Source organism: Flavihumibacter sp. ZG627 (assembly GCF_000814325.1).
Taxonomy (GTDB): domain Bacteria; phylum Bacteroidota; class Bacteroidia; order Chitinophagales; family Chitinophagaceae; genus Flavihumibacter.
The window spans coordinates 1-57671 of sequence record NZ_JPHF01000010.1 but is presented as its reverse complement, the minus strand read 5'-3'; the positions used below and the strand labels follow the sequence as shown (position 1 = coordinate 57671).

56 protein-coding genes (1 of these 56 running past the window's edge) are annotated in these 57671 nt (G+C 45.2%); 30 read left to right on the top strand and 26 right to left on the bottom strand.

What is annotated here, in order from left to right; all coding sequences use genetic code 11:
* From HY58_RS15985 to HY58_RS15975, 3 genes are all read left to right on the top strand, one after another.
* Positions 1–330, top strand: the 3' portion of a protein-coding gene (locus tag HY58_RS15985) for an SDR family oxidoreductase (RefSeq protein WP_039134310.1). 387 nt of this gene lie to the left of the window's left edge; the window shows 330 of its 717 coding nt (coding positions 388–717); its start codon lies beyond the left edge, outside the window; the stop codon is at positions 328–330.
* 70 nt (positions 331–400) lie between these two features.
* Positions 401–1627, top strand: coding sequence for a proline dehydrogenase family protein (locus HY58_RS15980; RefSeq protein ID WP_039134305.1), 1227 nt, complete (start codon positions 401–403; stop codon positions 1625–1627).
* A 162-nt stretch (positions 1628–1789) separates the two neighbouring features.
* Positions 1790–2644, top strand: a complete 855-nt coding sequence (locus HY58_RS15975) for a hypothetical protein (RefSeq protein ID WP_039134302.1) — start codon at positions 1790–1792, stop codon at positions 2642–2644.
* Between the two features lie 15 nt (positions 2645–2659).
* Here HY58_RS15975 and HY58_RS15970 read toward each other — a convergent pair whose 3' ends face one another.
* Positions 2660–3133 (bottom strand): GAF domain-containing protein, encoded by a 474-nt coding sequence (locus HY58_RS15970; protein WP_039134300.1) that lies wholly within the window; start codon positions 3131–3133, stop codon positions 2660–2662.
* An 83-nt stretch (positions 3134–3216) separates the two neighbouring features.
* Between HY58_RS15970 and HY58_RS15965 the strand changes: the two genes are divergently transcribed.
* The 8 genes from HY58_RS15965 (at position 3217) to HY58_RS15930 (ending at position 10812) form a co-directional block, all read left to right on the top strand.
* Complete coding sequence (locus HY58_RS15965; RefSeq protein WP_039134297.1) at positions 3217–4011, top strand: thymidylate synthase; 795 nt, start codon at positions 3217–3219, stop codon at positions 4009–4011.
* A gap of 41 nt (positions 4012–4052) precedes the next feature.
* Positions 4053–4577 (top strand): dihydrofolate reductase, encoded by a 525-nt coding sequence (locus HY58_RS15960; protein ID WP_039134294.1) that lies wholly within the window; start codon positions 4053–4055, stop codon positions 4575–4577.
* A gap of 4 nt (positions 4578–4581) precedes the next feature.
* Entirely contained in the window at positions 4582–5394 is an 813-nt protein-coding gene (locus tag HY58_RS15955; RefSeq protein ID WP_052324216.1) for an O-methyltransferase, read from the top strand.
* A 72-nt stretch (positions 5395–5466) separates the two neighbouring features.
* Complete coding sequence (locus HY58_RS15950; RefSeq protein WP_039134291.1) at positions 5467–6582, top strand: Re/Si-specific NAD(P)(+) transhydrogenase subunit alpha; 1116 nt, start codon at positions 5467–5469, stop codon at positions 6580–6582.
* Positions 6583–6612: 30 nt separating this feature from the next.
* Positions 6613–6921, top strand: coding sequence for an NAD(P) transhydrogenase subunit alpha (locus HY58_RS15945; protein ID WP_039134492.1), 309 nt, complete (start codon positions 6613–6615; stop codon positions 6919–6921).
* A 3-nt stretch (positions 6922–6924) separates the two neighbouring features.
* Positions 6925–8379, top strand: coding sequence for an NAD(P)(+) transhydrogenase (Re/Si-specific) subunit beta (locus HY58_RS15940; RefSeq protein WP_039134289.1), 1455 nt, complete (start codon positions 6925–6927; stop codon positions 8377–8379).
* Between the two features lie 32 nt (positions 8380–8411).
* Positions 8412–9779 (top strand): hypothetical protein, encoded by a 1368-nt coding sequence (locus tag HY58_RS15935; RefSeq protein ID WP_052324215.1) that lies wholly within the window; start codon positions 8412–8414, stop codon positions 9777–9779.
* 64 nt (positions 9780–9843) lie between these two features.
* Positions 9844–10812, top strand: a complete 969-nt coding sequence (locus tag HY58_RS15930) for a LysM peptidoglycan-binding domain-containing protein (protein WP_039134287.1) — start codon at positions 9844–9846, stop codon at positions 10810–10812.
* A 52-nt stretch (positions 10813–10864) separates the two neighbouring features.
* Here HY58_RS15930 and HY58_RS15925 read toward each other — a convergent pair whose 3' ends face one another.
* Complete coding sequence (locus HY58_RS15925) at positions 10865–11653, bottom strand: DUF4382 domain-containing protein (protein ID WP_039134285.1); 789 nt, start codon at positions 11651–11653, stop codon at positions 10865–10867.
* Positions 11654–11868: 215 nt separating this feature from the next.
* Here HY58_RS15925 and HY58_RS19040 point away from each other — a divergent pair, with 215 nt between their 5' ends.
* Positions 11869–13209: an OmpA family protein gene (locus HY58_RS19040; RefSeq protein WP_072037641.1), complete on the top strand. Its 1341-nt coding sequence runs from the start codon at positions 11869–11871 to the stop codon at positions 13207–13209.
* Positions 13210–13265: 56 nt separating this feature from the next.
* Here the strand turns inward: HY58_RS19040 and HY58_RS15915 are convergent, their stop codons facing one another.
* From HY58_RS15915 to HY58_RS15890, 7 genes are all read right to left on the bottom strand, one after another.
* The gene (locus HY58_RS15915) at positions 13266–14516 is read right to left on the bottom strand and encodes an NRAMP family divalent metal transporter (RefSeq protein WP_052324213.1); all 1251 of its coding nucleotides are present in this window, start codon (positions 14514–14516) and stop codon (positions 13266–13268) included.
* The gene (locus tag HY58_RS15910) at positions 14513–15190 is read right to left on the bottom strand and encodes a response regulator transcription factor (protein WP_039134283.1); all 678 of its coding nucleotides are present in this window, start codon (positions 15188–15190) and stop codon (positions 14513–14515) included. Before HY58_RS15910 ends, HY58_RS15915 begins: the two co-directional genes overlap by 4 nt.
* A complete protein-coding gene (locus HY58_RS15905; RefSeq protein ID WP_039134281.1) occupies positions 15177–15995 on the bottom strand; it encodes a sensor histidine kinase in 819 nt (272 codons plus the stop codon). The genes HY58_RS15910 and HY58_RS15905 overlap by 14 nt, the downstream gene beginning before the upstream one ends.
* Before the next feature lie 9 nt (positions 15996–16004).
* A complete protein-coding gene (locus HY58_RS15900; RefSeq protein ID WP_039134279.1) occupies positions 16005–16643 on the bottom strand; it encodes a hypothetical protein in 639 nt (212 codons plus the stop codon).
* Positions 16644–16665: 22 nt separating this feature from the next.
* Positions 16666–17058, bottom strand: a complete 393-nt coding sequence (locus HY58_RS15895) for a hypothetical protein (RefSeq protein WP_039134277.1) — start codon at positions 17056–17058, stop codon at positions 16666–16668.
* A gap of 112 nt (positions 17059–17170) precedes the next feature.
* On the bottom strand, positions 17171–17308 hold the full coding sequence (locus HY58_RS19560; RefSeq protein ID WP_156123725.1) for a hypothetical protein: 138 nt from the start codon (positions 17306–17308) through the stop codon (positions 17171–17173).
* A 416-nt stretch (positions 17309–17724) separates the two neighbouring features.
* On the bottom strand, positions 17725–19992 hold the full coding sequence (locus HY58_RS15890) for an aconitate hydratase (protein WP_039134274.1): 2268 nt from the start codon (positions 19990–19992) through the stop codon (positions 17725–17727).
* Between the two features lie 173 nt (positions 19993–20165).
* Here HY58_RS15890 and HY58_RS19265 point away from each other — a divergent pair, with 173 nt between their 5' ends.
* A complete protein-coding gene (locus HY58_RS19265) occupies positions 20166–20387 on the top strand; it encodes a PspC family transcriptional regulator (protein WP_072037640.1) in 222 nt (73 codons plus the stop codon).
* A 2-nt stretch (positions 20388–20389) separates the two neighbouring features.
* On the opposite strand, the gene HY58_RS15880 is transcribed toward HY58_RS19265, so the two are convergent.
* Complete coding sequence (locus HY58_RS15880; RefSeq protein ID WP_039134267.1) at positions 20390–21010, bottom strand: porin family protein; 621 nt, start codon at positions 21008–21010, stop codon at positions 20390–20392.
* A gap of 16 nt (positions 21011–21026) precedes the next feature.
* Positions 21027–22721 (bottom strand): gamma-glutamyltransferase, encoded by a 1695-nt coding sequence (gene ggt, locus HY58_RS15875; protein WP_039134264.1) that lies wholly within the window; start codon positions 22719–22721, stop codon positions 21027–21029.
* A 128-nt stretch (positions 22722–22849) separates the two neighbouring features.
* Between ggt and HY58_RS15870 the strand changes: the two genes are divergently transcribed.
* The 4 genes from HY58_RS15870 to HY58_RS15860 all read left to right on the top strand — a co-directional run bounded on the left by HY58_RS15870 (position 22850) and on the right by HY58_RS15860 (position 29870).
* Positions 22850–25363, top strand: coding sequence for a M14 metallopeptidase family protein (locus tag HY58_RS15870; protein ID WP_039134483.1), 2514 nt, complete (start codon positions 22850–22852; stop codon positions 25361–25363).
* Between the two features lie 21 nt (positions 25364–25384).
* A complete protein-coding gene (locus tag HY58_RS15865) occupies positions 25385–27892 on the top strand; it encodes a PIG-L family deacetylase (protein ID WP_039134261.1) in 2508 nt (835 codons plus the stop codon).
* Positions 27893–28057: a hypothetical protein gene (locus HY58_RS19645; RefSeq protein WP_172644672.1), complete on the top strand. Its 165-nt coding sequence runs from the start codon at positions 27893–27895 to the stop codon at positions 28055–28057.
* A gap of 115 nt (positions 28058–28172) precedes the next feature.
* Positions 28173–29870, top strand: coding sequence for a sodium:solute symporter (locus HY58_RS15860; RefSeq protein ID WP_039134258.1), 1698 nt, complete (start codon positions 28173–28175; stop codon positions 29868–29870).
* Between the two features lie 160 nt (positions 29871–30030).
* Here HY58_RS15860 and HY58_RS15855 read toward each other — a convergent pair whose 3' ends face one another.
* Both HY58_RS15855 and xerD read right to left on the bottom strand, forming a co-directional pair.
* Positions 30031–30867: a DUF2911 domain-containing protein gene (locus HY58_RS15855; protein ID WP_039134256.1), complete on the bottom strand. Its 837-nt coding sequence runs from the start codon at positions 30865–30867 to the stop codon at positions 30031–30033.
* An 82-nt stretch (positions 30868–30949) separates the two neighbouring features.
* Positions 30950–31852: a site-specific tyrosine recombinase XerD gene (gene xerD, locus HY58_RS15850; protein WP_039134253.1), complete on the bottom strand. Its 903-nt coding sequence runs from the start codon at positions 31850–31852 to the stop codon at positions 30950–30952.
* Positions 31853–31903: 51 nt separating this feature from the next.
* Between xerD and HY58_RS15845 the strand changes: the two genes are divergently transcribed.
* Positions 31904–32455, top strand: coding sequence for a YkgJ family cysteine cluster protein (locus HY58_RS15845; protein WP_156123724.1), 552 nt, complete (start codon positions 31904–31906; stop codon positions 32453–32455).
* Positions 32456–32485: 30 nt separating this feature from the next.
* On the opposite strand, the gene HY58_RS15840 is transcribed toward HY58_RS15845, so the two are convergent.
* Positions 32486–32836 (bottom strand): YraN family protein, encoded by a 351-nt coding sequence (locus tag HY58_RS15840; protein ID WP_039134251.1) that lies wholly within the window; start codon positions 32834–32836, stop codon positions 32486–32488.
* A 33-nt stretch (positions 32837–32869) separates the two neighbouring features.
* Here HY58_RS15840 and manA point away from each other — a divergent pair, with 33 nt between their 5' ends.
* Together manA and HY58_RS15830 are read left to right on the top strand one after the other, a co-directional pair.
* The gene (gene manA, locus HY58_RS15835) at positions 32870–34084 is read left to right on the top strand and encodes a mannose-6-phosphate isomerase, class I (protein ID WP_039134249.1); all 1215 of its coding nucleotides are present in this window, start codon (positions 32870–32872) and stop codon (positions 34082–34084) included.
* 68 nt (positions 34085–34152) lie between these two features.
* Positions 34153–34710: a DUF6580 family putative transport protein gene (locus tag HY58_RS15830; protein ID WP_039134241.1), complete on the top strand. Its 558-nt coding sequence runs from the start codon at positions 34153–34155 to the stop codon at positions 34708–34710.
* 80 nt (positions 34711–34790) lie between these two features.
* On the opposite strand, the gene HY58_RS15825 is transcribed toward HY58_RS15830, so the two are convergent.
* Genes HY58_RS15825 through HY58_RS15805 form a run of 5 tightly spaced genes read right to left on the bottom strand, consistent with a single transcriptional unit; the run spans position 34791 to position 40155 of the window.
* Complete coding sequence (locus tag HY58_RS15825; protein ID WP_039134238.1) at positions 34791–35849, bottom strand: cyanophycinase; 1059 nt, start codon at positions 35847–35849, stop codon at positions 34791–34793.
* 35 nt (positions 35850–35884) lie between these two features.
* Positions 35885–36769 (bottom strand): maleylpyruvate isomerase N-terminal domain-containing protein, encoded by an 885-nt coding sequence (locus tag HY58_RS15820; protein WP_039134236.1) that lies wholly within the window; start codon positions 36767–36769, stop codon positions 35885–35887.
* 25 nt (positions 36770–36794) lie between these two features.
* Positions 36795–37994 (bottom strand): MFS transporter, encoded by a 1200-nt coding sequence (locus tag HY58_RS15815; protein WP_039134232.1) that lies wholly within the window; start codon positions 37992–37994, stop codon positions 36795–36797.
* Positions 37995–38009: 15 nt separating this feature from the next.
* Positions 38010–38477 (bottom strand): ribonuclease HI, encoded by a 468-nt coding sequence (gene rnhA, locus HY58_RS15810; protein ID WP_039134229.1) that lies wholly within the window; start codon positions 38475–38477, stop codon positions 38010–38012.
* A gap of 49 nt (positions 38478–38526) precedes the next feature.
* A complete protein-coding gene (locus HY58_RS15805; RefSeq protein ID WP_039134226.1) occupies positions 38527–40155 on the bottom strand; it encodes an acyl-CoA carboxylase subunit beta in 1629 nt (542 codons plus the stop codon).
* Positions 40156–40279: 124 nt separating this feature from the next.
* Here HY58_RS15805 and HY58_RS15800 point away from each other — a divergent pair, with 124 nt between their 5' ends.
* The gene (locus tag HY58_RS15800) at positions 40280–41365 is read left to right on the top strand and encodes a DUF3810 domain-containing protein (protein ID WP_052324211.1); all 1086 of its coding nucleotides are present in this window, start codon (positions 40280–40282) and stop codon (positions 41363–41365) included.
* A 70-nt stretch (positions 41366–41435) separates the two neighbouring features.
* Entirely contained in the window at positions 41436–44078 is a 2643-nt protein-coding gene (locus tag HY58_RS15795) for a zinc-dependent metalloprotease (protein ID WP_039134223.1), read from the top strand.
* Positions 44079–44179: 101 nt separating this feature from the next.
* On the opposite strand, the gene HY58_RS15790 is transcribed toward HY58_RS15795, so the two are convergent.
* The 3 genes from HY58_RS15790 to dcd form a co-directional block, all read right to left on the bottom strand.
* Positions 44180–44347 carry a type II toxin-antitoxin system RelE/ParE family toxin gene (locus HY58_RS15790; protein WP_216593821.1) on the bottom strand — a complete coding sequence of 56 codons (168 nt, stop codon included), beginning with the start codon at positions 44345–44347 and terminating at the stop codon, positions 44180–44182.
* Positions 44340–44465, bottom strand: coding sequence for a hypothetical protein (locus HY58_RS19925; RefSeq protein WP_256381592.1), 126 nt, complete (start codon positions 44463–44465; stop codon positions 44340–44342). Before HY58_RS19925 ends, HY58_RS15790 begins: the two co-directional genes overlap by 8 nt.
* 159 nt (positions 44466–44624) lie before the next feature.
* Complete coding sequence (gene dcd / locus HY58_RS15780) at positions 44625–45161, bottom strand: dCTP deaminase (protein ID WP_039134217.1); 537 nt, start codon at positions 45159–45161, stop codon at positions 44625–44627.
* A gap of 77 nt (positions 45162–45238) precedes the next feature.
* On the opposite strand from dcd, the gene HY58_RS15775 reads away from it, so the two are divergent.
* Complete coding sequence (locus tag HY58_RS15775; RefSeq protein WP_039134214.1) at positions 45239–45877, top strand: 4'-phosphopantetheinyl transferase superfamily protein; 639 nt, start codon at positions 45239–45241, stop codon at positions 45875–45877.
* A 14-nt stretch (positions 45878–45891) separates the two neighbouring features.
* On the opposite strand, the gene HY58_RS15770 is transcribed toward HY58_RS15775, so the two are convergent.
* Positions 45892–47163 carry a DUF2130 domain-containing protein gene (locus tag HY58_RS15770; protein ID WP_039134211.1) on the bottom strand — a complete coding sequence of 424 codons (1272 nt, stop codon included), beginning with the start codon at positions 47161–47163 and terminating at the stop codon, positions 45892–45894.
* 126 nt (positions 47164–47289) lie between these two features.
* On the opposite strand from HY58_RS15770, the gene HY58_RS15765 reads away from it, so the two are divergent.
* The 6 genes from HY58_RS15765 (at position 47290) to HY58_RS15740 (ending at position 53320) form a co-directional block, all read left to right on the top strand.
* Positions 47290–48060: a DUF3108 domain-containing protein gene (locus HY58_RS15765; RefSeq protein WP_039134208.1), complete on the top strand. Its 771-nt coding sequence runs from the start codon at positions 47290–47292 to the stop codon at positions 48058–48060.
* Between the two features lie 147 nt (positions 48061–48207).
* Positions 48208–49281, top strand: a complete 1074-nt coding sequence (locus tag HY58_RS15760) for a Gfo/Idh/MocA family protein (protein ID WP_039134205.1) — start codon at positions 48208–48210, stop codon at positions 49279–49281.
* A gap of 9 nt (positions 49282–49290) precedes the next feature.
* A complete protein-coding gene (locus HY58_RS15755; RefSeq protein ID WP_052324210.1) occupies positions 49291–50562 on the top strand; it encodes a gluconate:H+ symporter in 1272 nt (423 codons plus the stop codon).
* Positions 50563–50571: 9 nt separating this feature from the next.
* Positions 50572–51042 (top strand): RidA family protein, encoded by a 471-nt coding sequence (locus tag HY58_RS15750; RefSeq protein WP_039134202.1) that lies wholly within the window; start codon positions 50572–50574, stop codon positions 51040–51042.
* Positions 51043–51052: 10 nt separating this feature from the next.
* A complete protein-coding gene (locus tag HY58_RS15745) occupies positions 51053–52243 on the top strand; it encodes a D-TA family PLP-dependent enzyme (protein WP_039134199.1) in 1191 nt (396 codons plus the stop codon).
* A 9-nt stretch (positions 52244–52252) separates the two neighbouring features.
* Entirely contained in the window at positions 52253–53320 is a 1068-nt protein-coding gene (locus HY58_RS15740; RefSeq protein WP_039134196.1) for a dipeptidase, read from the top strand.
* Between the two features lie 15 nt (positions 53321–53335).
* Here HY58_RS15740 and HY58_RS15735 read toward each other — a convergent pair whose 3' ends face one another.
* Complete coding sequence (locus HY58_RS15735; RefSeq protein WP_039134193.1) at positions 53336–55756, bottom strand: TonB-dependent receptor domain-containing protein; 2421 nt, start codon at positions 55754–55756, stop codon at positions 53336–53338.
* Positions 55757–55964: 208 nt separating this feature from the next.
* Complete coding sequence (locus HY58_RS15730) at positions 55965–56384, bottom strand: SRPBCC domain-containing protein (RefSeq protein WP_039134190.1); 420 nt, start codon at positions 56382–56384, stop codon at positions 55965–55967.
* Between the two features lie 449 nt (positions 56385–56833).
* Here HY58_RS15730 and HY58_RS15725 point away from each other — a divergent pair, with 449 nt between their 5' ends.
* Entirely contained in the window at positions 56834–57058 is a 225-nt protein-coding gene (locus HY58_RS15725) for a hypothetical protein (protein WP_039134187.1), read from the top strand.
* Between the two features lie 5 nt (positions 57059–57063).
* Here HY58_RS15725 and HY58_RS15720 read toward each other — a convergent pair whose 3' ends face one another.
* Positions 57064–57606 carry an STM3941 family protein gene (locus HY58_RS15720; RefSeq protein WP_039134184.1) on the bottom strand — a complete coding sequence of 181 codons (543 nt, stop codon included), beginning with the start codon at positions 57604–57606 and terminating at the stop codon, positions 57064–57066.
* Positions 57607–57671: the final 65 nt, after the last annotated feature.

Sequence of the window (57671 nt, the reverse complement as noted above, 5' to 3'; positions counted from 1 at the left end):
CAGAAAAAAGGGCTGATCATTCATATCCCCGGCGTATTGGGTAAAACACCGATGGCGGGAGCAGCCGCATACAGTGCATCCAAGTATGGTTTGGTAGGGATGTTACAAAGTATACGGGAAGAAGTAAAACGTACAGAGATCAGGTTTACAAATATTTTCCTTGGTGGCGTTGATACTGCCTTCTGGGATAATATTGACCTGCGTGTACAGCGTGAAAAGATGGTACAGGCAGAAGAAGCTGCAAGGGCAATCTGGTTCCTTTGCCAGCAGCCCCTGAGCGGTGTTGTTAGTGAAATGGTGTTACAGCCTTTCAATCACCAGGCTATATGATCAAACTCAGCTCTTTGTATTTGTAATGCCCACATATTTCTCCTTATTTTTGCGGCCATAATTGCGCGCCATGGATCCAAAACCCCTGATTTCTTTCGACAATACTGAGAACGCATTTGCCTATAAATCTGAGAAGTCGCTTCGTAAAGCAAGTTTCCTTTTTACCAGCATGGGATTCCAGACGCTGGTGAAGTTGGGAACCAGTATAACTCCATGGGCTATCCGGGCCGGATTGCCAATCAGGGGACTGATAAGAAATACCATTTTTGAACAATTTGTGGGTGGCGAAACACTGGAAGAAACCGCGCCTGTTGTGAATACCATGGCCAGATACCATGTGCAGGTAATTCTCGATTATGGTGTGGAAGGGGGAGATTATGGTGAGGAAGGATTGGATCACGCGGGGGAAGAATTCATGAAGGTTATAAGGTATGCAGCAACGCAACCTAATATACCCTTCATGAGTATAAAGGTAACCGGACTCGCACGTACCGGCCTCCTGGAAAAACTTGATGCGGCATCAGCTACCAAAAGCGGTTTTGAAGGAAGAGTACATACAGAAGTACTTACAGATAACGAAAAGAAAGAATGGGATAAAGTAGTAGGGCGGATGGATAGAATCTGTAGCCTGGCTGCCGAATTAAATGTTGGCGTGCTGATAGATGCAGAGGAAAGTTGGATACAGGATCCTGTTGACGCATTAACGATGCAGATGATGGCAAAGTACAACAAAGAGGTTGCGGTAGTGTACAACACCATGCAACTTTACAGGATAGATCGCTTACAGTTTCTCAAAGACAGTTATAATGCCGCAGAGCAGCAGGGTTTTGTGCTGGGAGCAAAACTGGTAAGAGGTGCATACATGGAAAAGGAAAGAGAACGTGCCGCTGAAATGTTGTACTCATCACCCATCCAGCCTAATAAGGAAGCATGCGACCGTGATTATAATCTCGCCGTCGAATTTTGTGTTGAACATGTAGAAAGGATAGCCGTTATAGTTGCTTCACATAATGAATTCAGTAATTTATATACTACTCAGTTAATGGAGCGTAAGGCACTTGCACACAATCATGACCATATTCATTTTTCCCAATTGTACGGCATGAGTGATAATATTACTTTCAACCTGGCAAAGGCCGGCTATGCCGTTAGTAAATACCTCCCATTCGGACCCATTCAGGATGTTATCCCTTACCTCATGCGCCGGGCGCAGGAAAACAGTTCTGTTGCCGGACATACCGGCCGTGAGCTTGGACTCATTAAAAAAGAACTTGCAAGAAGAAAGTCCGCCGGCTGAGTTTATTCACATAATTTGATTTTGGTATTATTGTTGTTTTAAATGATCTGTTAGAACGGATCATTTTTTTTGCCCTTCCTATTCCCCAGCCGTATTTACTATAGCCAAATAATCACCGGAAAGCCTTGCTGCATGAGTATAATGCTACGCTAAACTGTCTCTATGTCTTTTCATTTACTGGTTTCCACATTTGAGGTTGGACGATTTTTACAGATCGTTGGCCTGATAAGCCTGCCTATAATCCTGTTAACACTTGGTATGATATGCTGGCTACATTACCGCAACAAAAAGCAATCCATAGCCATGGCTGAAGATGCGGATCCGCCACCTGCTCTTATTCTTCAGGAACCATCAACAATTATTCCTCTTGAAGGCCAGCCTCCTTACATACGTAATAACACCCTGGTGCATTTATACAATAACCGGCAACGGCTTCAAAGCAGCCTCTCCATGTATGAAGATCTTCAGAACAGATATGAAGTTCTCCAGCAATCTTATGATTCACTGGTGCATACAAACAATAACAATGAAATCAAAAACAATCATATGGAAAATGAAGTAAAATCAACAGAAACAGATCACCGTTACCTGGAAGATATGCTGCATGAGAAACAGCTGCAGATTGAATTTCTGCAGAACCAGCTCAGCCAGCGAATCCGGAACTTCCACGAGCTGGAAGCACGCGACAGGGAGATTGTTCATCAGGCTTCACAGGCTGATTCAAGGGCAAATGAATTATTACAGCAAACAGAATTATTAAGAGAAGAGCTACGTCAACTGCAGAGTAACCAGGAATCGTTGAGAATTGCGGAAGAGAAAATAATAAACCAGGAGGAGATTATTCGTCTCCAGGAAAATGCATTGGAGGAGATGAGCAGGAAATTAAAACAGAAACAAGAAATGCTCAGTACTATTCATGCACAACTTTCAAATGTATTAGAGGAAGAGAATACGGTGATTCGATTAAGCCAGCCAATAGTGCAGCCTGAAAATAATATGGTTGCGGTAGGAGCCTGAGCAGTAAGTATATTTTTACCAGTTGATCAGGGATACTATCTTTTCAAGATATAATTTATCGGTTTCATCAAACTGGTCTAATTCGCTGCTGTCAACATCAAGCACACCAACAACCGTTCCATTATGCATTAGCGGAACCACGATCTCCGACCTGGAAAGGCTGCTGCAGGCAATATGCCCCGGGAACAGTTCCACATCAGGAACCACCAGGGTAGTTGCCTGCTGCCAGCTGCTGCCACATACGCCACGACCCTTTCTGATTCTTGTACAGGCAACGGGGCCCTGGAAAGGTCCCAATACAAGCTCATCCACTTTTACCAGATAAAATCCCACCCAGAACCATCCGAACTGCTCTTTCAGCGCAGCAGAAATATTGGCCAGGTTGGCGATCAGGTCGGTTTCGCCTTCCAGGAGTCCAATGATCTGGGGAAGTAGCGATTCGTACTGTTCCTTTTTAGTTCCTTTGAGTATTAATAGGTCTTCTGCCATGGTACAAAAATAAGCAATTCACATACTGCTCACAGTCATCATTTGCTCAAATCAACAATCCCTCATTTCCTTAACTTGCAGCCATGCAACAATACCTCGATCTGTTAACGCATATCCTCAATAACGGCACCCGGAAATCTGATCGCACCGGCACGGGTACAATAAGTTGCTTCGGATACCAGATGCGTTTTAACCTGCAGGATGGATTTCCTTTGGTGACTACAAAAAAAGTTCATCTGCGGAGTATTATCCATGAATTGCTCTGGTTCCTTAATGGTTCTACCAATACCGCCTATCTGAAAGAAAACGGCGTAAGTATCTGGGATGAATGGGCTGATGAAAATGGTGACCTCGGACCTGTTTATGGTAAGCAATGGCGGAGCTGGGAAGGAAAGGAGGGAAAAGTTATTGACCAGATTGCAGATGTGGTGAAGCAACTTCGTACAAATCCTGATAGCCGCAGGATGATCGTCAGTGCCTGGAATGTTGGAGAGCTTTCGGAAATGGCCCTGATGCCCTGTCATACCATTTTCCAGTTTTATGTAGCCGAAGGCAGGCTTAGCTGCCAGTTATACCAGCGCTCTGCCGATACATTCCTGGGAGTGCCGTTCAACATTGCATCCTATGCATTATTAACCCTGATGATGGCGCAGGTATGTGACCTTGAGCCCGGTGAATTCATACATACTTTTGGCGACGTACATATTTATAACAACCATCTTGATCAGGTTAATCTTCAGTTGTCACGCAAGCCCTATCCTCTTCCTAAAATGAATCTGAACAAAGAGGTGAAAGATATTTTTTCCTTCCGCTATGAAGATTTTGAGCTGCTGGATTATCATTGTCACCCCGGCATTAAAGCTCCGGTTGCTGTGTAACCATTTTTATAAAAAAGGCAGTGAATAATTCAACACCACAAATGCTATCCCGCAACCACCTCCCTGCAGGCCTTACCGTCAATATTGTTGTTGCCGTTAGTGATAACCAGGTTATAGGAAAGGACAATAAATTGTTATGGCATTTACCAAATGACCTTAAGTTTTTTAAAAACACTACCTGGGGTATGCCGGTGATCATGGGAAGGAAAACATTTGAAAGCGTTGGCAAGCCTCTGCCCGGCCGAACTAATATTGTTGTAACTAATAAAGAGGGTTGGACTGCCGAAGGCACTACTACAGCCAATAGCCTTCATGCCGCGCTGGAAGCCGCAGCGTCAACCGATGCACTGGAGGTTTATATTATCGGCGGAGGGGAAATTTACCGGCAATCACTACCCATATGCCACAGGGTTTATTTAACCCGCGTGCATACAACTATTGATGGGGATACCTCTTTTCCTGAACTACCAGAGGGAGAGTGGAAGATGCATTCCAGACTTGATTTTACAGCAGATGAACGTCATGCCTTTTCATACAGTTTCGAGATCTGGGAAAGGAAGCAGTAATAAAATGACTACAAGTAAACCCTATAGTTTTCCTGCTATCGCAGTACGGTACATTCGTTATTTGATCCGCGCAGGAAATGGCAAAGGTCATGGTATACATTCACCCTTTGTGTTCAGCTTTATCCGCGATGTTTTAAATGATAACAGAAAATACAATTGTTATGGGCGGATCGAATTGATCAGGAGCAGATTATTGAATGATCAAAGGCAACTTGTTGTGGAAGACCTGGGTGCGGGCGCGGGAAGGGGAGGGGGTAGGGAGAGAAGCATTGTCTCCATCGCAAAAAACGCAGCTAAACCTCCTCGGCTTGCAAAACTCTTATTTCGCGTGGTTAATTATTTTCAGCCATCCTTAATGATAGAGTTAGGTACTTCTTTAGGCATTACCACTGCCTACCTGGCGTCTGGAAATATAAATGGAAAGTTATATACACTGGAAGGCGCACCTGCTATAGCAGCTGCTGCAAAACAAAACCTCGATGAAGCTGGAGTTTCCAATGTAGAACAGATCAGTGGTAATTTTGATGATACGCTTGCTCCTTTGTTGAACAGAATAGGAACTGTGGATTTCGCTTATATAGATGGCAATCACCGCTATGAACCAACTATGCGGTATTTCAGGCAGTTACTGGCCTCTTCAAACTATAACAGTATAATTGTTCTCGATGATATTCACTGGAGTAAGGAGATGGAAACCGCCTGGAATGATATCCGCAATCATGCTGGTGTCAGTTGTACAATAGATCTTTTTTTCCTGGGCTTTGTTTTTTTCAGACCCGAATTCAAATCGAAGCAACATTTCATTATACGTTTCTGAGAAATAATATTCTCACGTTTCCTGTTATGCGCAATAACACTTAAATTGTCAGCGTAAACAATAACTGACCGCATGATCATTGGCGTACTGAAAGAGCCTTCTTTTGAAGCCAGAGTTTCTCTTCTGCCTGAAGCCGTTTCAGCACTTATAAAACAAGGGAATGAGTTATGGGTTGAAAAGGGTGCTGGAGAATCTGCCTTCGCTTCCGATGATCAATACTTGCAGGCAGGGGCATTGCTGAAAAGCAGGACAGAAATATATGATGCACAACTTCTGCTTTGCATTCATCCCCCTGAAGAAGGATTTGCTTCCCTGAAATCGGGTACTGCGGTTATTGGTATATTCCAGCCTTTATACCGAACCGACCTCATTCAGCAATGGGCTGATTCCGGGATCACCTGTTTCAGCCTCGACATGCTTCCTCGTACAACCCGTGCACAAAGCATGGATGTGCTGAGCTCGCAGGCAAATATTGCGGGCTATAAGGCCGTACTGCTTGGTGCCTATACTTATGGACGATATTTCCCCATGCTGATGACTGCCGCCGGAAGTATAGCACCTGCTAAGCTTTTGGTTTTGGGTGCAGGTGTTGCCGGCCTCCAGGCTATTGCCACTGCAAGAAGACTTGGAGCAGTTGTGGAAGTGTTTGATACAAGACCCGCAGTGAAAGAAGAAGTGATGAGCCTCGGTGCAAAATTTGTGGAGGTAGAAGGTGCAGCCGATGCCAGCAAGGCCGGTGGATACGCTGTTGAACAGGATGAAGATTTTCAGCAAAGACAAAAACAGCGAATCGCCGAAAGCATTGCTAAAGCTGATATAGTTATCACTACCGCACAAATACCTGGTAAGAAAGCCCCTCAATTGATAACAAAGGAAATGTTAGAATCCATGCGCGCCGGATCAGTAATCATTGACCTGGCAGCGGCATCAGGAGGAAATACTGCACTTACAGTTAACAACTCTACGGTTGTTCATAATGGTGTTACCATAATCGGTAACTCCAATCTTCCTTCCACCATGTCATCGGATGCCAGTAAATTATATGGAAAGAATTTGATGAATTTTATCAAGCTGATATCTGCCAAAGATGGTAGCCTATTCCTGAATTGGGAAGATGACCTGGTGAAAGGATCCTGCATACTCTTCGAAGGAAATATCACCAACGAACGATTAAAATCTTCAGCCTGATAGATAGGGCGCTTAATTAATTAAATGTATATGGAAACCCTACTTCAAAAAATTGCACTTCACCAGGAATATATATACATAGTTATATTGATGATCTTTCTTGGAATCGAAGTCATCGGCAGAGTGCCAAGCGTGCTGCATACCCCGCTCATGAGTGGCGCCAATGCTATCCATGGTGTGGTTATCATAGGTGCCATCATCGTTATGGGAAAGGCTGAATCGGATAACTATATCGCACTGATACTGGGCTTCCTCGCAGTTATCCTCGGAACACTCAACGTTGTTGGTGGTTTTGTTGTGACCGACCGGATGCTGGAAATGTTCAAACATAAAAAATGATCCATGGCGTTTTCTGTTCTTACAATAATATATCTTCTTGCTTCAGTTAGTTTTATAACAGGACTAAAAATGCTGTCAAACCCATCCACAGCACGGAGGGGTAATCTGATAGCAGCAGCCGGTATGGCGCTTGCTATATTCGGAACCATCTTTCTTTATACAGATGATACCGGAACAAAGCTTGGAAATTATAGCTGGATATTTGCCGCACTCTTCATTGGCTCTGTAGTTGGTACTATGGCTGCACGCAAGGTCAAAATGACTGCGATGCCTGAGATGGTTTCATTATTCAATGGAATGGGCGGTGCCTGCGCTGCACTGATCTCAATTGTGGAATTTAACCATCTCTCTCATGAGATCTACCAGTCGGCCGGCATTACACTTAATGATATTTTTCCTGCCAGCGCAAGTTATTCTGCCTGGTTTTCCGAAATGGCGATCATACTGGCCGGATTGGTTATTGGTGCCATATCATTTGCCGGAAGTATGATCGCATGGGCTAAACTGAATGGAAGGATCAATGATTTTTCATTTAAGGGACAGCATATTTTTAATATAGTTTTGTTCGTGGTAGTTCTGGGTCTTGCAGGTTGGATGGCGGGTGTTTACCAGAACGCAAACAATATGGTATTCTATCTTATCCTTGTTCTTTCCCTTCTCTATGGTGTCTTTTTTGTTTTACCCATTGGAGGTGCTGATATGCCCGTGGTAATTTCACTGCTCAATTCTTTTACCGGCGTGGCTGCAGCATGCGGCGGTTTCCTGTATAACAATAAAGCCATGCTCACAGGTGGGATCCTGGTTGGTGCAGCAGGTACATTACTAACCATCCTAATGTGCAAGGCAATGAACAGGTCACTGCTGAATGTATTGATCGGCTCATTTGGTGCCTCTGCAGCTGGCACAGCAAAAAGCCAGGTGCAGGGAAACTTTAAAGAGATCAACCTGAGTGATGCGGCCATTCTCCTTAGTTATGCCAACAGGGTTATGATAGTGCCGGGTTACGGCCTCGCCGTTGCCCAGGCACAACATAGTTGCCACGAACTGGAAAAACTACTGGCATCAAGAGGTGTAGATGTGAAGTATGCCATCCACCCGGTTGCTGGCAGAATGCCCGGCCATATGAATGTTCTCCTTGCTGAAGCCGATGTTGCCTACGAGCAATTGCATGAAATGGAAGAAGCAAATGAAGAATTTCCAACAACTGATGTTGTGCTGGTTCTGGGTGCAAACGACGTGGTGAATCCAGCTGCAAAATCAGATCCGGGTTCACCCATTTATGGCATGCCCATCCTGGAAGTGGAACTTGCAAAAACATGTATCGTTAATAAGAGAAGTATGAAACCGGGCTATGCAGGAATTGAGAATGAACTTTTCTTCCGCCCCCGCACATCCATGTTATTCGGAGATGCTAAAAAAGTATTACAGGATCTTACGGCAGAGATCAAGAATCTCTAAACCTCGTAAATTCGTATTCTTAACAAATTCGCTTGATAATTTCACCTTCTATTTGCAAGGCTTTTGAAAATGCTCCTGGCTTTAATGCAGATGCTTTTTGCAATATACATGCCTCGGATGAACAGATCAGTTCTATCAGGATCAATCCCGCCAAATTAAATGATCTTTCTGATCTAAGTTTTTCTGTTGAATCTCCTGTGCCATGGTGCAACAACGGATGGTATCTTAATGAACGTCCTTTTTATACTTTCGATCCATTATTACATGCAGGTGCTTACTATGTGCAGGAAGCAAGTAGTATGTTTCTTGAACAGGCATTGAAGCAAACCCTCGATTGCTCAGTACCATTGAAAGTACTTGACCTCTGTGCCGCACCCGGTGGCAAGTCGACCCATATCCAGTCAGTACTGTCGCCCGGTTCGGTATTGGTGAGTAATGAAGTGATCCGTTCGCGGGCTGCTATCCTTGAAGAGAATATCACCAAATGGGGTGGTGCGAATGTGATTGTTACCAACAATGACCCTCGCGATTTTTCCAGGTTTAATGCACTGTTTCACGCAATTGTAGTAGATGCACCCTGCAGCGGTAGCGGAATGTTCAGAAAAGATGCATCGGCTGCTGAAAACTGGAGTGCAGACCTCGTGGCGCTATGCAGCCAGCGCCAGCAACGTATACTTGCCGATATATGGCCATCATTAAAAGAAGATGGAATACTTGTTTATGCTACCTGTTCTTATTCGGTTGAAGAGGATGAAATGATCGCAGATTTCATCATAGAGGAATTAAATGCCGAATCAATTCCCTTATCAATTGAAAGCGATTGGAATATCGTTAGTTCCAACAGCCCCAAACATAATGCGACAGGTTACAGGTTCTATCCCTATAACTTAAAAGGAGAAGGATTTTACCTGGGAGTTTTTAAAAAAACATCAGGCGGCGATACATTCAGAAAGAAGCCAGCCGCACCTAAATGGGAAACGCTTGCTAAAAGCAGTTATCCAATACTGGAGAGATGGCTATCTGTGAAGGATATGCGATTTATTTCAATCAACGATTCCATTCTGGCCTTAACCCAACCGATGGAAGAAACCCTTCTTCAGCTTCAAAGTCTATATATAAAAAGGGCCGGCATTACAATGGGTAAGATGGTAGGCAAAGAACTTATCCCGGATCATTCTCTTGCACTCAGCACGCTGGCAAACCCCTCGATTTCCTCAATAGAACTTGATCGGGACCTTGCTTTACAGTTCCTGAGAAAGGAAGAGATCCGGGTTGGCGACGTCCCTAAAGGCTGGACTATTACACGCTACAAAAATCATCCTATGGGCTGGATTAAGGTGCTCACCAACCGCATTAATAATTATTATCCTAAGGAATGGCGGATATTAAAACCAGCTTAACGCCAATTTGGCTTCAATTTTGCCGATAATCCTGCATATTTGCAAGGCTTAAATTTCATTTCCTATGCTTCCAAAACCGTTATTCTATACTATTGCACTCTTGTTTTCTATTCCGGTTTTTGCTCAACCTGATCTAATGGTACAAAAATCTGGAAACAGTCTCTTCGTTCAGCATAAGGTTGAGCCAAAAGAAACATGGTATAGCCTCGGCCGACTGTATAATCTTAGTCCCCGTGATATCGCACCCCTCAATAATACTGATATAACAAAGGGACTTTCAATTGGACAACTTGTAAAAGTGCCATTGGTAGCATCTAATTTTTCACAGAACGATCGTAAAGCAGCTGATGAAGTACTTGTTCCTGTTTACTACCTTGTGAAGGAAGGAGAGTGGATGTTCCGGATCAGCACCAATAATAATAAGGTTCCTATAGAGCAGTTGGAGAAATGGAATAAATTAGACCGTAACCATGTGAAGGCGGGAATGAAACTTATAGTGGGTCACCTGAAGGTGAAACGCGATCAATCAGCTCTCGCAACAACTGATTATACGCCGCGAAAGGAGAATGCAGTAACTACTTCTCCTAAAGCACCGGTTGCACCACCCCGTGAAACGAAAGAGATCGTATCAGTTGATACCGATAAAAAGCAGCCTGTCTCTAATCCGGAACCTGCACCGGTTTTGAAACGCGAGGATAATGCTGCAGGTGGCGGGGCAGCAATTGATTTTAACGGTGGATATTTCCGCCGGCAGTATGAAGACGGGGCGAAATCAATACAGGGAGCAGGCAATATTTTCCGTAGTACAAGTGGTTGGAAGGACGGTAAATATTATGCCCTGATGGATAATGTTGCTGTTGGAACCATTGTACTGGTAACCAACAGAACAACTAACCGCTCGGTGTATGCGAAAGTGTTGGGAAATCTTTCTGATATAAAAGAGAATGCCGGACTGATAATCCGGATAAGTAATGCAGCAGCGGCAGAGTTGGGATCAGGAGAATCCAGATTCACTGCCGAAGTGAAATATTAAGCATAAAAAAAGCCCGGCAGTGCCGGACTTTTTTTTATTGGAAGATCAGATCTTATTTCATATCCAGTTTAATTGTATCAACAACAGTGATCTGACCCAAAGTTATTGCAACGTTTTTCTCTGCCATCTCATAGGTTTCAGGGCCATAATAATGGAACTGATAATCGCCTGATGGTATATCGTAGAACTGGTAATTTCCCTGGTCCGTAGATGTGGTAGCAACGGTATCAGAACCTTTCAAAGCATATATGGTAGTAAGAACTGTACCGGGATCAACATAACCTTTCGCGATGCCTCCTGATGGAACAAAAGAAATTACCCTTATTACCGGCTTCAGGTTGAACTTTCCACTGTTGCCAGCTTCCACCACCGACTTAGCTGCGTCGAAATCGAGGATCAGTCTGTAAAGAACACCTCCCTGAAGATCATTCTTGATCTGCACCTTCAGGCCAGATTGCTGTGCACTTGGCGTTGAAAGGTCTTTCCTGGTTCCGTCTTTCATAATGAGATAATTGTCATCACCAAGGATAAGCCTGAGCTGATCAAGCCGGCCGGCAGGAATAGTTGCATCAGCTAATAATGTGTCCTTTCCGTTTGTAAGTTCCAGAAGGTTATAAACCCCTGGGTAAATATTCTGCAATGTTTGCCATTCTCCCGTTTCAGAAGAATTGATCTGGATCTCTTTAATGTCAACCCAAACCTCGGCAATATTGGGGTTTGGAGCATCCGTCAGTCGAATCTCCAGCCGGGCCTGCTCCGGATCACCGTCGTTGTTTTGGTTACAGGCTGTAAAAGTCAATGCAGCGATACCAGCTGCCAGGGCAAAAAGTCTTGTTTTCATAAGTGAATGTTTTGTACATCCCTTTATATTCAAAGACTGTTCCAGTTAATTAGATTTTTATAGAATTGCGGTCAACCACACTCGTTATAAAGTAGATTTACTAACTCTTTGACAACCTTTTCCAATAATTTTCTGTTTATCATGTATTTTTGTATGAAAATCAAGGATCTGTTATTAATTAAAAGATCTGTTAAAACGATTCAAAACCAGCTATTATGAGAAAAATACTACTCTCGGCAATATTGCCATTGTTATCAATGATCGCCTTTTCACAAGAGGGCGGTAATGATTCCCACCTGGGTATAAAACTTGGTACAAATCTGTCCACTATTAAAATGACAGGTGATCAACCAGTGGGTATTGAATCAGATTTTATGTTCCGTCCCATGGGTGGATTATTTGCGAACCTTCCGGTAAGCAGCCGTTTGGCCATTCAACCCGAAATCCTTTACTCAGTGATGGGTGCCAAAATCAAAGATGCCGGAAAAGATATCAATCAAAGATTCCAGGAACTATCCGTCCCGGTTTTACTTAAATATTGGGTCAGCGATAAAGTCAGCTTTTTGGCTGGTCCGCAGATGGACCTTCTTATGAGTTCAAGGGGCGAGGTCAACAATGAGACAACCAACAATATTGATGATCTGAATCGCTCCAATTTTTCTGCCACGGGTGGATTAGAAGTATGGCCTCATCAAAAATGGGTGCTTGGTGTTCGCTATATTTATGGACTTACCAATATGAGGAGGGATGGCGATCCGTTTGAGTGGAAAGACCGGGCGCTTAACTTTTCTCTTGGATATAAGTTTGGTGCAAAGGCTGAACCAAAAGTTATTCCCCCACCACCTCCGCCACCAGTTGTTGACACCGATAAGGATGGCATCAATGATCCTGAAGATAAATGCCCAACAGAACCAGGTACTGCAAAATATGAGGGCTGTCCGGTTCCTGACTCTGATAAGGATGGCATCAACGATGAAGAAGATAAATGCCCTTCAGTTCCGGGCATAGCAAAATACAATGGCTGCCCCATTCCAGATACTGACAAGGATGGCGTAAATGATGAAGAAGATAAATGTGTTGATGTTGCCGGCTTAGCGCGTTACCAGGGTTGTCCAATTCCCGATAGGGACAATGATGGTGTTAATGATGAAGAAGACCGTTGCCCCGACCTTGCAGGACCATCTGAAAACGGCGGATGCCCAATGCTGGAAGCTTCAAAATTCAATGCTTCCAATGTTCAGTTCGTAACAGGTAGTTCAACCCTCACTGCCACGGCAAGAAAGGAGCTCGACAAAGCTGCAAGAATTCTTAATGAGCAATATCCGCAGTTGAAAGTGGAGATCGCCGGTCATACCGATAATACCGGGAAACCCGAAAAGAACCAGGTCCTGAGTGAAAAGCGTGCTGCTTCAGTGAAAGCCTACCTCGTTAAGAAAGGTATTACGGAAGACAGGCTGAGCACAATTGGACTGGGCCAGGATCAACCAATTGCTGATAATGAAACTGCTGCGGGACGCACAAAGAACCGTCGCGTGGAGTTCAAGGTTAGCCAGTAATTTTTCATACATAACTATATGAAAGGCCGGCGCTGCCGGCCTTTTTTTATGTCCATCTATAAAAGTACAAGAAATAATATTGCCGTTACAGTCATAATTGTCAGGGTAAAGAAGCCCACAATATTGGTTAAACGATCATTTGTATACCTGCCCATAATCAACTTGTTATTGCAGATATGCAGAATGATTCCAATCAGGATAGGTGCCACTATGCCATATAAAACCGCGGTATAAAGAAGTGCTTTAACCGGGTTGATATCAAGTGCCTGTATCAATAATCCCAATACAAGTGAAACCGCCATAGTGAAGTAAAATCCCTTTGCTTCATGAAATTTTTTATCGAGCCCCTCCTCCCAGTTAAATGCTTCTGCCATCATATAACTTAATGAGCCCGCAAGAATGGGGATGGCTAAGAGTCCGGTTCCAATCACCCCCATCGCAAAAAGTATATAGCTTGTTTTCCCTGCAAGGGGCTCAAGAGCTTTAGCAGCTTCCTCTACCGTATTCACTTTATGAATGCCCGCGCTGAATAATACATTGGCCGCCGCCAGAATAATAAAATAGAAAACAATATTGGTGAATAACATTCCCCCTTTTATATCGTATTGCATTGCAGTGATCGATCTCTTATCAACGATAATATGTTGCTCCCTTACCTCTTCAACTTCCATGGAGGTTTGCCAGAAAAACAGGTAAGGCGAAATAGTTGTACCCAGTATCGCAACAATGGCCATCAGGTAATCGGCATTCATTTGTATTTTGGGAATAAAAGTGCTGTAAAGAGCAGCCTGCCAGTTTGTATGGGTAATGAATGGAATAAAAATATAAGTGAACAATGAAATACAAAGCCATTTCAGCACAGCACTGATTCTTTTATAGTTCCATTTGATGATACTATATATGAGTAAAATGGTAAAAAGCACCGAGAAGAACCATCCGGGGAGTTCGGGAAAAAGAAGGTTTGCCACTGCGCCCATTCCAGCGATATCGGCACCAATATTTAAAATTACGGAAGGGAAACTTATTGCAATTACAAGTATAAGTACCGGCCTGGGATAAAAGCGCTTAATAATACCCGTAAGTCCCATCTTTGTTACCATTCCAATTCTTGCACACATCTCCTGGATAGCTGCAATCAGGGGATAAGTTACTATGGCAGTCCAGAGTAGTGAAGTTCCAAACTGTGCGCCAGCTTGTGTGTAGGTAGCTATTCCCGATGGGTCATCATCACTGGCACCTGTAATAAGACTGGGACCAAGTGCCTTGCGGATATAATTTATCCGCTTCACTTTTCTTCTTTTTCTCATGTTCGGTCGGCTTTCACCCAGCCCGCACGTATCGCAAAAAGAACGAGGCCAACCCTGCTCTTCACCTGTAACTTTTCAAAAAGAGCTTCCCTGTAACCATCAATGGTTCGCTCGCTGAGTTTCATGGAATTCGCGATCTCTTTATAGGTCATTTCAGAGGCAGCATATTTAAGGAATTCCATCTCACGCTCGGTAAGCCTTACCAATTGATCAGGATTCTTTTCTTCTTTATGTATCGTGTGTATCAATTTGCCCGTAACAAAATCTGAATAATAAAATCCGCGTTCGAGGATCTCTGTCATGGCACGCTGAAGTTCTGACTGGGTGCAGTCTTTCAGCAGGTAACCGCGGCAGCCTGACCTGATCATCTGTATAACAGAAGTTTCATCATCATTCATACTCAAGGCCAGCAACCGTATATTTGGATAAGTCTCCGAAAGCTGCCTTGCTGTTGCCACACCATTCATCTCCGGCATATTAATATCGAGGATAGCGATATCAGGAAGGGTAGGAGAATTGGCAAGTTTATCCAATAATACCTTTCCATTACTTCCTATGAGAATAACTTCAAATCCAGGTATATCATTTATAAGGTGTGAAAGCGACTCGGCAACTAAACGGTGATCATCGGCGATAGCAACCATATACCGCGATGCTGATTTATTGAGTGACATGTTCTGTTATTTTTGGAAGTCTGATGGTTATAATTGTGCCCATACCCGGACTGCTATCAATATTTATTTCTGCTCCCACAAGTGCGGCCCGCTTCTGCAGGTTACGGAGGCCTGATCCTGCATCTTCAATTGTGCGGGAATAGTTATCGCCGGGACTAAATCCTTTTCCATTATCACTGATCCTGAGTTGAAAATCCAATGCTGTATAAACCATTGAAATGCTGATCTCGGTGGCTGCCGCATGTTTCAGGATATTATTCAATATCTCCTGAACCATCCTGAAAATTACTATCTCTTTTTTGGAATCTATATTGAAATCTTCACCCTGGGTATGGAACTGGCAATTGATCATGGCCGTTTGCTCAATACGCTGCAGTTCAAAACGTATTGATTCGCGAAGGCCATAGGAGGTTAGCATGTCAGAATTTAAGCCCTTCGAAAGCATCCTGATATATTTTATAACATCTGCCAGAATCTGGTTGGTATCGGTGATGCGCTTTACTGGTGCCTGACCGTCAAGTTCTTTTTCAAGTATGTTGAGATTGATCCTGGCCACACTGAGAAGCTGACCCATATTATCATGGATCTCCTGGCTCACATCTCGCAGGGTCTGGTCCCTGCTTTCAATTTGTGTGGTTAGCACCTCTTTCTCATAGGCCTCTTTTAGCTGCTGCTGTTCATGATCCTGCCTGATCCTTCTTTTCTGACTACTGAATATAAAATACACAACAAACCCACTCAACGCCAGCATAATTATTACCGCCGCAGCAAGGGTGTAAATGATCTCAAATTCGGTAGGCTTCATGAAACATATTTATCCTGTTACCCTTTTCTTCTGTAATGTAAAATTAATTATAAATGAAAGGTAAAAGAGCCATTCACTAACTATCAGAATTGGGATCACCTTAACCTGCCCCTCAGGACTCAGAAAGTTATGAATGCCCATAGAAAGAAAGGAAGAAATAGAATTGATCAGGATGCCCATTGCAATCCAGAAACTGTACTGGTGGATGGTCTCCTGCCAGTTGTTGCGATCAAACAGCCGGGCTATATAAAACAGGATCTGGATGATCAGTAAGAGACAGGTTAAAACTATTATGATCGTATTAAGGCTGGTGGTGGGAGGTTGAAGATAACATCCATTCAAAATTGCGGCGATATATACAAAACCTATCGATAATTTAAGGGCATTCTTCAATCTCCCCATTTCACCCAGTAATGCAATTGTCAGCAAAGCATAGTATATGGGACGGTAAGTATGATAGTAAAGAAAATTATTTTCGTAGATACGAGCCATCAAAGCATCCATGATTTCACCCGGCAATGCTACAAGCAGAAAAATTAGAAACAACCTGTTGGCATTGCTAAGATTTTCCTCACGAATAAAACCCACGATCAGTGCTATTACGATGAGCGCTAATTTTACAAGGGTTCCGATCACATATATATTCATTGTTCTTGAAGCTTAAGGGAAATTACTCATTTCCGCAGATGGTGGGGCATGGATAATATACCATATAGATAACATCAGCAAAAGCATCAGATCTTTTGTAATTGAGTTGCTGACGTGATCCATAAATAATGAAAACAGGACTCCTGAATTCAGGGTGCTTTCCATAATAAATTGATATGCCTGAAATACCCTCCTGCCTGATCAGCGAGTCGAGAACAACATTAGGAATAAACATCCCCCTTTTAAACTTACTGCGGAATAAAGGCTTCTTTTCATAATTCCTTATATACGCTGATGCGGTAGAATCTGAGATCTGGACTGCCTGGTATTTTCCTTCGTCAACGATCTTGTTGATGGAAGTGCAGGAAGCTAGTACTATCATACCTGCAAACAGATATAGCATAAAATTTTTCATGGCAACTGGTTTAGGTTAATGTGTATTATAAATATAACTAAATGGTCATGGAAAAACCAGGGTTTGTTGTTCACGCCCCCTGGTTATATGAAAAGTAAGCACACATACTACTTCATTCTTTCCTCTTGATCTTGATATGCTGTTGCCGCTTGTGATAAAGTACCACAAGCATGGTCACCAGCGTCAGCAATGCCATAATCAGCATCAGCCAGGGAAGTGTTTCGATGGAAAGGCTAAGCAATTTTTCCATACAACTGATTTGAACTATTTATAATAGAGGCCGGTATGGCTGTGGCGCCACGAGGCTACCACAACCGTGACCGACCGAACCCGTTTCTTTGGTGAAAGTAGTTCACCCGCTATCCCCGGAAAAGGGGAGATTCCTCGTTTTGGCACGGGAAAAACCCCGTATGCCTGATTTAATAATCACAAAAAAAAGGTCTGCCATTGGCAGACCGGGGCTAAAATAGGTGCGAGGGAATAAAAGCCCATTTGATAAGGTAATGGTTAGTGGTATCTGAGGTAAACATCCCAACACTGTAAATCTAAGACCATTATCCAGGGTAATAACGGGCGTTAATCACGTTGGCAGGGGGGTATTTTCCCCGTAACATAAAAAAGCCGCTGTATGTTTTACAGCGGCTTCTATAGTTTGCTAAATGGAGATTAACTGACGAACTGGTTACGAATGATATTCAATGCAGCTCCTGCTTTGAACCATTCTATCTGCTGGTCATTATAACTATGATTGGCCAGTATCGTATCAGAACTTCCATCCGCATGATTTAAAACGATCTGCAGCGGCTCACCTGGTGAGAAAGTAGTGAGACCAATGATATCTATACTATCATCTTCCAGGATCTTGTCGTAATCCGATTTCTCCGCAAATGTCAGGGCTAGCATTCCCTGCTTTTTGAGGTTGGTTTCGTGTATACGTGCAAAGCTCTTCACCAACACAGCTCTAACACCAAGATGGCGAGGTTCCATGGCCGCATGCTCGCGACTGGAACCTTCTCCATAGTTCTCATCACCTACAACTATAGATCCTATACCCGCTGCTTTATACGCACGTTGTGTTCCAGGCACTGCACCATAATCTCCCGTCAACTGGTTCTTCACATTATCAGTTTTCTCATTGAAGAAATTCACCGCTCCAATAAGAAGGTTGTTACTGATATTATCCAGATGGCCCCTGAACTTAAGCCATGGACCCGCCATTGAAATATGATCGGTTGTACATTTCCCTTTTGCCTTGATGAGCAATTTCAATCCCTTCAGGTCTGTTCCTTCCCAAGCCGGGAATGGATCAAGCAATTGAAGTCGCTTTGACGCCGGATCAACTTTTACCTGTACCCCGCTACCATCGGCTGCTGGTGCCTGGTAGCCTGCATCTTCCACATCAAAACCTTTTGCAGGAAGTTCATCCCCCGTTGGTGGATCAAGTTTTACCTGCTCACCTTTATCATTAGTTAAAGTATCTGTAAGTGGATTGAATGAGAGATCACCTGCAATTGCCAGAGCCGTTACGATTTCCGGTGAAGCGACAAATGCATAAGTATTAGGATTACCATCAGCCCTCTTTGCAAAGTTCCTGTTGAAAGAATGCACTATGGTATTCTTCTCCTGCTTTTCTGCACCCATGCGATCCCACATTCCGATACAGGGGCCGCATGCATTAGCGAATACTTTGGCGCCAATGCCATTGAATATATCCAGGAATCCATCGCGCTCAATAGTATAACGTACCTGTTCAGAACCAGGGGTTATCATGAACTCGGCTTTTGTCTTCAGGCCTTTTTCATTCACCTGTTTCGCCAGGCTTACTGCTCTACTGATATCTTCATAAGATGAGTTGGTACAGGAACCTATAAGTCCTACTTCAACTTTGGTAGGCCAGCCGTTTTTTGCAGCCTCCTCCTTCATCTGAGAGATCGGTGTTGCGAGGTCGGGCGTGAAAGGACCATTCAAATGTGGCTCCAGTTCACTAAGGTTGATCTCGATCACCTGGTCAAAATATTGTTCCGGATTGGCATACACTTCAGCATCTGCTGTAAGGTGTTCGCGGATACTATCTGCCAGTGTAGCAACTTCCGCACGGCCCGTTGCTTTCAGGTACCTGCTCATGCTGTCATCATATCCAAAGGTGGAAGTGGTTGCACCGATCTCCGCACCCATATTACAAATTGTTCCTTTACCGGTACAACTCATGCTGGTAGCGCCTTCACCAAAATATTCCACCACCGCACCAGTACCGCCTTTCACGGTAAGGATACCCGCAACCTTAAGGATCACATCTTTAGGGGCCGTCCAGCCATTGAGTTTGCCGGTAAGCTTTACCCCGATCAGTTTAGGCATTTTCAATTCCCAGGCAAGTCCGCTCATCACATCACAGGCATCTGCACCACCAACTCCTATCGCGATCATTCCCAGTCCACCCGCATTCACGGTATGACTATCGGTTCCGATCATCATTCCACCAGGAAAGGCATAATTCTCCAGAACAACCTGGTGAATGATTCCTGCTCCTGGCTTCCAGAAGCCAATTCCATATTTGTTTGAAACGGAGGCAAGGAAATCATACACTTCACTACTCTCATGCACGGCACGGTCGAGGTCAACTTTACTATTGTCCTTGGCCACAATCAGGTGATCACAATGCACGGTGGAAGGAACCGCAACCGTTGTTCTGCCCGCCTGCATAAACTGCAACAGCGCCATCTGGGCCGTCGCATCCTGCATGGCTACACGGTCAGGGGCAAAATCCACATAGCTTTTTCCCCTTTCAAAAGACTCAGTGGCGTCTCCCTGCCAGAGGTGGGCATACAATATCTTTTCTGTTAATGTGAGTGGACGACCAACAACCTTACGGGCAGCACTAACGCGGCCGGGGAAGCTGGCATACACTTTTCTGATCATCTCTAGGTCGAAAACCATAACGATGTATGTTTGAGGTTTGATTTATTGAGGTTCGAATCCTGGCCTCAACTTTTCCCTGTTTGGGGAACAGGGCCAGGGGAAAACCATGGGCACCGCGAAATTACCGATAAAACCGCTTTCTTTATAACCTTTTCGACTGCTAAATTGTTGAAATTGTCTAATTTGGTATTATGAAGAACTTCAAACACTTTATTGAGTGGCACGTGTTTGGTGTTTGCTCTTATCTGGGCGACAAGATGGGTATAGCACCAGCTACCATCCGAAAACACTTCATGTATATTTCCCTTCTCACCATGGGATCTCCCATCGTGTTCTATCTGTTCACCGCCTTCTGGCTGAACATCCGGCAATATATATATGACGGAAGAAGAAATCCGCTTCGGAATTTCTAATATCAACGCCTGAAATAGTATCCTATTCCAACACCCGCCTGCGCTGTTCGCATCTTAGGCTTGGTGTCACCGTTGGTTATACTTACCAATCCATAATGATATCCTGCATCTATAAAGAAACCGTTGCTGAAATGATATCCAAGAATGCCGCTCACAGATACATTCACCGGATTATATTGCGTCATGCTGAATACGAGTGGGTCAGTTCCTTCAGAGGTTTTAACTGATCCCGAAAATGCATATCCCAACGCCGGACCAAATTCTGTATACAGCCCCCGGTGATGTACACGCCCCAGTTCAATATGGAAGAGCATGGGGATCTCAATATAATGTAAACGATAGGTTTCTGTACCTCCATTTGTTTCACCAGGCAACTTAAGTCCGCTGGTAGAATACTGTAGCCTTGGGGCGAAATAAAGACGGTTATCAAAATCAGCTTTCATTCCTATCGAAGCAGTAAAACCCTGTACAGATGTTCCATTGGTTGTATTGCCATTGTCCTTGTCAAACATTTTGCCAGAACTCATCTGCCATCCTGCTCTTACATTCCATCTGGTTGATTGAGCATGGGTACTACCCGCAATTAATATAACGGTTGCCGCTGCTAAAATTCGTTTCCTCATTGATTGTTTTGATTATTTAGAATCCTTCCGCTGCATCATCACCCCGCCTGTCACCTACAGCTTCTATAGTTCCGTCATCTAATATTTTTATCACTTCAGTTCTTCCGATTTGTCCCCTTCGCTTGATTTCATATCCCATTTTTTCAAGGGCTGCACTGACCTCCAATGGAAAATCTTTTTCCAGGAAAAGGATATCGGGCAACCACTGCATATGAAATTTAGGTTTGTTAACTGCATCGAATGTACTCATATTGAAATCGATCATATTCACCAGTGTCTGATAAACCGATGTTGTGATGGTAGTACCTCCCGGAGTTCCCGCTACAATATGGGGCTTACCGTTTTTAAGCACAATAGTAGGTGTCATTGAACTTAGCATGCGTTTGCCGGGCACAATCGCATTGGCCTCACCGCCAATGGCACCGAACATATTTGGTACTCCCGGCTTTACACTAAAATCATCCATCTCATTGTTCAAGAGAAAACCAGCTCCGCCAACAACAGTACAGGCGCCATATCCACCATTTAGTGTAGTGGTTATTGACACAGCATTTCCTGTATTGTCAACAATGCTGAGGTGAGTTGTTTCTTCACTTTCCTTTTCTACTGATCCTTCCCTGATAGCCTTGCTATTGCCCGCAGTATCAGGCTTGTATAAACGCAATCTCTCCTTTATATAGGCATCGCTGGTTAATTTTGCCACCGGCACTTTATAATAATCCTCATCTCCTAAATAAAATGCACGGTCGGCATAGGCAAGCCTTTCGATCTCCGTCATCAGTTGTACCGCCTTTAACGAATGGAATCCATATTCAGCAATCGGAAACTGTTCGGTCATCTTCAGCATCATGGGTAATAATACCCCACCACTAGATGGAAGCGGCATCGTTACCACATCATATCCTTTGTATTTAAACGCTGACGGATTCCTGCTCACCGCCTTATAATCTCTGAGGTCTTTGCGGCTGATAATTCCGCCACCTCTTTTCATTTCTGCCACCAGCAGCTTAGCTGTTTTGCCGGCGTAAAATCCTTTCATCCCACGCTTACTTATACGTCTCAGTGTATTGGCAAGATCTTTCTGCACCAGTGTATCACCGGCCTTCCAGGGATTATTTTTCGTGAAAACAGTTGTAGTGGTATTGTATTTAAGGAAGTTTTCCCGCTCACTGTTAAGTCCCTCTGCTTCTTCTTCAGTTATGGAATATCCTTTCTCCGCCAGTTCAATTGCTGGCGCGATCAGATCACGGAAGGGCAGGCGGGCATATGTATGCGCAGTAAACAATCCGGCAACCGAACCGGGAACGCCTGCCGCCAGATGACCATACTGACTTTTATCAAGGTCAGCATTGCCTGCAGAATCGAGGTACATATCACGATGGGCCCTGCCCGGAGCTTTCTCCCTGAAATCAAGGGTGATATTCCTTCCATCATTCAGGTGTGCTACCATGAAACCACCCCCGCCAATATTGCCCGCAGCCGGATAAACAACCGCCAGGGCAAGCTTTGTTGCAATAGCGGCATCAATGGCATTGCCACCTTTCTTCAGGATCATCACGCCCACTTTACTGGCAAGCGGATGTGCCGATACCACTGCTCCATTCCTGCCCCTGAATGTTTTTTGTATTGAATAGTTATAGGGATCCAACTCCTGGGCCACAACCACATTAACCAGTAACAGTCCATAAATAACCGGAAGAAAATATTTCATGCACCTTATTATGGGCTAAAAATAATGATTCTTTTCACCTGTTGTTTAAATAGCCGCATCAGTTTACCCGTCAAATGAAATTCCTTAGCTTCACAACTCTTTTTACAATTAATATGTTTGAACGCAATATGAAAAGGATCATCCTGATGATGGCCGCCGCAGTGGGAAGCGCCGTGGCCATGGCGCAGTTACAATCGCCCGACCAATTCCTGGGCTATAAAATTGGTACCCGCTATACCCCGCACTATCGTATTGTACAGTATTACCAGCATGTGGCAAAAGAAATGCCCGCACAGGTTAAGCTGGAACAATATGGTGAATCTACCGAAGGCCGGCCATTGTTGCTCGCCACAGTAGGATCAGCCGAAAATATTGCAAACATTGAGCAGGTACGGATGAATAACCTGAGGCTTGCCAATGCAGCGCGCGACAGGATGGCTGCAAATGAAAATGGTCCGGCCATTGTTTGGCTGAGTTATAATGTACATGGTAATGAAACTTCCTCCTCCGAAGCTTCCATGATGACCATCTATGAATTACTCAATCCTGCAAATGCACAATCAAAAGAATGGCTGAAGAATACTGTTGTTCTCATCGACCCCTGCCTGAATCCGGATGGGCGCGACCGTTATGTTAACTGGTATACCAGCGTGCTGGGAAAAAATGTGAACCCGCAACCCATCGCAAGAGAACACCGCGAGCCATGGCCCGGCGGCAGGAGCAACCATTATAATTTTGACCTGAACCGCGACTGGGCATGGCAAAGCCAGGTAGAAAGCCGCCACCGCATTAAGAAATACAATGAATGGCTTCCCCACGTTCATGTTGATTTTCATGAGCAGGGTATAAATGAACCCTACTATTTCGCACCGGCAGCCGAACCGTTTCATGAGGTCATTAGTAAATGGCAGCGCGAATTCCAGACCATGATCGGCAGAAACCACGCGAAGTATTTTGATAAGAATGGCTGGCTGTATTTTACAAGAGAAAGATTCGACCTTTTTTATCCTTCTTACGGTGATACCTATCCCACCTATAGCGGATCGATCGGTATGACCTATGAGCAGGGGGGAATCAGGGCCGGACTTGGAATAATAAATGAAGACGGCGATACCCTAACACTTGTTGACAGGGCCCTCCATCATCATACAACGGGTATGAGCACGGTAGAAATAACCTCGCAGAATGCAGCCCGCGTGGTGAAAGAGTTCCGCAGCTATTTCAATAATGCCATCAATAATCCCATCGGCGAATTCAAATCATGGGTGATAAAGAATGATGGAACAGACCGCATCACAAGATTGAAAGAGCTTCTCGATCGTAACCAGATAGACTGGTCATGGGCCAACGGCGGAAACCTCAGCGGATTGAATTATCTCACTGGTAAATCAGAATCATTCAAGGCAGAAAAAGGGGATATCGTTATCAACGTTAACCAGCCCAAAGGCAATTTTATAAAAGTGTTGTTTGAAAGAACATCCAAATTAAGCGATTCCGCCACCTATGATATCACTGCATGGTCGGTACCTTTTGCGTATGGATTGAAAACATATGGTGTCGCCAATTATATTACTGCGGTAAATAAAACAGCAACAGAAAACACGGCAGCCACTTTCACCGATAACGCGTATGCTTATGCGGTTAAATGGGATGGACTCAACAGCGCGCGCCTGCTGTCAGAAGTATTGCAGAAAGGGATCAGGGTTCGCTATGCCGAACAACCATTCCATATTGGGACGGAACAGTTTGAAAAAGGTACCCTGCTGGTAACCCAGGCAGCAAATACAGGAAAGCCTGTAAGGCAGGTACTGGAGGCAGCTGCTAAGAATACCGGTACAAAAATATTTCCTGTTGCATCCGGATTTGTTGACAAAGGCTATGATTTTGGATCTGATCGCGTTCGTATAATCAATGCACCCAAGGTGGCCATGTTATATGGTGAAAATATTTCTTCCCTGGCCATGGGTGAACTCTGGCATTTCTTTGATCAGCAACTGGAATATCCTGTTACGCTAACCAGCGCCAATGATTTCATACGCGAAGGAATGAATAAGTATAATGTGCTTATCCTCCCCGATGGTATGTATGATTTCTTCAGCAAAAAAGAAACCAATGAGGAACTTAAAGCCTGGGTAAGAAGGGGTGGAAAGATCATCGCTCTCGAGAATGCTGTAGCACAAATGGCAAAAACAGACTGGGGTATAAAGCTGAAAGAAGATGAGGACGATAAAAAAGATCACGATAAAAAAGCAGATTACAGTCTCCTGCGTAAATATGAAAACCGCGAGCGCGACGATCTGAAAAACAGCATGCCCGGATCAATATTCAAAGTTGAACTCGACCATACACATCCACTGGGCTTTGGCTATCCTGATTTTTATTACACATTAAAGCAGGACGGCAATATCTATGAGTATATAAAAGAAGACGGATGGAATGTGGGGGTTATCAAGAAAGACAATTATGTAAGCGGATTCACCGGCAGTGTTCTGAAAGAAAAGTTAAAGGATGGCTTATTGATAGGTGCACAGGATATGGGAAGGGGACAGGTTGTTTATCTTGCTGATAACCCCATATTCAGGAGCTTCTGGGAAAATGGTAAACTGCTGCTTTGCAATGCCGTATTCCTGGTTGGTCAGTAACTAAATACACGATAAGAAATCATGATCAAAAGGATACTCCCCCTGCTGTTATTCATAGCAGCAGTAAATGGATTGAATGCCCAGACTCCGCAGATTCCCACGGCAGCAGACATACTCCTGTCAATGCAGAAACTTAAAGTGCTGGGCTCAGTACTCTATGTGGCAGCACATCCGGATGATGAGAATACCCGTCTCCTTGCGTGGCTTGCTAAAGAAAGAAAATTCCGTACCGGGTACCTCTCCATAACAAGAGGGGATGGGGGGCAAAACCTCATAGGAACTGAGCAGGGTGTATCACTCGGCCTGGTAAGAACACAGGAATTACTGGCAGCACGTCGTATTGATGGCGCCGAACAATTCTTTACCAGTGCCTACGATTTCGGATTTTCAAAATCTACTGACGAAGCATTGCGGGTATGGAAGAAAGAAAAAATACTGAGCGATGTTGTTTGGGTGATCCGGAAATTCAGACCCGATGTCATTATCACCCGTTTTCCACCCGACGACAGGGCAGGGCATGGACATCATTCGGCTTCTGCAGTGCTGGCTATTGAAGCTTTCAAGGCGGCTGCTGATCCAAAAAGATTTCCGGAGCAGTTACAGTTTCACAAACCCTGGCAGGCGAAGAGAATACTATGGAATACCTACAATTTCGGTAATACCAATACACAGCGCGAAGACCAGTTCAAACAGGATGTAGGCAGCTTTAATCCGCTCCTTGGAAAAGGATATGGTGAACTGGCGGCAGAGAGCAGAAGCCAGCACAAGAGCCAGGGATTTGGTGTTCCCCGCCAACGCGGTCCACTCTTTGAATATTTCTCCCACACCGATGGAGCAGTTCTTCAGTCTGACCTCGCCGATGGTGTTATCCTCGACTGGAACAGGATTGGTTTACCTGAAGTAAACAACAGGATCGATGCCATTGTCAATAATTTTAAACCACTGGATCCTTCCCAAAGTGTTAATTCCCTGATTGACCTGCGCATTTTAATTAAGCAAAAGGCTAACGACGAATACTGGAAGTCTGTTAAGGTGAAAGAGATCGATGCCCTCATCCAGGCCTGCATGGGAATCTATTTTGAAGCAGTTACCAACCAGCAGGTTGCTGTAACAGGAGACTCCATTAGAATAACGCTGAACTTTATCAACAGGAGTGCCATCCCTGCTCAAAAGATCGGTGTATCAGTTTTTGACTCCTCATTTACACTTGCACCATCAGCCAGCAATAACCAGTTGATCAGTACCAGTTTCAACCAGTATGTCAAATATGATTTCATGAGCGACCAGCCCTACTGGTTACGCGAGCAGATGGATACCGGCAGCTTCAATGTTAAGACTAACCTGCTGATAGGTGAGCCCCAGAATATCGCCAACGATATATCAGTTAATTTTAGCGTTGGTGCCGTAAACCTGACTACGAAATACCCCCTTCTCTATAAATTCACTGACCCGGTAAAGGGTGAAATATACCAGCCGGTTTTCACCGTGCCGCAAGTGGTTGCCGGCGTTCAACCCGCAGTGGTGCTGAGTAATCTGCAGCCCCGTTATCCACAATATGTACAACTCTCCTATAAGAGTTATTCGCAGAGTGACACGGCAGAATCAAATATTCGGTTTGAAATGCAGAATGGAAAATCACTGCGCGAAAAGAATATGCCGATCAAATTGCCGCTGGTAAAGAATACCATGCAATCAATAACCTTCCCACTCGATTCTCTTATAGGTGATCAAAAGCCTAACCTGGTTTATCCCTGGCTTGAGATCAGGGGCAAAGGCAAAAAGACCGGCTTCAATAATGCCATGAAAATTATTGAATACGATCATATCCCCACCATCCATTATTTTTTCCCAACCAGTGTTCGTGTGATCAATGAAGAGATAAAAACGGTTGGGAAAAGAATAGGATATATACCCGGATCGGGAGATGGGGTAATGGATGCTTTGAAACAAATGGGCTTTCTTGTTGACATCCTCGATGAGGCATCACTGGCTTCGGCTGACCTGAGCCGTTATGATGCCATCATTACCGGCGTGCGTGCATACAATGTTCGAGAATCACTCAATAACCATTATGATAAGCTGATGGCATATATCAATAATGGCGGTAACCTCATTGTGCAGTATAATACCTCCAACCAGCTGGGGCCCGTAAAGGCCAAGATCGGTCCTTATCCCTTTGATATTTCCAGAACACGTATCACCGATGAGAAGGCGGTAATCAAATTTGAACAACCTTCACACCAGGTTATGGAGTTCCCGAATAAGATCACGGATAAAGATTTTGAAGGCTGGGTACAGGAACGGAGCATTTACCATGCTTCCAATTGGGATAAGCGATACGAGACTATCTTTAGTATCAGTGACCCGGGTGAAAAGCCTGATTCAGGAAGCCTGATCATGGCCAGATATGGAAAAGGTAATTTTGTATATACCGGATTGGTATTTTTCAGGCAGTTGCCTGCAGGTGTGCCCGGAGCTTACCGCTTACTGGCAAACCTGGTGGCACTCAATCAAAAGAAAGGATTCTAAATGGCAGCCAATAATAATACCCGCAGAGATATGGGGATCATCATTTGTGTGATACTCGGATTAGTGATCGGAGCCTTCATTAAACGGGTGCATATCGGACTCATTATAGGATTGGCGATCGGATTATTAACAGCCGGACTCGTTTCCGGCAGAAAAAGATCTTAGCCATGTCAGAAGATAAAGTGCCTCTCTTTAAAACCTGGACTCACTGGTACATTTTTGTACTGGTATTCCTGCTATTGCTGATCATAGGCTTTCATTTTTTTACCCAATACTTCTCATGAGTTATATCGACTGGATAGTGCTGATAGCAACTCTCATAGGTATCATCTCCTATGGATTATACCGGAGCAAAACCAGTAAAGATCTCGATGGCTATTTTCTGAGTAACAGAAGCATGCCATGGTACCTGGTGCTTTTGAGTATTATGGGTACACAGGCGAGTGCAATTACCTTTCTTTCAGCACCCGGACAAGCTTTCACCGACGGCATGCGATTCGTGCAGTATTATTTCGGATTGCCGCTCGCAATGATCATCATCTCCATTTTCTTTGTCCCAATATTTCATAAGCTCAAAGTATTTACCGCCTATGAATTCCTGGAGAAGCGCTTCGATAAAAAAACAAGAACATTCACTTCTTTTCTCTTCCTTATAAGCCGTGGACTATCAACCGGCATCAGTATTTATGCCCCGGCCATTATATTATCATCATTGATGGGATGGAATATTTACTGGACCAATATTTTTATGGGTGGTCTCCTCATCATCTATACCGTTAGTGGAGGAGCTAAAGCTGTTGCTTATACGCAGCAGCTCCAACTGATCATCATCTTCACCGGAATGTTCATTGCCGCATATATGATGGTGCATCTCCTTCCCGACGGTATCGGTTTTATTGATTCACTGAAAGTGAGTGGTAAACTGGGAAGGCTGAATGTGATCACCAGCGGCGTCAATGAAAATGGCTTTGCCTGGACCGATCGCTATAATATCTGGAATGGTATAATCGGGGGATTCTTCCTTCAGCTTTCTTATTTCGGCACCGACCAAAGCCAGGTGGGACGATACCTCACCGCCAAAAGCCTCTCTGAGAGCAGGGTTGGACTACTCATGAACGGCATCGTGAAAGTGCCCATGCAGTTCGCAATCCTGCTGATCGGTGCCCTTGTATTCACCTTTTACCAATTCAATCCGGCTCCCGTTTTCTTTAATAAGGCAGTGGCAGGAAATGTAGTGGATAGTGCAGCTAATCAACAACTGAAGGCCATTGAGTCCACCTTTAAAGAACAGTCAGCAACGCAATCACGGCTTGTAAACGCATTTGCCAAAGCACCGGAGAACCAGCTGATCATTGATTCGATGCAGGCCAACCAGGCACTTGTGAATGGCACAAGGGCAGAGTATAAACTGGCCCTGAAACAAGCCATGCCGCTTGCTGATACTAATGATACCAACTATATATTCCTGCGATTTGTGGTGGACCATATGCCTGTAGGGTTAGTGGGACTACTCATTGCCGTTATATTTCTTGCCGCCTGGGGAAGTATCGCCGCCGCACTAAATTCACTCGCCTCCAGCACCATGTGCGATATCCATAAACAATATGCGGGAACCCCTCGCACAGAATTACAGGAATACAAGATATCAAAATGGTATACGCTGGCATGGGGAGTATTCTGCATATTCGTAGCACAGTTCGCAACCGATATGGGAAGCCTCATAGAAGCGGTGAATGTGCTGGGATCACTTTTCTATGGTGTAATACTCGGTATATTCCTGGTGGCATTCTTTTTTAAGAAGGTAGGTGGCGATGCAACCTTCTGGAGTGCCGTCATCACGGAAACCATCATCATCCTCCTCTTCTGGAAATCGGATATCGCCTTCCTCTGGCTCAATGTAGTAGGAGCGATGGTGCTGATTCTCCTGGCTTTACTGATCAATGCAACGATCGGATCACGAAAGAGGTCAACAGTATAAAATATTATCGGCATATAATCCCGCTGACTTCCGGCCCTATATCAGCTGAATAGGCTGTAGGCTTAGTTTTGAAAAACTCAGTTGAGTGAAACAAAAAAAAATCCGGCAATCATTTGGTGCCGGATTATTGTTTAGATCAATCCTTTTGGTCGGGATCTGATTATTTAAGTGTTGCAAGCAATTTCTCATTCAATGCAACATAGTCATCGTTCTTTGCTTTCTTTGCCAGTTCAATTGACTTATTTGCTGTAGCGATCGCTTCCTGCTTCTTACCCAGTTTTGCAAGGGCATTGGCTTTCTGGTGGTAGATCCAGAATGCATTCGGATTCTGCTCAATGGCTTTGTCGAGCCAACCCACTGCCTTGTTAAGATCCTTACCATTTTCCATATAGTACATCGCTGCACCAAAATATGGACGGTTATCCTTGTTCATCAGGTTATCGATCTGGCTCATGATCTTCTCTTCAATATTGGCCTTAACGGGAACGGCTACGCCAACATTCGCCCAGATGATCTCGAGGTCCATAGAAGATGCTTTCACGTTATCGAAAACGATCATAAAGTTCTCAACATTAAAAGGCAATGTCTCGGCCTTTGCAGTGATGCGGGCTACATCCTGGTCTTGCTTGTAATCGGCCGGACTGGTAACATCAGTTTGCTTGGAGATGATGATGGTCCACTCTGATTGTCCGGGTATTGTAAGCAATCCGTATTTACCTGCTGGTACCGCCTTATCGCCAACAGTAACATCTTCACCGAATGTGATGGTGGTGGCAGCATTTGCTCCGGTGCGCCATACTTTTCCAAATGGAACCAGGTCGCCGAAGATCTTACGGCCACGCACAGCCGGGCGAGAATAATTCACTTCTACATTAGAAAGGGCAAACTCCTGTTTGATAGTAGTTGCCGGACTAGGGGCCGGCGTACGAAGTTGCTGCGCTTCAACCGCCTGCAAAGTGCAGAAGGCAAGTGTGAAGGCTAAAATCGCTTTTTTCATATTGGTTAATTTTGAGGTGATAAAGATAACAGCTAATAAGCTTAATTGTTTATGAAGTTGGATTTCAGGTTCTGGGAAATTACTAACGGCGGAAGGAAGGATGGAAATCGTGCAGGGTCTTTCTCAGGAACTCACGGTCAAGATGGGTGTAGATCTCAGTGGTGGTAATGCTTTCATGACCCAGCATTTCCTGAACCGCTCTCAGGTCGGCACCTCCCTCCACCAAATGGGTGGCAAAAGAATGCCGGAATGTATGCGGCGAAACGGTCTTGGTAATGCCCGCCACCTTCGCCAGATCTTTGATCATCAGGAAGATCATCACCCTCGTTAGCTGGTCTCCCCGCCGGTTAAGAAATAATATATCCTCCTTACCGGGCTTGATGGTCATAAATCTTCTCGTGTGTTCACGGTATATCCCTATCTGCTGAACGGCATTATCACCAATTGGTACAAGTCTTTCTTTATCACCTTTTCCCGTTACCCGTATAAAACCACTTTCTAAAAAAAGACAGGAAATTTTCAGTCCAACTACCTCGCTCACCCGAAGTCCGCAGCTATACATGGTCTCCAGTATCGCCTTGTTGCGTTCGCCCTCAGGCTTGCTCCTGTCGATAGCTCCTATAAGCATCTCTATCTCCTCAAAACTAAGGGTGTCGGGTAACATCCTTTTCAACTTTGGACTCTCCAGCAAAACCGTCGGATCTTCTCTGCTGATCTGCTCCACCAGGCAGTACTTATAAAAACTTCTGATGCCCGATAATATCCTTGCCTGCGATGCCTGCGTCATACCCAGTTCACCTACCCACCGGATGAACTGCTGCAGGTGCTCCATCTGCAATTGATCCGGATTGTACATCCACCCCTGTAACTGTAAATATTGCGTGAGCTTTTCCAGATCATGGAGGTAGGCTTCCACGGAATGGTCTGATAATGATTTCTCCAGCCTCAGCCATGCCTTAAATCCTTTTTTATAGGGTGCCCACATTTTCTTCTCCGATTCTTTTGGAAAGCAATTTAACGCATTGAAACCTTTATATTGCGCTTTCTTAAAATCAGTATGGAGAGCATGATCGCAGCAATTAATACCCGTGCCGTTAACCTCAGGAAGTTTAAAAAACAACTGCTTACCACGAAGAGTAAATTTCGTCGCTTCCTTACTAAACTGGAAGCAAAAAGACCCAGGGGATTAGACCAGATCACACCCATACTCGAAAAAGAAGTTTGGGAAGAAATCGATTGCCTTACCTGCGCCAACTGCTGTAAGACCATGAGCCCCACCTTCAATAAAAAAGATATCACACGCATCTCCGCTCACCTCGGAATGACGGAAGCGGCTTTTAAAGATAAATGGCTCTACCTCGAGAAAAAAGACAACGACTGGATGAATCGCAAACAGCCCTGCCAGTTCCTGAACCTCCAGACTAATATGTGCAACATATATGAAGTGAGACCAGCCGATTGTGCCGGCTTTCCCCATCTTTCAAAAAAAAAATATGTGGACTATGTGCATGTGCATAAACAGAATATACAGTATTGTCCCGCCACACACAGAATGGTCGAAAAAATGAAAGCAGTTATTCCCGTTTAAAAGAATAGCGCTCCCTTTTATCCGCATCTATCAGGAAATATCTTCCAGCAGCTGAATATTATGTCCCCCCGGTGCATAGATGATGCTGACAATATCAAACTGCACCCTTCGCCATTGAGGAAAGGTTTCGAGATAAGCCTCCGCGGCTGTCTTTATATTCTTTAGTTTTTTTCTTGTCACCTGTTCTTCCGGCATACCAAAGCCATGGCCCCTTCTTGTTTTGACTTCAATGAAATGCAGGATATTATCAAGGGAAGCAATGATATCAATTTCTTTACGGCCATATTTCCAGTTGCAGGCCAGGATGGTATAGCCTCTTTGTGAAAGCCATTCGGCTGCGAGCTTTTCACCACTCCGGCCAGTATCGAGGTGAATCCGCATAGTTTAATGATTTGCAGTATTTTCGACCCGCATATGAAAAATCAAAATAAAGTATTTGTGCTGGAAGGGAAAGTTCAGCACTATCAATGGGGTGGTTTCACCTACCTGCCTGAATTGCTGGGAATTGACAACCCGAAGGGCGAACCTTTCGCGGAATACTGGCTGGGCGCACATTCACAGGCTCCATCCCTGATAAAAAATGATGGATCATTGGCAGAGCTTATTGCTAATGATCCTGCTGTGCTGGGAGAAAAGGTGAAAAACACCTTTGGAACATTGCCCTACCTGCTGAAGATCCTCGATGTAAAAGACATGCTCAGCATACAGGTGCATCCCTCAAAGGAGATGGCCGTCAAAGGATTTGCTGCAGAGAATGCGGCAGGCATACAGCCTACTGCTTCCAACAGGAATTATAAGGACGATAACCACAAGCCCGAGCTGATGGTGGCGCTGGGTGATTTCTGGCTATTGCATGGTTTCAGGCCGGTGCAATCCATGCATAAAATGCTCGACTCCATTCCTGAGTTGCAATTCCTGCTGGAGGTTTTTGGGGATGGCGACTATAAAGAATTGTATAAAGAGGTAATGGAGATGTCGCAGGAGGAAGTGAATCGCAGGCTTGGTCCATTGTTGGAGAGGATAGTTCCGGTTTACGAAGCAGGAAAGCTTCAAAAGTCCGCCCCCGATTTCTGGGCTGCACGGGCAGCCCTCACCTTTAAAAACGGGGAGGATATCGATCGCGGAATATTTTCTGTTTACCTGCTGAACCTGGTATTTCTGCAGAAAGGGGAGGCCATCTTCCAGGATGCTGGAATTCTGCATGCCTATCTGGAGGGACAGAATGTAGAGATCATGGCCAATTCGGATAATGTTTTAAGAGGCGGACTCACACCCAAACATATTGATGTTCCCGAGTTATTGAAGCATGTTTCTTTTCATGCAGTGGAGCCGAAAGTGATAGTGGGCACAACGCTGAATGGTTTCGAGAAGAAGTTCTTCAGCCCTGCTGCCGATTTTGAACTCAGCCAGCTCCTTATTGAGAAGGATAGCAGCAAGAGCCTTTACACCCCAACCACCGATATACTGATTGTTTTGGAGGGTAAGCTGGTAGCAGAGGAAGAAAACGCGGGAAGCCAGAACCCCATAATTGTGGATAAAGGGGGTAGCCTGCTGCTAACGGCAGAGGCCCGGATAAGGCTGGAATCCCCAACAGGAGCGGTTTTATACCGCGCCACGGTACCATCCTGAGGGCCCTGAAAAACTTTAATGGCCCGAGCCCTCTTTTATTTTATTTTTGCCATCTATCTTCACTCATTATGAAACTGAACAGATCTATAATCATTTCACTCGTTTTGCTGATTATTGTAGCGGCTCTATACCGTATCATCCCTTCCCGTCCCCTTGGTTTTGCTCCCCATATTGCCATGGCATTGTTTGGCGGCGCTATGCTTAAAGACAGGAAATGGGCATTCGCATTACCCATATTCTCCATGTTCCTGAGTGATGCCCTCTATGAAGTATTGTACAGAAATGGACTATCTGATATCTCCGGATTCTACGAAGGACAGATCACAAATTATATTCTCTTCATGGGACTCACACTTATCGGATTCATGATCCGCAAGGTGAATGTTATCAATGTTGCCGCCGCATCACTCGCTGCACCAACAGTTTATTTCCTTGTTTCTAACTTCCTTGTATGGATCTCAGGCGGTGGTTTTAACCGTCCCAAAACTTTCGGCGGACTCATACATTGCTATACCGATGCACTTCCATTCTACACCGGTAGCCTTGCCGCTACTGCTGTTTTCAGCCTGGTACTTTTTGGGGGATATTATTTTGTAAGCAAACAATCCAAAGCAAGTCTCGCTTAATATTATTTTACCGACCAATCATAAAAAAAGATCCCGCACTAAATGCGGGATCTTTTTTTATACTTAAACCTGTCCAAATTTTATGGAAGCAAAGTTCCGTTCTCAACATAATGCGTAAGCGTATTGCCGCCCGAAAAGATTGTCCAGTTATTCAGATCAAAACTTCCATTGCCGTTTGCTGATCCCGCAATTCTATAACCTGACACAGCCGATTGATTACGATTCCAGGTAAGGGGAGTTTTTGCTACGCAGGTTTCAGGCCCTGTAGATGCGTTCCAGAGGAAATAGGCCGAATTGGTTCCGAATACTTTTGCTATTCCATTTGCTTCAATGGCTACTGCAGTTTGCTCATCTACACCTATTCCTCTTACAGTTGGCATAGCCCTGTCTTTCATCATGCGTGCAAGCCAGCTTATCTGCCTGCCCATGCGGGTGCGCTGAGAATAATGTGAATCTGTAATGGTATTCGCCAGAATAGGTGCCTGTATAAAATCCGCATGACCAAGTGTGTTATACCGATGGTAGGGATCACCCAATGCCTGCACCGATGTTACCGAGCCGGTAGATGCACTATAATAACTGCTGCCAAGAATTGCCAATCCCGCACTGGTACCACCCACCGGAACCTTCTTGGTATTGATGAGATAGTTGATAGCATCTTCCGTTGGAGTATCCTTCCAATAGCTTACATAATTCCACTGGTCACCACCAGCAATGAAAAGCATTTCTGCATTTCTTATCTTCTGCGCTACCCCGGCATCCATGGCTTTTGTTCTGCTGTCAAGCATTATCGTTTCAACTGAATTGACGGTACCCAATCCAAACATATAACTGTTATACCCATCCGCACCGGAAGACCTTATCACCACAACATCTCCGCCGCCGCTTTTGCCTATCATCCACTGGATGGCAGCATCTACATCTGTGCTTCCACCCATCAGCAATAATCCTCCCGTGGTAGTTGTTTGAACGTCGGCTGCATCACCTGTTAAATAGGTTACGATGCCTCCGCTGCCACCTCCTCCTGCCTTAGCCATTTGAATGGGATCTAATGTTGCAGTATCTGTTTTTTCCTGCGTCTTTGCACAGGAGCTCAGAATAGTGAGCGCAATAATTGTTGGGATAAAGGCTGACTTCATAGTGCTGGTTTTTTGTATAATATAGTAAAATAATCTTATGCCATAACCGCTACCATACCCAATGCCTCTCTCGCGAGTTCCTTACTACCGTCTATCTCTACCCGCTCCATTGCTTCGAGGGGATTGATTGCCCTTGTAAATAATTGCCACGCGAGTTCTGCTGGTATGCGGATGCTGGCAGTAGCAATCCTGCCTGCATCATTGGTTTCCTTTTCGCTAACACCAGCAATAGTATTTCTATCATCACCAGCTTCATACTCTTCAATTAGTTTCCAGCCCTCAACTGTTTTTTTCCAATTCCAACGGAGCAGACTAGCCGAAATTATCTCCATCTTTAAAAGAGAACCTTCCCCAGCTTTGCTGTTTCTTAATGCATGGGGCATTCCCATTAATAATGTGCTGATAAATGGATCGAATAATTCGGGCACCATCAGTGGTTCCGGCATGCCAAGTGCAGTTCTGATCTGCTGCTGGTGATGCCATTTTTCTGTGTACTCCCTCGCAACATGAAACCAGTTCAGTGATCTTGTTTCACCTGCCCAACTCACCGTAAAGATCGCTTCAGCCATTGGATCAAGCGATGCCATGCAGGCCCAGTATTCCGGACCTGTTTTTTCCAACTGTTCTATCAGCAACGCAGTACTCACACGCTTGTAAGCTGCAACCCAGTCTGCATTTAAATTGTTGAGATAATTCACCAGGTCACTATAACTATTGATACCCGCAGGCGGCTCACCAAAATGCCCATCTCTCAGCATGGAAATGGTCCGTATATTTCCATCAAGTAAGTGCGCCGCCACATCTTTCACGGTCCACTTCCTCGCCAGCGTAAACCGCTTCCAGTCTTCTTCAGCGCAGGATCGCAGGCATTCTATAAGTAGCTTGTCCAATACAGGGAAGAGGGCAACAGTATGGATCATCGGCTATTGTTTTAGATTGAAATGATCAGAGTAACTGGTCGGGATAATTGGTTGCTGGGATGGCAGTGTTTTTATTAAAGAGATATCTGTTCTTCCATGCTGCAAAAGCCGCGGCCAGTGTAAGGAAGAATAGTATGCTTAGTCCGGAGGCAACACTGTATTGTTCTGCTACCAGTCCTATCATCGACGGACCAGCAAGAAATCCTATCAGCCCACCACTGGCTACTGCCGAGATACCCGTTACAGCGCTTACTCCCGGTACCCTGGTCGCCGCGCTGAAAAGCACCGGCACAATGCAGGAGAATCCAAGCCCTATTAATGTAAATCCTGTTATAGCAACGGGTATCGACTTAAATGCAATGGTCAGCAGAAATCCTATACCTGCAATGATACTACCGGCAATGGTTATCCGTTTACTCCCCACCCTCGGTATCCAGTTATCACCATTGAACCTGCCAATGGCCATGGCAATGGAGAAGCCTGCAAATCCCAATCCTGCGATGGCCTTGCTTCCTTCCAATGATTCCTTAAGATAAATAGCACTCCAGTCGGCCACACAGCCTTCGCCCATAAAAGTGACGAAGCAAATAAATGCGAGTCCCAGTACACTACCCGTCGGAAGCCGGAAGCCCTGGTCCGATTCAATGATCTGCCGGTAGGAGAGGTAGTGGTTACGCATCAGCAATATGCTTACCATCAGTGCCGCTGCTACCAATAGTATCTGCTGATAGGCTGTCATCTGCATGCTGTAAAAGAATGCCGCCAGGCCGGCACTGAAGCCTCCTCCCAAACTATACATTCCGTGAGACGTACTCATGATATGCCTGCTATGTTTTTTCTCCAGCAGGTCAACAACTGCGTTGGTGGAAACGCCATTCAGAAAGCCGATGAGTCCGGTTGCATAAAGCGCTATCCACAACATCACCGCACTGTTAGCTGTTACCTGGGCAATGAAGGCAACACAATATAGCAGGTGCCCGATCACCAGCCATTTACCAACTGCGATCCTGCGAAACACCGAAGAAGAAATGGCCACGCCGGTTAAGGCACCCACGGGTGCTAACAGCAATGATAGTCCCAGTGTTGCGTCGGTTAGATTTAATCTTGTTTTGATCTGCGGAATAGCGGCCACCCATATCCCTAATAATATACTGGCTATTGCAAAAAGGAACCCGATGCTGATGCTGGGTCTATGCCGGAAATAGGAGATGGTATTCTGGAGCATATATATACGCTAAGGTCAGGGATTTTCTGACTCATACACCTCATCCACTTCTAATCCTGGCCCGTCGGCTGCCGCCGTGGCAAGAATATCACATCGGTTATTGTAGGGATTGTCAGCATGTCCTTTCACCCAAACAAACTTTATCTGGTGCTGCATGGCGAGGCGGTAATAATGTTCCCAGAGGTCGCGGTTCTTTTTGCCACCCTTAAATCCGGTGGCGATCCAGTTCTTCAGCCAGCCTTGTTCAACAGCTTTTACAACATACTGGCTATCGCTGTATATAGTGATTTTTAATCCTGTCTTTGTTAGTGCTTCCAATCCCGCAATCACCGCCATCAGCTCCATGCGGTTATTGGTTGTTTTGCGAAATCCACCCGAGAGTTCTTTCTCCCTGCTTCCCCATTTCAGTATAGTTCCATATCCACCTCTTCCCGGATTTCCCCTGCTAGCCCCATCCGTGTATATAACTAAGCCTTCTTTCATCCTGCAAATTAAAAGACTTTTTCCATCCCTCCATCCCTCCATCCCTCCACTACACCTGAAACACCCCCACACTCATATTCCCCACCACCGGGTTATGATTCGCCGCATGTATCCCTTCCGCAATCACCCGCCGCGTTTGCAGCGGATCTATTATTTCGTCTACCCAAAGACGTGATGCAGCATAATATGGACTGGTTTGCTTTTCATAGCTGCCCTTGATCTCATTGAGTAGTCGCTGCTCGTCTTCCGGCGCTACTTCCTGTCCCTTGGCTTTCATCGCAGCAACCTGTATCTGCAAAAGTGTTTTGGCAGCCTGGTCACCGCCCATCACTGCAATACGCGCACTAGGCCATGCATAAATGAATCGCGGGTCATAGGCCTTTCCACACATGGCGTAATTACCCGCGCCATAAGAGTTGCCGAGTACAATAGTGATCTTCGGAACAACAGAATTGGCAACGGCATTCACCATTTTTGCTCCATCTTTAATAATACCTGAATGCTCACTTCTCGAGCCAACCATAAAGCCGGTTACATCCTGTAAAAAAACCAGCGGTATTCTTTTCTGGTTGCAGTTGAGAATGAAACGCGCGGCCTTGTCGGCACTGTCGTTATAGATAACACCACCCATCTGCATCTCGCCCTTCTTGGTTTTTAAGACAAGACGCTGGTTGGCTACAATACCAACAGCCCATCCCTCAATACGCGCATAACCGCAAACGATAGTCTTACCATAATCAGCTTTGAACTCATCAAACGTGGAGCCATCAACTATGCATTCAATGATCTCCTTCATATCATAGGGCCTGGTATTGCCCTCGGGGAAAATGGTATAGATATCTTTCGGATCTCGACTTGGAGCAACTGTAGCGATGCGGTCGAAACCCGCTGTGGGTTTATGTCCCAGCCTGCTCACAATTCGCTTCACCTGCCTGAGACAATCCTGCTCTGTATCAAATTTATAATCGGCGATACCACTGATAGCATTATGCGTAACAGCACCGCCAAGGGTTTCTGCATCAACATCTTCACCTACGGCAGCTTTCACCAGGTATGGACCGGCAAGAAATATCGAGCCCTTGCCTTCCACCATCAGCGTTTCATCGCTCATAATGGGGAGGTAGGCTCCTCCCGCCACACAGGCACCCATAACCGCAGCGATCTGCGTGATACCCATGGCACTCATCCTTGCATTGTTGCGGAACACACGGCCAAAATGTTCTTTGTCGGGGAAGATCTCATCCTGCATAGGCAGAAATACACCGGCACTATCAACCAGGTAAATTACCGGCAGATGGTTCTCCATGGCGATCTCCTGCAGCCTTAAATTTTTCTTTCCGGTGATGGGAAACCAGGCCCCCGCCTTAACGGTCTGGTCGTTGGCCAGTATCACACACTGCCTTCCACTTACATAGCCGATGCCCGCAACAGTTCCACCAGCCGGGCATCCGCCCTGTTCTTCATACTGCTCATAACCGGCGAAGGCTCCCAGCTCAATAAAGCTTGCCATATCATCCACCAGAAATTCAATGCGCTCCCTGGCAGTTAGTTTTTCGCGCTCATGCTGCCTGGCAATGGCTTTCTTTCCGCCCCCCTCATAGATCTTTTCCAGCCGCTGCTTCATTTCTGCCAGGCTAAGTTTCATCGAATCTTCATTGCGGTTCTTTTCTATATTCATGTAAGCAAGTATAAGGATGCAAAATAAGCAGATCTGTTTCTACAAACAAACAACTGTTAGTATTTGGTAATTGGCCCGAACATTCTTTTATTGCCGTTAGTTTTACATTCAACTCGTCGGGCCAATGAATCAAAGATACCGTTACATAGGATTGTTCTCACTGGTAGGAATTGCCTTTTTGATCAAGCTGTTTTCCCTTTTTCCCAAAGCGGTGGAGAAATATTATTCCACCGGCGCTTATCCCATCATCTCTCGTGTATTGCGCTGGCTGTTTGGATGGATGCCTTTCAGTTTCGGCGACCTGGTTTATGCCGTGGCGGTTATTTTTATGGGGATAGCCCTCTATAAGCTGATCCGCGCCTTTGTTCGCAAAACCGTTACCAATGCATGGCTGCTGCGCAACGGCGTTCGCTTCATGACCCTCTGGCTCTGGATCTATATCATCTTTAACCTGTTCTGGGGATTGAATTATAACCGCCTCGGCATTGCCCAGCAATCCCAGCTCCAGGTTACCCGCTACCGCACCTATGAACTCGATACCCTTGTGGTGACACTTATCACCCGCATGAACAGTCTGCATGCCGCTTCCGTGGAAGAAAGAAATCCCCTCCACCATAAACGTACCCTCTTCACCAGGGCTTTCAACGCCTACCAGGTGCCCTCGCGGAATACGCCTTACCTGCGCTACGGCGGACAATCAGTTAAACCATCCCTCTATAGTTATATCGGCAACTATCTTGGCTTCACGGGTTATTATAATCCCTTTACCGGCGAAGCACAGGTGAATACCACCGTTCCGGTTTTTGTTCAGCCCTTCACCACCTGCCATGAAATTGGCCACCAGCTTGGCTATGCCAAAGAGAACGAAGCAAATATGGCCGGCTTCCTCACCGCCAAACACAGTGAGAGCGCGGCTTTCAGGTACTCTGCCTATTTCGATCTCTACCTCTATGCTATCCGCGATCTCTACCTGCGCGACTCGGTAAGAAGCCGGGTGCTTCAGGAAAGGATCTCGCCGGGCGTGAAGGCCGATCTCAAGTTCCTGCGCGACTTTAACCGCCGCCATGTTGGTCTCCTGGAACCCGCCGTGCGCAGCCTCTATGCCCAGTTTTTAGTGGCTAATAATCAGCCCCACGGACTCATGAGTTACAACCAGGTTGTAGCCCTGGTGATCGCCTATATGAGAAAATATGGGATTGAAGGTTTATAATTTACCACTCAAATAAAGTTTGCCTCTGTACACAGGATTTTCAGCATATTGGCGGACAATTTTAACTTGTATGAGAAAAAACAGCATTCTGCTGATGTTCGCCCTTGCACTGGCCACAGGAGCCATGGCGCAAAAGAAGAACAGAAAGCAAAAACAGCCCGCGCCTGTTGCCGCGGACACAGCTAAAAAGGCCGCCCCGGCCGCTCCCGCCAAGGCTTCTATTAAAGACAAAGTGAAGTCAAGCAAGAAGATCGACGGGATGTTCACCCTCTACCAGGATACCGTTACCGGCAGCGTGCAGATGTACCTGAGAAAAGACCAGCTCGGAAAAGAATATATCTACCAGAGCTTTTCCATGGGCGGACCAACAGCATTATTCCTTCACCAGAACATGCTTCGCGAGACCTTCCCCTTCAAAGTGCAGAAGGCCTACGATAAGCTGGAGTTCATGCAGCTCAATACCAATTTCTATTACGATAAAAACAATGCCGTTAGCAAAGCTGCCAATGTGGATGTAAGCGATGCGGTTTTCTTCGCGGAGAAATTCACCGTGGAAGACAGTCTCGGTTACCTTATTTCAGTTGATGGTTTGTTGCTGGGCGATAAACTCGACCAGGTTAAACCTACCATGCCGCCAACTCTTCCCCCGGGCGCTGTATTCAACCTCGGAAACCTGAACCCCGCCAAATCTAAATATAGTATGGTGCGCAGCTTCCCTAATAATACAGATGTATTGGTGGAACTGGCATACGACAATCCAAACCCAATGAACCGCGGTGGAAAAGATATCACCGACGCGCGTTTTGTTCGTGTGAAAATGCAGCACTCATTCCTGGCTATGCCCGAAAATGATTACCGCGCCAGAAGAGATGATCCAAGGGTTGGATATTTCGGCGGACAGGTTGATGACCTTACATCACTTTCCTTTACTCCCTTCAAAGATTTTATCAGCCGCTGGCATCTTGTAAAGAAAGATCCATCTGCTGCCATCAGCGAGCCCGTTGAACCGATCGTTTGGTGGATCGAGAATACAACGCCAGTTGAATTCAGGCAAACCATCAAAGAAGCAGGAGAGAAGTGGAATGAAGCTTTTGAGAAAGCCGGTTTCCGCAATGCTGTTGTGATGAAGATCATGCCCGATGATGCTGATTGGGATCCTGCTGATATCCGCTATAATGTTATCCGCTGGGTGAGCAGTGCCAATCCCCCTTATGGAGCCATCGGACCAAGCTTCTTTAATCCACGCACCGGACAGATCCTCGGTTCTGATATCACGGTAGAGTGGAGGAGTGGCGCCGGTACGCCAAATTTTGATGAGCTGTTCAACGGCGGATTATCATCTGCAGCAGTTACAATGCCATGGGATAATCCTGCTGAAGCAGTTAAGCCTCCGGTAACAAATGGTTTTGGTCATAAGCACCTTGCAACCTGTGCAATGGCAAATGAACTCGCCATTCAATTCCAGACCGGACTTGCAGCAGTTGAAATTCTTGATGATGCACCTGCTAATGGAAAAGCAGCAGGTGAGATCAGTGAGATGCACAAGCAGTTTCTCTATTACCTGATCATGCATGAAATGGGTCATACACTTGGACTCAACCACAACATGAAGGCAAGCCAGATGTTGAGTCCGGAGCAGCTCCACGACAAGGAGATCACATCAAAGATCGGTTCGCTGGGTTCCGTGATGGACTATCCCTCTATCAACGTTAACAGCAACCGTGCCAGGCAGGGTGATTACTATACAACAAAAGCTGGTCCATATGATATATGGGCTATCGAATATGGTTATAAGCCATTCTCTGCTACTGAAGAAGAGAGCGCTCTCGCGGCTATCCTTAGCCGCAGTACCGATCCTCAGCTCGCCTTCGGTAATGATGCCGATGATATGCGTGGCTCAGGTGGTATCGACCCAAGGGTAATGGTGAATGATAACAGTAATGACATGATTGCATATGCAGAGGACAGGTTCAGGTTGGTGAACACCATGATCCCCAAACTGAAATCACGCTTTGCACGTCCTGACCAGAGCTGGAATGAACTCCGTACCCGTTACCTGATGTTACAGGGACAGCGTTCACAAATGGCGAATGCGGTTAGCCGTTATATTGGAGGTGTGTATGTAGATAGAAGTTATCCCGGACAAAAAAGCAAGAGCAATCCTTTCACGGTAGTTCCTGTTGAGTACCAGAAGAAGGCGATGGCTTTGCTTACGAAGTATCTCTATTCTCCAAATGCATTCCAGGCCGATGCACAGTTATTCCCTTACCTGCAAGCGCAGCGTCGTGGATTCTCTTTCTTTGGTGTTGGCGAAGATTTCAAAGCACAGAATGTTGCACAGCAGGTACAGATGCCTTCATTGGGACATATCCTTCATCCCAATACCCTGGCGCGTATCAACAACAGCTCACTCTATGGAAATACCTATAGTGTTGCTGATGTAATGGGCGACCTGGCAAAAGGAATTTTCAGTGAAGACCTGAAAGGAAATGTGAATCTTTATCGCCAGAACCTGCAGACAGAATTTGTAAAAGGTGCTGCAGCAATAGTTGATGCAAAAGCTGGTTATGATAATTCCTCAAAGGCAGCCGCGCTGTTAACCCTGAAGAAAGTCAAGTCCATGCTTGCCGGTGCTATCAGTACAAATGAGCAGACAAAAGCACACAGGATGAACCTGGTATTTATCATTGACAATGCACTTGATCCTAAATAAGGTGATGGTGTAGATGAAAGAATAAATGAAGAAGCCGTCTCATTTGAGGCGGCTTCTTTGTTTATTCGTAGATATCTTTTCTGTGTCCGAGGCTAATTATGTCAATGGTGAGTAATACGAAATCCATCCCTCCCTTGTAATTTTTTATAGCCTACAGGTCTGGGATTTTTTGCAAGACTAAGAATTGCAGCTTTTATTTTCGAATAATATGGTTCATTTATTTTTTCTAATGCCTTCTGAACAGTTTTTTCAATCCTGAGCTTATACATTCTTTTTCCTTTTTGCTTCAATTTTTTTAAAGGCAGTATCAGCATCAGTAAACTCCTGTTTTCTTTTTTTAGCAGCATCATAGCGTTTAATGTCTTCCAACTCTTCCAGTTCTTCCATGAGTGCATCAAACTGCTTTGCAGGCAGGACTACTAATTTTTTGCCGGCAGTATCTTTTATGTATTGTGGGTTTAAAGTGATTATATTATTATGTTTTGGAAAGCTCGGTGTTACCTAAACAAATTTACCTCAATAAAAGGTAATAATAGGTATACTCCTTCAAAACGCATTCTTCCACATCATACTCTCAATAGGCTTGTCTGGCTGCCCACTATACTTCGCATTTTTCTTCTGGTTGTACTTCACCTCAATTTCACCATCCACAGGGAAATAAATTAACTGCCCGATCGGCATCCCCTTATAAACCTTCACCGGTTGCTTAACCGAAATTTCGAGGGTCCAGTGCCCGCAGAAACCAACATCTCCCTTACCCGCGGTAGCATGTATGTCGATACCCAGCCGGCCGGTAGATGATTTCCCTTCCAGGAAAGGCACATGCGCATGCGTTTCAGTATACTCTTTCGTTACCCCCAGGTAAAAGATATGCGGGTATAATACAAACCCATCTTCAGGTATCTCAAAATATTCGATCTGGTTATGTTTTTTGGCATCGAGGATATGCTCCTTATAAGTGGCAAGCCATTTGCCCAGATGTACATCATAGGAGTTGCTTCCAAGGCATTCACGCTGGTAGGGTTCGATCTTAATGGTTCCTTTTTCAAATTCTTCCAGAATACGGGTGTCCGACAGAATCATGTGCTTCGCTTATTTTATATTTGATGATCAGTGCCCTTTGAAACGGGTCCTGCAATGTTACCTTCAAAATCGCAACCTTGGCCTTATTTTATCAACATAATATCAACCATTCCACCCGGCTGGCTATTTGGCGCATTGAAGAACCTGAAGAATTTTTCCTGGAGCGCGTTCCGCTGAAAAAAGATGTTACCCATCCCTATAAACGCCTGCAGCACCTGGCCGGCCGCTACCTGCTGCTGGAATTGTTCAATGATTTCCCGCTTTCCGAGATCATGGTCGCCGATACCCGCAAGCCCTATCTGCCGGGAGAAAAATACCATTTCTCCATCTCCCATTGCGGCAATTTCGCGGCGGCCGCGGCCAGCAGTGAAAAAAGAGTGGGGATAGATATCGAACTGGTAACACCCCGCATTGAAAGGATCTCGCATAAGTTCCTGACAGAAAAAGAGCAGGACTTCCTCCGTGAATGGGAATTGTTCGACCGCCTGCAGTTAGAACTGGTTACCACTCTCTGGAGCGCCAAAGAAGCAGTATTCAAATGGTATGGTAATGGAAAAGTTGATTTCCGCGAGCATATCAAACTCGCCGGACCGCTTCATTATACCGCCAGCGAATGGATGCACCTGCCTTTCAGTTTTGAAAAGGAAGCACCGGTTGATCTCAACATTCAAGCAAAGATCTTTGAACACCTGGTGCTTGCCTTTACGGTATCATAAATTCGGAATACATATTATTCAGGAAGCTCAAGGGGATCATCATCCGCCAGACTAAGATTCACCATATCAGCACCGGCGATCCCTTCAATACTTCCTTTCACATGGGCCGCATTCAATAATACTTTTTCGAGCTGCTTCTCCCGCGCCTTCCAGAGTTTTTCCATGGCATCCCTCTCACGTTGTATGCTGAGCTTCATGCTGAGAAAACCTTCGCGGATGGCCTTCCACTGTTCACTGAATTCATTGCTGGTGAGATAATCATAGAGCATATGCATCTTATCTCCCTTATTCTCCTGGTTGCGCGCGGCATTTGAAATTTTGATGATGCTATCCCTCAATACCTGCACCAGAGGCTTCACTTCAGCAAAGCTGCAGATCCAGATGCCATTCCTCTCCCCAAACTGGTCCATATCGGCAGGCATGTTCTGCGTTACAAGAATGGCCATATCGGCGCCCTGGCTTCTGCAATCGGCCTTTAGTTTTTCTATCCAGTCCTGTGAGAAAACTTTTGTTCGCTTGCTTTCAAAAATGATACTTCCACATTCCTGTCCAAACTGGTTGCGGATAGTAAGGATACAATCTGCTCCTCTCACACCTTTCCCCACCTCGGAAACCATATCAAAAGGAAAGCAGGTGCGAAGCATCTCTTCCAGCGCAAGCTCCATCACTTCACCCTGTAACTGCATACTGCCCTGTTCTGCCTTGCGGCGCATTTCCTCTGCCAGCTTTTTCTGGTCTTCCAATTGTTTCTCCAGCTCTTTCAGCCGAAGCTGAAACTCAGTTTCCTTAGCAATATTTTTCTGCTCTTCTATCTTCCTTATCTCATCAGAAAGCTTTCCTCTTTCCTCCTGCAGCTTGGTATGCAAAACGATTTCAAGCTCAGCTTCCTTGTTTTTTAGTTCCTGCTCCTTGCGAAGAAAATCGAGTTCCTTCTTCCTCGACTCACGAAGTTTTTCTTCATTGTCGCGGTTGGTATCCTGCAATATTTTTAACTGGTTCTCAAAATCAGCATGCATGCTTTTGCGTATGGATTCTTCCAGTTGCTGGTTCTGTTTTTTTAATTCCTGGTCGAGCTGGCTCCTGTAAGCAGCTTCCTGGCTGCGCTTGAAAACCTCAAAAGCTTCATCTTTTTTTCGAAGCTCTTCTTCCTTCTGGTTCCTGTATTCGATCATCTTTTCCCGCAGTTCCTGCTTCTCCTTTTCTATCGCCTCCTTGAGCTCATCATTGAGCGCCTCTTCCAGCGGAAATTCATGTCCGCAGTTGGGACATTTGATATTTGTAGCCATTCCTTGAGATTTATGGCAATTTAAGGGATGAGCGCCGAAGCATTAACAATTTCATATCATTCTTTAACCGCGCTATAGTAAAAGATTAACAGATGTATCGGTAATTTTAGATCTAAAGCAAAACCTATGAATCGTTTTTTACTAACTCTCTTTGCCGCAATCAGCTTAGCGCTGCCCACCATGGCACAGGACGATGCCTGGAAGCCGGGTGAAAAGATCAATTACACGGTATTTTATAGTGTGATGGGATTATATGTAAACGCCGGTACAGCCAGCTTCACCACTTCCAGCGCCGTGCATGAAGATCGTAATGTATACCATGTTGTAGGAGAGGGAAGAACCAATCCAAGCTACGACTGGATCTTTAAGGTGCGCGATCGTTATGAAACATTCATCGACCAGGAAAGTAAGAAGCCGGTGAAGTTTATCCGCAATGTTCATGAGGGCAACTACAAGCGTTATGAGGAAGTTATTTTCGATCATGGCGAGAAGGCAGCCGTTACCAAAAAAGGTATCTATAAAATTCCTCATGAGGTGCAGGATGTGGTGAGTTCACTCTACTACGCGCGCAATCTCGATTACGATAAATTCAAACCCAACGATAAGATCCGTTTCAACATGTTCCTCGGTGATGAAGTATATGATATGTATATCCGTTATGTAGGAAAGGAAACGATCAAGACCAAGTTCGGAACCTACCGCGCAATTAAACTCAAGCCCTTGCTGATTAAAGGAAATGTGTTTGAAGGGGGAGAGAAAATGACGGTATGGGTAAGCGATGATGCCAACCATATTCCGGTTCGCATAGAAAGTGATCTCAGTGTTGGAAAAGTTAAGGTGGACCTTAATAACCATAAAAACCTGAAGTACCCGCTTACATCGCTTGCAACCAAATAATCAGAGGTGATGGCCAATCCATCCCTATTTTCGAAAAGAGAAGGCTTCGGCCTTCTTTTTTTGTGCCCATTTGCTTATGAGGCCTAATCAAACTTGGCTATCTCTCCAAAATGCTATAATATGAAGATCAATTTTTAAAAAGGGGACATGAGCAAGATTCGTGTATTAGTTGTTGGATGCGGAAACATGGGAACCGCCCACGCAATAGCCTATCATAATAATGATGCCTTCGAGATCTGCGGCATCGTGTCTAGAGGAAACAGCAAGCATATACTCAATGAAAAGCTGGGCAATGCCTATGATGTATATGATGATTATTTTACAGCGCTTGAAGCATCCTCTCCTGATGCGGTCTGTATATCCACCTATCCCGATACCCATGAAAGCTATGCAATAGCTGCATTGGAAAAGTATCTGCATGTGTTCATCGAAAAGCCATTGGCCGACACCGTTGAAGGGGCAGAGCGGGTAGTGGAGACAGCGAAAAGAAAAGACAGAAAACTGGTAACTGGATACATTCTTCGTCACCATCCATCCTGGCAGTATTTTATCAAAGCAGCACATGAGTTGGGCAAACCGCTGGTGATGCGTATGAACCTCAACCAGCAGAGCAATGGTAAGAAATGGGCCGTGCATAAGAACCTGCTGGAGAGTTTGAGTCCCATCGTGGACTGTGGCGTTCACTATATTGATGTGATGTGCCAGATGACAAGATCGAGGCCGGTGCAGGTGAGTGCCATAGGAGCGCGATTAAGCGATGATATCCCCGCCGACAATTACAACTATGGACAATTACAGATCCGCTTTGAAGATGGCTCTGTGGGATGGTATGAAGCAGGCTGGGGACCAATGATAAGTGAGACGGCATTTTTTGTAAAGGATGTTATCGGTCCGATGGGATCAGCCTCCATTGTTGCTAAGCAGGCCGCTGCGGCCGGCAAATCAGATGATATCGATTCACATACAAAAACAGAATCCATACTCATCCACCAAGCTGCATTGGATGCTGATGGAAACTATATCCGCGAAGATGAATGGGTTGACCTCAGAGATGAACCCGATCACCAGGAATTATGCAATCGCCAGCAGGCATATTTCCTGCGCACCATCCGCGAGAACATCGATCTTTCCGATCATATGCTGGATGCTGTAAATAGTTTGCGGATTGCATTCGCCTGTGATGAATCTGTCAGAACCGGTAAAGTGGTCATGCTCCCATAATACAATTTCATGAAGCGATCATTCAGCATCCATCCGTTCATTGCCTTTCTGCTGGTATCCGTTGCCGTGGGAATCATATTCGGACTGCCACTGAAATCAATTGCCGGCAGTCTCGAAAAAGGAATAGGCGATATCATGTCGGCACTGGTGATACTGCTGGTTTGCGGCGCCATGTTTGGAAAGATCATCGCAGAATCAGGCGCTGCACAAAGAATAGCATCAGCGATGATTGCTGCAGTTGGCGTTAAGCATATACAATGGGCCATGATGGCCATAGGGTTTATCATCGGTATTCCACTTTTCTATGGAGTAGGATTTGTGTTACTGGTGCCCCTGCTTTTTTCGGTATGCTATAGCTCAAAAATCTCTCCTGTATATGCAGGCCTGCCTATGCTTGCGGCATTATCGGTTACTCACGGCTTTCTGCCACCACATCCTTCTCCCAGCGCACTGGTGGTGCAGTTTGGTGCTGATATGTCGCTCACGCTGATACTGGGCTTGATTATAGCGATCCCGGCTATTCTGGTGGCCGGACCGCTACTCGCCCGCTTCCTGAAAAATATGGACTCAAAGCCGCTGGCAGCCTTCGTTATAGAAGAAAGACCTGCCACCGAACTGCCCGGTATTTTCAATAGTTTCTTTACCGCCCTGCTGCCGGTATTATTATTGGTGACAGCAGCTTTACTTACATTCCTCTGGCCCGTGAAAGGGGCTGCCATTGATGTTGTAGCATTTCTCGGATCACCCTCCATCGTGTTATTGTTTTCACTTGTTTATGCAGGCATTGCATTGGGCATTTCAAGAGGCATGAGCATGTCAACACTTACCGCCCATTGCATCAGCGCTGTAGTAAGTATCGCACCGATATTACTTATCATCGCCGGTTCGGGCGCACTCAAGCAGGTGCTTACAGATACAGGTCTTAGTCAGTCAATTGCCACCGCATTAAATAAACTGCCGTTGAACCCATTGGTATTGGGATGGTTGATGGCCGCGATCCTCCGCGCCGTCATCGGATCAGCCACGGTGGCTGGATTAACAACGGCCGGCATCATGACCAGCTATGCAACTGAAAGTCTGTCGTCTCCAAGCTTCATGGTACTGGCCGTGGGCGCGGGCAGCCTGGCTTTCAGTCATGTTAACGATGCAGGCTTCTGGATGTATAAAGAATACTTTAACCTTACCATGAAACAAACGCTGTTGAGTTGGTCGGTGATGGAAACGATCGTTGCCATCGTTGGACTGATTGGCGTATTGATCCTGAATTTTATCTTACATTAAATATCGTTTATGCAAATCATTAATGCCGACAACCAGTTAGAATCACTGGGATTAACATTACCACCCCCGCCTAAGCCGCTGGGTGTTTATAAGCCCTGCCTGGTGGATGGAGAATACCTTTATGTATCGGGCCACGGAACCGTGCAGGCCGATGGCAGTCTGATCATTGGCAGGGTAGGAGACACCATCAGTATGGAAGAAGGCAAACTCGCGGCAAGGCAGGTAGGTTTGGCCATACTTTCCACCATCAAAGCCAACCTTGGAAGTTTGAATAGAGTGAAAAGAGTGATCAAGGTATTAGGGATGGTGAACTGTGTACCTGAATTTGAAAAGCATCCTTTCATCATCAATGGCTGCAGTGAACTCTTCGCCGAAATCTGGGGAGAAGAGAATGGCATCGGCGTACGCAGTGCAGTGGGGATGGGATCACTCCCCGATAATATTCCCGTTGAGATAGAAGCACTCTTTGAATTGCATTAAACTTAAAACTATGGAGCAGCATCCACAGCCCTGGTATGCGATTGACGACGTTGAAGCTATTGATTCCCCTACACTGCTTATTTACCCTGATCGGGTAAAAAAGAATATCGCCACGCTAATTGAAATGGCCGGCGGAGTGCAGAGACTACGTCCACATGTAAAAACAAGTAAATCGGCCGATGCCTGCAAACTGATGCTGGAAGCCGGCATCACCAGATTTAAATGTGCCACCATTGCCGAGGCCGAAATGCTTGCTGCCATTGGTGCTCCTGATGTACTGCTCGCTTACCAACCTGTAGGGCCCAAGATCGATAGACTGCTCAAACTCGCCCTAACCTACACCAACACACGCTTTAGTTGCCTAATTGACAACTCCGAATCCCTTGCATCCCTGGCGGCCGTCGCTAAAGCTTTGGCCGCCGAAGCTTCTGGGACTGTGGCAGCCGAAGCTTCAGCGAAGGCTGCCAGGCATACGAACAGTTTAGCACACCCCTTCCACATCTACCTCGACCTCAACGTCGGCATGAACCGCACCGGCATCACCCCTGGCGATCAAGCATTTGAACTATACATGGCAGCAAGAGAAATGAAAGGTATCAAACCCGTTGGGCTCCATGCCTACGATGGCCATATCCATGATGCATCACTTGCAATCAGGAAGGAACGCTGTGCTGCTGCCTTTGAACCCGTTTACAAATTGCTGGAAAGGATCGGAGAGCAGGTTGAAGACTATCCTGAATTGATTGCCGGAGGAACACCTTCTTTCCCCTATCATCTTGAAGAGGGGAGGGCAATTTGCAGTCCGGGTACATTTATATACTGGGACAAAGCCTATCTCGAAAAATTCACCGAGCAGCCATTTCTTCCCGCTGCTATAATTCTTACACGGGTAGTATCTAAGCCTGGTCCCAATCTCTTATGCCTTGACCTTGGTCATAAATCCATTGCCGCAGAAAATGAAATCGCGCGGCGTGTAGGATTTTTGAATGATGCAGACCTGAAACCAGTTAGCCAGAGCGAAGAACATATGGTTGTGACTTCGGCTGATGCCGATCGTTATAAGGTGGGAGATTGCCTGTATACGCTGGCATATCATATTTGTCCATCTGTTGCTCTCTATCGCGAAGCAACAATAATCATTGACAATAAGGTTGCCGGCGTTTGGAAGACCACAGCCCGCGACAGGACTATCACGCTATAAATCTTTTCTATGTTCATACTCGATGCACATCTCGACCTGTCCATGAATGCGATGGAATGGAACCGCAATCTCCGGCTGCCGGTGGAGCAGATCAATGCCCGGGAAAAGCATCTCACGGACAAGCCTGACCGCGGAAAGGCAGTGGTGTCTTTACCCGAGCTGAGAAAGGGGAATATCGGCCTGGTGGTAGCCACGCAGATCGCGCGATATGTTGCGCCCGATAATAAATTGCCGGGATGGCATTCGCCCGAACAAGCATGGGCCCAAACACAGGGACAGCTTGCCTGGTACAAGGCCATGGAAGCAGCAGGTGAAATGATACAGGTGAAAGACCGCGAAAGCCTTGAATCACATCTTCGGTTATGGATGGATGATAGTGAGAACAATTCGAAGCCCATAGGCTATATCCTAAGCCTCGAAGGCGCTGACTCACTGGTGGATATTTCATATTTGGAGAAAGCTTACCAGGATGGATTGAGAGCAGTGGGACCAGCACATTATGGTCCTGGACGATATGCCCAGGGCACGGATGCCACCGGCCCTTTAAGCAGTGCCGGCAGGGAATTATTAAAAGAGATGGAGCGCCTCAATATCATTTTAGATGCAACGCATTTATGTGACGATAGTTTCTGGGAAGCCCTGGAAAATTTCAATGGACATGTATGGGCCAGTCACAATAATTGCCGTGCCCTGGTAGATCATAACCGCCAGTACAGTGATGACCAGATCAAAGCATTGATCGAAAGAGGCGCCGTTATTGGCGGCGCCATGGATGCATGGATGATGGTGCCCGGCTGGGTGCGAGGCAAATCGAATCCCGTCAGCATGGGCTGTAATCTTGAAACGCTGATCGATCATATGGATCATATCTGCCAGCTGGCAGGAAATAGTTTACATGTAGGCATTGGATCAGATCTCGATGGCGCATTTGGGAAAGAGCAATGCCCCTATGATGTAGAGAGCATTTCGGATATCAGTAAGCTGGAAGGCTTGTTAAGGGCTCGTGGCTATGCTGATACCGATATCACCAATATCATGCACGGTAACTGGATCAGATTTTTGAAGAATGCGTGGTGAGCATTGGTTTATCGACTAGTCATCACCCAATCCGGCGCTCTTAGGTTTGCCAGTTTGCTTTTCCTGTCTTATCCGGTAACTGATCGTGAAATTTATCTGCCTTCTCCTGAATTGAAAATCACCCTCCGAATAAAAATTCGGCCCATTGGTAATTGATCGCATCCGCCTTGTATTGAACAGATCCAACACATTCAGGTTGGCAGTTCCTTTCCCTTTGAAGATATCTTTACTCGCCGACAGGTCAGCATAATATAAAGCTTTTCTTTTTCCCTGGGCAGTTTTTTGAGGAGCTTCATAATTTGTTCTTAGCTGCAGATCAATATTTTTGGGTAGCATAAACCGCGAGGTCTGGCGGGCAAACCAACTATAGGTATTCGCTTTATAACCCTGCATTATGTTGGTGCCGTCGATAGCTGCATGAAAGAAATTAGCATTGAAATCAAGCTTCCACCATTTCCAGGGTGAGTAAGCGCTGGTAAATTCAAACCCGAATGCATCTTCCGATAAAAGATTTTCCGGCCTTGTAACTGAATTGCCTTCATCAGATACAATTCTGATACGGTCGATTTTACCTTTAGTGCTGCGGTAGTAAATGGAAGAGGTGAATGATCCTTTGTTGAAAGATTTGATATGACCAACCTCCATCACATTGCTGAATTCGGGATCGAGGTCGGGATTGCCGCTGAAGAAATTGCGGCTGTCGGAAAAAGTTACAAAGGGACTCAGATCATTATAAAAAGGTCTTCTCACCCTGCGACTATAACTCAACTGTATTCCATGTTCGTTCTTCAGTTCAAAGGTTATATGTGCACTAGGGAAGAGGTTCACATAATCGCGGGGATTTGTCTCGTTTGTTTTCCGAAGTATGGTGGTTACATCTGTCCACTCAGCACGCAGGCCTCCCTGGTAGGATATGTTGTTGGTTTTGTTTCCAAGTATACCATAAGCAGCATGGATGTTTTCATCATAGCCGAAAATATTGTCGAGCCCGGGTAGCGGCACAAAATTGCCGGAAGCATCCCTTTCAGTAACAATATAATCATTCACCATATTGCGGAAGCTACTCCTGGCGCCGGTTTCAAATTTTCCTTCTTCACCAATTGGTTTTATATAGTCGAGCTGGAACAGCCATTGTTTTTCAAACTCATCATTTAAAGATTTTTGAAGGATGGCTTTGGAAGGGTTCTCCGTGCCGTTATGATCAAAGAAGCTCTGTGTGAATGTTTGATCGGAATTCTCCCAATAGTCTAGGTATTTTACCTCCGCGATCAGCTCATTCCCTTTCCCTGCAAATGATTTTTTATAGCTAAGGGAATATTCCGAATTCGGTTCTGTTTCATCCTCCTCTTGCCGGCGTTTGCTGGTACCAGTTAGGGTGGACTTTGTAAACAGGTAATCTTCATAACGGATATCGGTCAGTCTGTTTCCCTTGCTGCGGCGATATAGGTAGGAGCCGGTGAGAATACTTTTCTCTGTAAAATAATAATCAAGTCCGCCGCGGATATTGTTATTGAAACCGGTAAGGGTGCCATTATTTTTTTGTTGAAGAAGGAAGGTGGTATCATTGGCATATACTTCCTGGTAGAGAGAACCTACGTTGGGTTGTTTGCGGTAAGCGATACCATAATTGATAAAGAAATTCATTTTCTTCCTGCGATAATTGAAGTTCAGGGCAGCTCCGAGGTTGGTGGGTGTACCGCTAACAAGTTCCACTGTTCCGTTAAAGCCTTCTTTCCTGTCTTTCTTTAGGATAATATTAATGATACCGGCCATGCCTTCCGCTTCATAGCGGGCCGATGGATTGGTAATAATTTCCACCCTGTCAACCATGCTGGCCTGCAGCTGCTGTAAGCCGCTACCGCCTTTAATACTCACCAGTCCTGATGGTTTACCATCGATGAGTATCCTAACATTGTCACTACCCCGCAATTTTACGTTACCCTCCGGATCCACTGAAACAGATGGGATATTCGTCAAAATATCCGATGCAGAACCGCCAGCATTGGCGAGGTCGCGGCCTACGTTGAATATTTTTTTATCCAGTGCAAGCTGCATAGAACTTTTTTCAGCCTGAACCACCACTTCATCCAGGAGGCCTGCAGTTTGCAATAAAGGGATGGTGCCAAAATCATAGATGGGATCTTCTTTTGAAAGAAGAAACCTTTTTGAACGGTACGATATATATCCCATGAAATCAATAACTGCATAGTAGGAGCCGTAGGGAAGGGGAATGGTAAATTGGCCTGAATCGCCAGCCAGCGTGCCTTCCACCTGTTTTTCATCGGCAATGCTAAAAATGATGATGCTTGCTGAGGCAAGCGCAGAAGCGGAGATAGAATCAACGACTTTTCCTTTCACTGATGCTGCTGGCTGCTGCTGGGCAATGGTGTTTGTTGAAGTCACAGATACAACGAGAAGGAAGAGCAGGGCTTTCATTGAATTGAACGTATGGTAATAAATGTATCTCATTATTTGCAAGGAAAGAACATGTTAGTAAGGTAACTATCATCTCTTCTGCAAATGCCAGTCGCGATTTGAAAAAAGGAATTGAGTTATGAAGGTTGGTCACATCCAGGTAATCTTCTAAAAAGAATTTCTATGTTCTTTTTCTATTTCAAGATATGATTTCATCCATTCAAATTTACTAAACCCTTAAGTAATTCCTTAGGGCTTCACCCACTATCTGGTTCCAGCCTTCCTGGTAGTTCTCGGGGGCAAAAGCAGAACCGCCATCAGCAAGGTTTTCAATTCCTTCATGGGTGAGTCTAATGATGGTGTTATCACCCTCAGGAATCAATTCCCAGGTGAGCAGGGAGGATCCCTTGCTGTGATTGGGATGGGTCCAGGTATGCTGCAACAACTTCATTGGCACTACGCGGGTAATGGTGCAGCGGTGTAGGTACTGACACTCTTCGCCGGGCTCATAGAACTCAAATACAGCCCCTTCTTCGGCCTTAAAGCCGGGGATGGTAAAATACCATTGCTTCATGGCCTCGGGGTCGGTAATGGCCTTCCAGATAGTTACTGCAGGCACTCCAAATTTTTGTTCAATGATGATAGGCATTATGTGACTTTATGGGTGTTTAAAGCTCAGAAATTGCCTGTTAAGCCTTATCTAATTTAATTAATCTATTTAAATGGATCGTTCCGGTATAGCAGGAGGGTTATTCGGGATAATTTTCAGTGCTGTGGACGCTTTGAGGACTACTCATTGACTACTAAAAGACGCTTCAAAGACGCTTCAAAGACATTTCAAAGACGCTTCAAAGACTTTTCTGACACGCTTCTGAGTCGCTTAGAGAAAGCTTAGAGAAAGCTCAGAGAAGGCTTAGAGAAAGCTTAGAGAAAGCTTAGAGAAGGCTTCAAACACCGCTCATATGCCGCTTGTCTGGTCCAAAAAAACATTACCCCTGTTTATAATCAGGCGGGGGGTGTAAGTACCGGAAATATTGGTGTAAAGGCCTTTTGCATTAACAACCAAAGATTCTATTTTTATAAATCTAAGAGTCAGTTATGGAGAAAATGCCGGTTGTAATAGATTATCTGAAACGCGCTGCTGTTTTTGATTATGCAAAGATTGAAGAGTATTGCAGTGTACCCGCTGCACTGATAATTGATGCAGTGAATGGAAATAATAAATTGGATGAGATCCAGGTTAGAAGACTTGAATGGTTTTTAGGAATGCTAGGTATTGATTTCAGGATTGTGGAGAAGCTGGATGGAGGGAAGAATACATAGATCACCTATTGGCCATGGGATTTTACTTTGGCTATTAATGTTGCCATCAGGTCATCAAAGGATATTTTAAGTCCGTTGGTAGTAATACTTAAAGGAGTTCCATACATGTTATAATTCATCTGCATCATCTTTCGTTTAAAACCACTTGTTTGCTTATCAATATATTCCTGTGGATTTTTTACATGAAGCATTATGAGCTTTTGACGGTGCATTTCCATTACCGAAATATCCTCCAGGTCAGACCATAATATTTGTCCGGCCGAAACACCACCAGAGTTGTCTGTAATCCCGGTGTTGTCTATAATTAAACCGGGTTTTTTGTCTGACAGTTTGCGAAAGAGAAGGAAAGCACATAGTCCGAAGAAAAATATCGAGGCATAGCCTACAAAGGCAAGTTTTGTTGGATTACCCCAATATGAATTGGAAATAGCAGGGGGTGATATTACAAACCATATTCCTATTGCAACGAATGCCAGTGATCCTACAAGCATTAAAAGTATTTTTTTCTTGCTTAGTTCGATCTCAATGATTTCTTCTGATGGCTCCATGGAAAGTTATTAGGGTTCTGTGGATTTATAAATATACATTTCCTGGAGGCTGTAAAATGAACTGT

Excerpts from the sequence above, each read along its gene's own strand:
- HY58_RS15815 (WP_039134232.1), bottom strand. The coding sequence starts at position 37,994 with ATGCTCCAGAATACCATCTCCTATTTCCGGCATAGACCCAGCATCAGC.
- HY58_RS15765 (WP_039134208.1), top strand. The coding sequence starts at position 47,290 with ATGAATCGTTTTTTACTAACTCTCTTTGCCGCAATCAGCTTAGCGCTG.
- ggt (WP_039134264.1), bottom strand. The coding sequence starts at position 22,721 with ATGAAATATTTTCTTCCGGTTATTTATGGACTGTTACTGGTTAATGTG.
- HY58_RS15760 (WP_039134205.1), top strand. The coding sequence starts at position 48,208 with ATGAGCAAGATTCGTGTATTAGTTGTTGGATGCGGAAACATGGGAACC.
- rnhA (WP_039134229.1), bottom strand. The coding sequence starts at position 38,477 with ATGAAAGAAGGCTTAGTTATATACACGGATGGGGCTAGCAGGGGAAAT.
- HY58_RS19925 (WP_256381592.1), bottom strand. The coding sequence starts at position 44,465 with ATGGAAGAACTGGAAGAGTTGGAAGACATTAAACGCTATGATGCTGCT.
- HY58_RS15945 (WP_039134492.1), top strand. The coding sequence starts at position 6,613 with ATGGAAACCCTACTTCAAAAAATTGCACTTCACCAGGAATATATATAC.
- HY58_RS15950 (WP_039134291.1), top strand. The coding sequence starts at position 5,467 with ATGATCATTGGCGTACTGAAAGAGCCTTCTTTTGAAGCCAGAGTTTCT.
- HY58_RS15925 (WP_039134285.1), bottom strand. The coding sequence starts at position 11,653 with ATGAAAACAAGACTTTTTGCCCTGGCAGCTGGTATCGCTGCATTGACT.
- HY58_RS15825 (WP_039134238.1), bottom strand. The coding sequence starts at position 35,849 with ATGAAGTCAGCCTTTATCCCAACAATTATTGCGCTCACTATTCTGAGC.
- HY58_RS15820 (WP_039134236.1), bottom strand. The coding sequence starts at position 36,769 with ATGATCCATACTGTTGCCCTCTTCCCTGTATTGGACAAGCTACTTATA.
- HY58_RS15860 (WP_039134258.1), top strand. The coding sequence starts at position 28,173 with ATGAGTTATATCGACTGGATAGTGCTGATAGCAACTCTCATAGGTATC.
- HY58_RS15955 (WP_052324216.1), top strand. The coding sequence starts at position 4,582 with ATGACTACAAGTAAACCCTATAGTTTTCCTGCTATCGCAGTACGGTAC.
- HY58_RS15800 (WP_052324211.1), top strand. The coding sequence starts at position 40,280 with ATGAATCAAAGATACCGTTACATAGGATTGTTCTCACTGGTAGGAATT.
- HY58_RS15915 (WP_052324213.1), bottom strand. The coding sequence starts at position 14,516 with ATGAGAAAAAGAAGAAAAGTGAAGCGGATAAATTATATCCGCAAGGCA.
- HY58_RS15975 (WP_039134302.1), top strand. The coding sequence starts at position 1,790 with ATGTCTTTTCATTTACTGGTTTCCACATTTGAGGTTGGACGATTTTTA.
- HY58_RS15745 (WP_039134199.1), top strand. The coding sequence starts at position 51,053 with ATGGAGCAGCATCCACAGCCCTGGTATGCGATTGACGACGTTGAAGCT.
- HY58_RS15805 (WP_039134226.1), bottom strand. The coding sequence starts at position 40,155 with ATGAATATAGAAAAGAACCGCAATGAAGATTCGATGAAACTTAGCCTG.
- HY58_RS15895 (WP_039134277.1), bottom strand. The coding sequence starts at position 17,058 with ATGAAAAATTTTATGCTATATCTGTTTGCAGGTATGATAGTACTAGCT.
- HY58_RS15965 (WP_039134297.1), top strand. The coding sequence starts at position 3,217 with ATGCAACAATACCTCGATCTGTTAACGCATATCCTCAATAACGGCACC.
- HY58_RS15930 (WP_039134287.1), top strand. The coding sequence starts at position 9,844 with ATGCTTCCAAAACCGTTATTCTATACTATTGCACTCTTGTTTTCTATT.
- HY58_RS15880 (WP_039134267.1), bottom strand. The coding sequence starts at position 21,010 with ATGAGGAAACGAATTTTAGCAGCGGCAACCGTTATATTAATTGCGGGT.
- HY58_RS19040 (WP_072037641.1), top strand. The coding sequence starts at position 11,869 with ATGAGAAAAATACTACTCTCGGCAATATTGCCATTGTTATCAATGATC.
- HY58_RS15770 (WP_039134211.1), bottom strand. The coding sequence starts at position 47,163 with ATGGCTACAAATATCAAATGTCCCAACTGCGGACATGAATTTCCGCTG.
- HY58_RS15830 (WP_039134241.1), top strand. The coding sequence starts at position 34,153 with ATGAAACTGAACAGATCTATAATCATTTCACTCGTTTTGCTGATTATT.
- HY58_RS15855 (WP_039134256.1), bottom strand. The coding sequence starts at position 30,867 with ATGAAAAAAGCGATTTTAGCCTTCACACTTGCCTTCTGCACTTTGCAG.
- HY58_RS15755 (WP_052324210.1), top strand. The coding sequence starts at position 49,291 with ATGAAGCGATCATTCAGCATCCATCCGTTCATTGCCTTTCTGCTGGTA.
- HY58_RS15750 (WP_039134202.1), top strand. The coding sequence starts at position 50,572 with ATGCAAATCATTAATGCCGACAACCAGTTAGAATCACTGGGATTAACA.
- HY58_RS15900 (WP_039134279.1), bottom strand. The coding sequence starts at position 16,643 with ATGAATATATATGTGATCGGAACCCTTGTAAAATTAGCGCTCATCGTA.
- HY58_RS15980 (WP_039134305.1), top strand. The coding sequence starts at position 401 with ATGGATCCAAAACCCCTGATTTCTTTCGACAATACTGAGAACGCATTT.
- HY58_RS19560 (WP_156123725.1), bottom strand. The coding sequence starts at position 17,308 with ATGGAAAAATTGCTTAGCCTTTCCATCGAAACACTTCCCTGGCTGATG.
- HY58_RS19265 (WP_072037640.1), top strand. The coding sequence starts at position 20,166 with ATGAAGAACTTCAAACACTTTATTGAGTGGCACGTGTTTGGTGTTTGC.
- HY58_RS15840 (WP_039134251.1), bottom strand. The coding sequence starts at position 32,836 with ATGCGGATTCACCTCGATACTGGCCGGAGTGGTGAAAAGCTCGCAGCC.
- HY58_RS15910 (WP_039134283.1), bottom strand. The coding sequence starts at position 15,190 with ATGTCACTCAATAAATCAGCATCGCGGTATATGGTTGCTATCGCCGAT.
- HY58_RS15865 (WP_039134261.1), top strand. The coding sequence starts at position 25,385 with ATGATCAAAAGGATACTCCCCCTGCTGTTATTCATAGCAGCAGTAAAT.
- HY58_RS19645 (WP_172644672.1), top strand. The coding sequence starts at position 27,893 with ATGGCAGCCAATAATAATACCCGCAGAGATATGGGGATCATCATTTGT.
- HY58_RS15740 (WP_039134196.1), top strand. The coding sequence starts at position 52,253 with ATGTTCATACTCGATGCACATCTCGACCTGTCCATGAATGCGATGGAA.
- HY58_RS15790 (WP_216593821.1), bottom strand. The coding sequence starts at position 44,347 with ATGTATAAGCTCAGGATTGAAAAAACTGTTCAGAAGGCATTAGAAAAA.
- HY58_RS15730 (WP_039134190.1), bottom strand. The coding sequence starts at position 56,384 with ATGCCTATCATCATTGAACAAAAATTTGGAGTGCCTGCAGTAACTATC.
- dcd (WP_039134217.1), bottom strand. The coding sequence starts at position 45,161 with ATGATTCTGTCGGACACCCGTATTCTGGAAGAATTTGAAAAAGGAACC.
- HY58_RS15960 (WP_039134294.1), top strand. The coding sequence starts at position 4,053 with ATGCTATCCCGCAACCACCTCCCTGCAGGCCTTACCGTCAATATTGTT.
- HY58_RS15970 (WP_039134300.1), bottom strand. The coding sequence starts at position 3,133 with ATGGCAGAAGACCTATTAATACTCAAAGGAACTAAAAAGGAACAGTAC.
- HY58_RS15905 (WP_039134281.1), bottom strand. The coding sequence starts at position 15,995 with ATGAAGCCTACCGAATTTGAGATCATTTACACCCTTGCTGCGGCGGTA.
- HY58_RS15870 (WP_039134483.1), top strand. The coding sequence starts at position 22,850 with ATGAAAAGGATCATCCTGATGATGGCCGCCGCAGTGGGAAGCGCCGTG.
- HY58_RS15720 (WP_039134184.1), bottom strand. The coding sequence starts at position 57,606 with ATGGAGCCATCAGAAGAAATCATTGAGATCGAACTAAGCAAGAAAAAA.
- HY58_RS15795 (WP_039134223.1), top strand. The coding sequence starts at position 41,436 with ATGAGAAAAAACAGCATTCTGCTGATGTTCGCCCTTGCACTGGCCACA.
- HY58_RS15735 (WP_039134193.1), bottom strand. The coding sequence starts at position 55,756 with ATGAAAGCCCTGCTCTTCCTTCTCGTTGTATCTGTGACTTCAACAAAC.
- HY58_RS15940 (WP_039134289.1), top strand. The coding sequence starts at position 6,925 with ATGGCGTTTTCTGTTCTTACAATAATATATCTTCTTGCTTCAGTTAGT.
- HY58_RS15890 (WP_039134274.1), bottom strand. The coding sequence starts at position 19,992 with ATGGTTTTCGACCTAGAGATGATCAGAAAAGTGTATGCCAGCTTCCCC.
- HY58_RS15725 (WP_039134187.1), top strand. The coding sequence starts at position 56,834 with ATGGAGAAAATGCCGGTTGTAATAGATTATCTGAAACGCGCTGCTGTT.
- xerD (WP_039134253.1), bottom strand. The coding sequence starts at position 31,852 with ATGTGGGCACCCTATAAAAAAGGATTTAAGGCATGGCTGAGGCTGGAG.
- manA (WP_039134249.1), top strand. The coding sequence starts at position 32,870 with ATGAAAAATCAAAATAAAGTATTTGTGCTGGAAGGGAAAGTTCAGCAC.